Below are 57,187 nucleotides of genomic sequence, written 5' to 3' on the forward strand. Positions count from 1 at the left end.
ACAATCTCCAGTTTCGCCAGCCGCGATTTACTCGCCGCCAGAGACTGGCCATGCAGTTTATACCAAAGCGCAATCAGCTCGCTTAAACGCCGCCGATCCTCTTTTTCACCCAGCCACGGCTTATCCTGCGCCTCTTTTTTCGTCCAGGCTTCGAACGCTTCGGCTTCGCCTTTGGTATGAAACTGCCTGCGGATACGCCGCCCTTCCCGCCCCTGCGGGTAAAGCTCGCACAACCACTTACCGTTTTTCTGTTTGCTGACCGTCATTGCCGCTTACACATGTTTTTCCAGTGTGAAAACCACCACGCCAAACGGCACGATTTCCGTCACATTGCACTCAAAGTCCACCGCACCGTTGGTGAGACGCACTTTGCCGCCGGGTAAACGCACCACATCAAACACATCCAGCGCATCATCGATGCTGATAAACCAGCGGCCATTGCCAATTTTTTGCGCCGAAGTATCCACCAGCCATGCGGCATTTAGCCCTTCGATAAAATTCAGGCTGTCGGTGGAAGAGGGAGCCAGCGAGCGATCCAGTGTCCAGACACCCGCTTCTTTCAGTTCGCCGGATTCATGGCGAAATTTCGGGATGCTCAGCACCGCATCATTTTGCGCGACCACCGGCGCGGGGTACATCTCGCCTTTGCCCGTCGCTAACCAGCCCAGCGACACACCCGTATCAAGCGCGCACGTCACCACCACATCACCGGGGAAAAACTCCCGTCGCACCCAGGTACTGATCGTACCCGACGAGATATCAAGCAAATCGCCCAGATCTTTTTGCATCTGAAAGCCGTAAGCATCGAGGATACGACGCAGTACCGGGCGACCGCCCGCTGAGAGGATCTCGTCGTACAGCGCTTTGCCTTTGAGCGCAGGCTTCTCGGTTAAATTCGCATTTGCAAATTCGCCATTAACCAGCCAGTGCAGATCCGCCCCGGTATCCAGTGCGCATTTGACCACCGCTTTATAGGGCACGCTGTCGCGCTGGATCCAGCTACTAATATTGTTCGCCGGCACGTCAAGCGCCTCTGCGAGCGCCTTCTGGCTGGAGACGGAATAGGACGCAGCAATACGCTCAATCACATCCTGAACACTCATCTTGTTTTCACTCATGGATACCAACATCGAAAAAGTGATTTACATAATCGCATTTGCGATTTATATTGCTGTACATCGATCAGAATGCACAGCAGTGCAGTACATTTCAAACAACAGGAGATAATGCGGTATGTCAGATGCAAAATCAATGCCGTCGCATCCGTTATCCGACTCTCAAATGCAATCCAGGACATTTACTCATGGTCAGATGGATGAGTTGATGTCCGCCCTGCTTCCGGCCCTGCAAACGCTGATCCGCTCAGCCATGTCCGATGCCATGACGGTAAAAGATTTCGCCGCCATGCGCGGGGTGAGCGAGCGTCTGGTGTGGCAATGGCTTGACGAAGGCGTGCTGCTGAAAGCCCCGACGCGCGACTATTCCGCCCCGCAGAACGCCGGCAAACGCAGCCGGACACTGATCAATGTGAAAGCCTGGCGCGACAAATTAACCCAGCAGGCGATCGACTGTCGCTATATCGATCGCCGTTCCGGTCCGTCTTTTAGCTGAATTTGCTTTTGCAAGCTCAGAGTAAAGCAGGAGGCACTATGGCTATCACATCTTCCGTCGCCACTGCGCCGCTGAGCGCCGGAGAGCGACTCGCCGGGCTAAACCATCTCAGCGAAATTCGCTCGCGCTACTGGGGCGATAGCTGGAGTGAAGTGGCACGCTTTATCACCGACCTGCGCGATAAGCGTGATGAACAGTTTGAAGAGAACAGCCGTGCGCTGGCGGCGATCTTCTTTCTTGCCAGAGTGCCGGCGGCCCGTCAGGCGCTTGACCCACAGGCGCTAACCCTTGATGAGAAGCGCGCCGTGATTGCGGCCATGAACCATTTTCGCGCGGTAGTCAGCCTGTTTCCCAAACGGCTAACCATGCCGCTGTAACCCCTAACGTAACCACCATGACGTTTACCCGTCGGGCATCCCTTTGCCCAAATTCAGGAGAATGACCATGAGAAAAACCGCTAACCACCAGCCAGGTCGCAGCGCCGAAGAGGTAACTCTGCTGCTGGCTGAAACTCGTAACAACGAACGTCTGCGCTGCGCCGGAGCTGTCTCTGCCCGGCTGGACGTGCTGGCGACGTTTATCGCGACACAGCGGCTCGACTGGAGCGATGCCGCCGAACTGCTGCGCCAGGAAGCCAACCATATTGATAACCAGGCGCTGGAGTTGCACTGATGGCCGATGAAATGGATCTTGCCCAACAACGGGAAATGGAGGAGCGCGAACGGCATATCCTCCATGCGCGAAGCCGTTTGCGGTTGCCTTCACGGTTGACCTGCGAAAGCTGCGACGCGCCAATCCCACAGGCGCGGCGCATGGCGCTACCGGGGGTGACCTGCTGCGTAAGTTGCCAGCAGATTGCCGAACGTAAAGACAAGCACTTCAGGAGACGCTAATTGGCTGTTCGCCTGGCTTATCCCTGGAACGCGCCGCGCGCCGCCATCGCCAGCCCTTATCTGACTCACGCCGAACAACAGCGCCGCAACCAGCATATTGCGGCGCTGTTGCAGGCGCGTCATGCGCTGGCACTCCAGCCTGAATGCGTGCGGGTGTCCATTTCCCGCGCGGCAGATGCACTGGAAAAAGCGCAGGGTGCGGCGCGCGCCCACGCTTATTTGCTGCGTTTTTTTCAACGCACACTTCCTGGGCTTCAGGCGGTCACGCAGCGCTATCAGCTAAACCCCCTGCAATCGCGCGTCTCAAAAGCCGTGTTTAAAGGCCACTTCGACACGGCTGTCCAGCAGGATTTAGCCCACCGCTTAGTCTCGCTCTTAACCCGCTACAACCAGCTGCCGGATATGGCAAAGACCAGCATCGACCGGCTGGCCGGGGATATCGCCCATTTTATTCGCGGTGAACTGGCAAATATTGAAAACGTTGCCGAAAGCGAGCTGAAAACCCTGCACCGCTGGTATATGCACGCGGGCTTCATTGCCCTGCAATTTAACGTCACGCCGCCGCACTGGCAGCGGGTAACGCAAAAACGGGCCTGTGCCGAAGATATCGCCCCGGCGGTGATCCGCCTGTTCAGTGAACAGTGGTGGCGCGGGCATCTTCGGCGCACCGCCGCCCAGTGGCGGGAACATTTGCACATTGCGCTTGGCAACGTCAGTAAGAAAAAACAGCCCTACGCCAGCCAGGATTGCGTCACCGCCTGGCGTGAACAAAAACGCCGTCATCGTGAGTTTCTTAAAAGCATGGAACTGGAAGATGAAGAGGGAAACCGTATCAGCCTTATCGATAAGCACGACGGATCGGTGGCGAACCCGGCAATCCGCCGTTGCGAGCTGATGACGCGCATTCGCGGCTTCGAGACCATCTGCCAGAGTCTGGGTTACGTGGGTGAGTTTTACACCCTGACCGCGCCTTCAGCCTGGCATGCGACCACCCGCGCGGGCCACCGTAACCCAAAATGGAACGGCGCCAGCCCGGCGCAAACACAGGGTTACTTTACCCGTATGTGGGCGCGCATTCGCGCCAAATTGCACCGCAGCGGCCTGCGCATTTTTGGCATCCGCGTGGCCGAACCGCACCACGACGGCACACCGCACTGGCATTTGCTGCTGTTTATGCAACCGCAAGATACGGCGAACGTGCGCGCGATCCTCGGGGATTTCACCATGCAGCAAGATGCGCATGAGTTGCGCAGCGAAAAAGCGAAAAAAGCGCGTTTTCATGTCGACGCCATCGATGCGCAAAAAGGCAGCGCCACCGGCTATGTGGCGAAATATATCGCCAAGAATATCGATGGCTATGCTCTTGATAACGAAATCGACAACGAAACTGATGCGCCGCTAAAAGAGAGCGCCTGTGCGGTTTCCGCGTGGGCTGCCCGCTGGCATATCCGCCAGTTTCAGTTTGTCGGCGGTGCGCCCGTTACCGTCTATCGTGAACTGCGAAAAATGGCAGACAGCGCAACAGCCCAGGGGTTAAGTGTGGAATTCGCTCAGGCGCATGACGCCGCCGATGCCGGGGACTGGGCCGGGTACGTGAATGCCCAGGGCGGGCCGTTTGTCCGCCGTGACGATTTGCAGGTACGCACACTGTATGAAACCGAAGAGGGTTTTAACCAATATGGCGAGCCGACCGTGCGCATCCGTGGAGTGTACGACACCGCCGTCGGCAGCGGGTCGCCCATTCTGACCCGCTTAAAAAAATGGACGATCGTGCCAAAGCGTGCAGAGGTTGCTGTTCAGGGCGCAACTGCGCCCTCTTGGAGTTCTGTCAATAACTGTACGCCCTTCGAACCCGGCACATCGCTGAACCGGTATCAGCGTCGTCAGCTCACCGGCTGGCTGCGGCACGATATCCTCAACGAGCAGAAAGTGCGGCGAAAAGAGAGGATTAATATCATTAAGAATAATCACTTTCTAGCAGACGATTCACGGCAAGAATATTTAATGATTCACAATACTGGTTTTTTATCAGCGACATAGTGATGAAACAAAATAATCTTCGCTTCCCATAAATATCCAGCCTATGATACTGTATAAACATACAGTAAGAGAATTCATGAGAGGAATTCATGGTCTTTGAACGACTAAATCAGACTCAGCACAAATGGGCATGCGTGCAATTCATTGCCGAGGTGTCGCTTATTGCTAACTGCAAACCCTCCGATCTGAAGCTGGCCCTGAGCCTGATTGCAGACCTGGCAGAAAGCGAGAATACAAAGCCTGATGACGAGGATATTTTTTACAAAGCCGAATAGCCCGCCGCCATTCCCCTCTGGCCGTAATCACACTACACACCGGGCTTTGCCGTCATAAAGCCCGGTGCGCTCATTTCCCCTTTTCACGCCCCCTCCCCTGTTGTGCCAGCCACAACCCAGCCCGGATCAATAGCGTCCATCGCCTTCTGCCGGGAGACTTAACACTGGAAAAAACCTTCCGGATGGTAAGAGAAGCGAAACGATGAATGCGATTACACAACAAGGCGATACCCTCGATGTTCTTTGCCTGCGCTATTACGGGCGTACGCAGGGTGTCGTAGAAACCGTGCTGGCTGCCAATCCCGGGCTTGCGGAACTGGGCGTCGTGCTGCCGCATGGTACGCAGGTCAATCTGCCCGAAGTCCCGGTTCAGGCGGCGCAGGAAACGGTGAATCTATGGGCGTAAGTATCGAAAAAATCAGCTCATCGCTGGCGTACTGGATAAGCGTCGCTCTGACCTTTTTCGGTGCGATGACGCCGCAAGATTTCGCTGCTTACTTCGGCGCGCTGGGTGTCGCCTTCACCGTTGGCGTGAACTGGTATTACCGGCGTAAAAGTTATTTATTCCTCAAATCCTGCGCGGTCAGCCAGGAGGTGGTGAATGGGCTTACCCGTTAAACGCTGTAGCGCCGCTGCCGTGCTGGCGCTGGCGGTGTTGCTCCCCAATTTTCGTCTGCTGCATACCTCGCAACAGGGGCTGGCGCTGATTGCCGATCTCGAAGGTTGCCGCCTGCGTCCTTATCAATGCAGCGCGGGCGTCTGGACCTCGGGCATTGGCCACACGGCGAATGTCATGCCGAAACGCGATATCAGCGAGAAAGAGGCCGCCGTGAACATGGTGGCCGATGTGCTGCATGTTGAGCGTGATTTGGCAAATTGTGTGCCGGTTGAGATGCCCGATCGGGTGTATGACGCCGTCGTCAGTTTCGCCTTTAACGTCGGCAGCGGCGCGGCCTGCGCCTCAACGCTTGCCTGGTTTCTCAGACATAAGCAGTGGAAGCAGGCCTGCGAACAACTGCCGCGCTGGACATTCGTCAACGGCGTGCGCAACCGCGGGCTGGAAAACCGCCGCCAGCGCGAAAGCGCGTGGTGTTTGCAGGGGGCAAAATGAGCGCCCGTCTCGTCGCCCTGCTGCTGGCCGCGCTGGGTCTGCTGTGGCTGATTCAGCAAAACCATGCATTACGGGCGTCACTGACGCAATCCCAACAGCTTACGCGCGAGCAAAACGACACCATCGTTCGGCTTAAAACCACCCTGAACGCCGCCGCCTCTTTGGCCGAGAAAAATCAGCAGGCGCAAGTGACGCTGCGCCAGCATCTCAATGCGGCAAGCGCTCAGGCCGTGCTACGTGAGCAAGCGATTACAAGGTTGATAAATGAAAATGATGCGTTTCGCCGCTGGTACAGCGCTGAGCTACCTGTTGCTGTGCGCCGGGTGCACCAGCGCCCCGCCTGCCCCTCCGCCGGTCATTGTTTACAACAGTTGCCCGCAGGTCAGCCTGTGTCCGATGCCGGGAAGCGATCCGCAAACTAATGGCGATTTGAGCGCCGATATTCGCCGGCTTGAGCGCGCGCTGGAGCAGTGCGCATTACAGGTCGAAACCCTTAAACACTGCCAGGATGAGATAAATGCTAAAACCCAACTCGCTGCGCACCGCCCTGATTGACGCCGTTCCGGTGCTGCACGATACCCCTTCAATGCTGCGTCTGTGGGTGGATAAAGGCACGAACACCGCCACGCTTGCCACCTCGTTATCGTTTGAAAAACAGTTCAGCCTCAATGTCACCGTGAGCGGCTTTGCCGGTGACATCGACACGCTTTTCGTGCCGGTGATGGTGTGGCTGCGCGACAACCAGCCTGACATTCTCACGGTCGAGGCGGGTCAAAAAGGCGGCTTTAGCTGGTCGCTGCTGACGAACAGCGATGGCACGCAGGATGTGAGCATCATTTTGCAACTGACCGAGCGCACCCAGGTGAAAGAGGTCAATGGCGTGCTGCAAGCCGAAACGCTGCCGGAACCGCTGCCGCCGGTGCCCGTCACCCGCCCGAAAGAGCTCTATATCAGCGGCGAACTGGTCAGCCGCTGGCAGGAGTAATTGCCGACACACCGTTTCGGCCGAGGCCGCGTTGTGCCAAAAGCCGGACAGCCTTGTTCAATTTTCAAAACCGGGGATGCAGAGCATCATTTCGCTTATGAACAGACAACTCTCGCTTCACGAACTGGCGCGCCAGCTTCGCAATATGATCCGCACCGGCATTATCGTCGAAATCGACCTTAACGCCGGACGTTGCCGGGTACAAACCGGCGGTATCGTCACGCAATGGTTGCAGTGGCTGACGCATCGCGCCGGGCACTCGCGCAGCTGGTGGGCACCGTCCATTGGCGAGCAGGTGTTATTGCTGGCGGTCGGTGGAGAACTCGACACCGCGTTTGTGCTGCCGGGTATTTACGCTAACGATAACCCGGCGCCGTCGGCCTCGGCAGATGCCTGGCATGTCGCCTTTCCGGATGGCGCAGTGTTCGAATATGAACCGCAGAGTAGCGCGCTGAAAGTCAGCGGCATCAAAACCGCCGATATCACCGCTTCACAATCTCTTACCGCCAGCGTGCCGGAAGTGGTGGTGAAAGCCAGCACCCGCATCACGCTCGATACGCCGGAAGTGGTCTGCACCAACAAGCTGATTACCGCCACGCTGGAGGTGCAAAAAGGCGGCACGATGAGCGGCGATATCGCCCACAGCGGCGGTTCGCTGTCATCCAATGGCAAAGTACTGCACAGCCATAAACACCCCGGCGACAGCGGCGGAACCACAGGAGCGCCTTTATGACAGCCCGATATTCAGGCCTGAGCCGCACGACCGGGCGCAGCCTTACCGATACCGATCATATCCGCCAGAGCATCAGCGATATTTTGCGCACGCCAGTTGGCTCGCGGGTGATGCGCCGGGATTATGGTTCGCTGCTGTTTGAGATGCTCGATCAGCCACAAACCCCGGCGCTGGCGCTGCAAATCCAGTCCGCCTGTTATATGGCGCTGTTGCAATGGGAGCCGCGTATCACCCTGAGCGCGGTGACAATTGAGCGCCAGTTCGACGGCAAAATGGTTGTTAATCTGACCGGCCAGCTTACCCGCACCGGTGAATCCCTTTCGCTAACCCTTCCAGTGAGTTAAAACCATGCCGATTATCGATCTGAGCCAACTGCCCGCGCCCAATGTGGTCGAGGCGCTGGATTACGAAAGCATCCTTGATGAGCGTAAAACCACGTTAATCTCCCTGTTTCCCGCCGATGAGCAAGAGGCGATTGCCCGCACGCTGGCGCTGGAATCTGAACCGTTAACCAAGTTTCTTGAAGAGAACGCGTACCGCGAGGTGACCTGGCGTCAACGGGTGAACGAAGCCGCCCGCGCGGTGATGCTGGCGTATGCCTCGAGTCACGACCTTGATGTCGTCGCGGCGAACAGCAACACCGCACGCCTGGTGGTCACCCCGGCGGATGAGAGCACCATCCCACCGACCGCTGCGGTTATGGAGTCAGACACGGATTTGCGTCTGCGCGCTCAGCAGGCGTTTGAAGGGTTGAGCGTTGCCGGGCCGGTTGGCGCGTATGAGTATCATGGCCGCAGCGCCGATGGCCGCGTGGCCGATATTTCGGTCATCAGCCCGACCCCGGCTTGTGTCACGATTTCGGTGCTTTCCCGCGAGGGCGACGGCAGCGCCAGCGACGCGTTACTGACCATTGTTGAAAAGGCGCTGAATGCGGAAGAGGTGCGCCCGGTCGGCGATCGCGTCACGGTGCAGAGTGCGCAGATTGTGCCCTACGAGATTGACGCGACGCTCTATTTTTACCCAGGCCCCGAATCCGAGCCCATCCGCCAGGCGGCAGAGCAGAAACTGAAAACTTACATCAGTGCACAGCGCCGTCTGGGACGCGATATCCGCCAGTCGGCGATTTATGCCGCCCTGCATGTTGAAGGTGTTCAGCGCGTGGAGCTGAATGCGCCGCAAAGTGACATTGTGCTTGACCAGAGCCAGGCGTCCTGGTGCACGGCGTGGAAGATAAATGCCGGAGGTACCGATGAATGATGACCGTCTGCTGCCTGTTGGCTCATCGGTACTTGAGGTGGCGGCAGCACAAGCGGCGGCGCACATTGAACGCGTCCCGGTGCCGCTGCGCGCGTTATGGGATCCGCTAACCTGCCCCGCTGAATTGCTGCCTTATCTGGCCTGGGCGATGTCCGTGGATCGCTGGGATTTTAACTGGCCGGAAGCCACCAAGCGTAAGGTGATCGCCTCATCCTTTTTTATTCATCAGCACAAAGGGACACTCAGCGCTATTCACCGGGTGATCGAACCGCTCGGCTTTTTGATTGAACTGCGCGAATGGTGGCAGGACAACGGCGAACCGGGAACTTTCCGGCTGGTGCTCGGCGTGCAGGACAACGGCATCACCGATGAAACGTACCAGGAGCTGGAACGGCTGATTAACGATGCCAAACCGGCAAGCCGACATTTGACCGAGCTGAATATCAGCCTGAGTACCAGCGGCGAATGTTACGTTGGCGCAGCCTGCTATCTCGGCGAAGAGCTGACGGTTTACCCGTACACGCCGGAAGAGATTGTGGTGGGCGGCGAGATTTACCCGGCCTCGGCCATTCACCTGATTGATGACGTCAAAATCACGACATAACCCCTCACCTACACGGGCTTCGGCCCGTTTTTTTTTACGCTGTTGTTTATGATTCAGAAACACGGTACGGGGTTGGTGGGGAAGCTGTTTGCGCCGATTATGCTGGCGTGGTTTCTGATACTGGCAGTGCTGGGCGCACGCAGCATTATCGCCAACCCGGAAGTGTTGCAGGCGCTGAACCCGATGTGGGCTGTGCACTTCTTCGTGCAGTACAAAACCATCTCTTTTGTTGCCCTTGGTGCGGTAGTGCTCGCTATCACCGGCGTTGAAGCGCTGTATGCGGATATGGGCCACTTCGGCAAACTGCCGATCCGCGTGGCGTGGTTTACCGTAGTGCTGCCTTCGCTGGTGTTGAATTACTTTGGTCAGGGCGCGCTACTGCTCAAAACGCCGGAAGCGATCAAAAACCCCTTCTTCCTGCTGGCCCCTGAATGGGCGCTGATCCCAATGCTGATCATCGCCACGCTAGCCACGGTCATTGCCTCGCAGGCGGTTATCTCGGGCGTTTTCTCCCTGACCCGCCAGGCCGTGCGTTTGGGCTATTTATCGCCGATGCGCATTATTCACACCTCGGAAATGGAATCCGGACAGATCTACATCCCGTTTATTAACTGGCTGCTCTATTTCGCGGTTGTGCTGGTTATCGTCAGTTTCGAACACTCCAGCAACCTGGCGGCGGCGTACGGGATTGCGGTAACCGGTACGATGGTGCTGACCTCGATTCTTTCCACCACCGTGGCGCGCAAAAACTGGCACTGGAACAAGATTCTGGTTGGCCTGATTTTGATTTTCTTCCTGTGCGTCGATGTGCCGCTGTTCTCGGCCAACCTCGACAAAATCGTCTCCGGCGGTTGGCTGCCATTAAGCCTCGGTCTGGTGATGTTCCTGGTGATGACCACCTGGAAAAGCGAGCGTTTTCGCCTGCTGCGCCGGATGCATGAACACGGTAACTCTCTGGAGGCGATGATTGCGTCGCTGGAGAAATCACCGCCGGTGCGCGTGCCGGGCACGGCGGTGTATATGTCCCGCGCGCTGAACGTTATTCCCTTCGCCATGATGCATAACCTCAAACATAACAAGGTGCTGCATGAGCGCGTGATCCTGCTGACCTTGCGCACGGAAGATGCGCCGTATGTGCATAACGTTCGTCGTGTGCAGATTGAGCAACTTTCGCCGACGTTCTGGCGCGTGGTGGCGAGCTATGGCTGGCGTGAAACGCCAAACGTTGAAGAGGTGTTCCACCGCTGCGGCCTGGAAGGGCTGACCTGCCGGATGATGGAAACCTCCTTCTTTATGTCCCACGAGTCGCTGATCCTCGGCAAACGCCCGTGGTATCTGCGTCTGCGCGGTAAGCTTTATCTGGTGTTGCAACGCAACGCCCTGCGCGCGCCGGATCAGTTTGAAATTCCCCCTAACCGGGTGATTGAACTGGGTACGCAGGTCGAAATTTAACCCTGAGAAAACCCCTCTGTAAGAGGGGTTTTTGCTATCAACCTCCACCGGTTTTGATTAAGAAAGCAGCGCGTTTTTTTTCATCACATCCACAAGCGAAACGTTTCGATAGCGATCACACTTCTGCAATGCCGACGTAGTTTTCAGAACATTCTTCGTACTACACTGCCGTCAGCGAAACGTTTCGCTAATGGAGCGGAAAAATGAAAAAAGGTTGTGTACTGAACGCTGACATTTCGTCGGTCATCTCTCGTCTTGGTCATACCGATACGCTGGTGGTGTGTGATGCCGGGTTGCCGGTGCCGCGTAACACACAACGCATTGATATGGCATTAACCCAGGGCGTTCCTTCCTTTATGCAGGTTCTGGAAGTGGTGACAGCAGAAATGCAGGTTGAGGCCGCAATCTTAGCGTCAGAAATCAAACAGCAGAATCCAGCGCTCCACGAAACGTTGCTCGGTCATATCGAGCAGCTGCAACAACACCAGGGGAATACCATAGAAGTGCGGTACGTTACGCACGAACAATTCAAAAACCAGACCGCGGACAGTCATGCGGTTATTCGCAGCGGGGAGTGCTCCCCGTTTGCGAATATCATTCTCTGTGCTGGCGTTACGTTCTGAGGCCATCATGGACGCGTTATTGCAACTCAAAGGCATCGATAAAGCCTTCCCCGGCGTAAAAGCCCTTTCCGGCGCGGCGCTGAATGTCTATCCCGGCCGCGTGATGGCGCTGGTCGGTGAAAACGGCGCCGGTAAATCGACGATGATGAAAGTGCTGACCGGCATCTACACCCGCGACGCCGGTTCGCTGCTTTGGCTGGGCAAAGAAACCACTTTCAACGGGCCAAAATCCTCCCAGGAAGCCGGGATCGGTATCATCCACCAGGAACTGAACCTGATCCCGCAACTCACCATTGCCGAAAACATCTTTCTTGGCCGCGAGTTTGTGAACCGCTTTGGCAAAATCGACTGGAAAAAGATGTTTGCCGAAGCCGATAAACTGCTGGTGAAGCTGAATCTGCGCTTTAAGAGTGACCGGATGGTGGGCGAGCTTTCCATTGGCGATCAGCAAATGGTCGAAATCGCCAAAGTGTTGAGCTATGAATCGCAGGTCATCATTATGGATGAACCCACCGATGCGTTGACCGACACGGAAACCGAGTCGCTGTTTCGCGTGATCCGCGAGCTGAAAGCGCAGGGGCGCGGCATTGTTTATATCTCCCACCGCATGAAAGAGATCTTCGAGATTTGCGATGACGTGACCGTTTTTCGCGACGGGCAGTTTATTGCTGAACGCGAAGTGGCGACGCTGACCGAAGATACGCTAATTGAAATGATGGTGGGCCGTAAGCTGGAAGATCAATATCCGCGTCTGGACAAAGCGCCGGGTGACGTTCGTCTTACCGTCGATAATCTGTGCGGGCCGGGTGTGGAAAATGTCAGCTTTACCTTGCGTAAAGGCGAAATACTTGGCGTTGCCGGGTTGATGGGCGCAGGCCGCACCGAGCTGATGAAAGTGTTGTATGGCGCACTGCCACGTATCAGCGGCTACGTTAACCTTGATGGCCACGAAGTGGTTACCCGCTCACCGCAGGATGGACTGGCGAATGGCATTGTGTATATCTCCGAAGACCGTAAACGCGACGGGCTGGTGCTCGGTATGTCGGTCAAAGAGAACATGTCGCTGACTGCGCTGCGCTACTTCAGCCGTACGGGTGGCAACCTGAAACATAAAGAAGAGCAGCAGGCGGTGAGTGATTTTATTCGCCTGTTCAATGTGAAAACGCCCTCAATGGAGCAGGCAATTGGCCTGCTCTCCGGCGGGAATCAACAAAAAGTGGCGATTGCCCGTGGTTTGATGACCCGCCCAAAAGTGCTGATCCTCGATGAGCCAACCCGCGGCGTCGATGTCGGGGCGAAAAAAGAGATTTATCAATTAATTAATCAGTTTAAGGCCGATGGCCTGAGCATCATTCTCGTGTCGTCTGAAATGCCGGAAGTATTGGGCATGAGCGATCGCATTATGGTGATGCATGAAGGGCATCTCGGCGGTGAATTCACGCGCGAGCAGGCCACTCAGGAAGTATTGATGGCTGCCGCTGTGGGCAAGCTTAATCGTGTGAATCAGGAGTAAAAAAGATGACTACCCAGGCTGTATCTGGTCGCCGCTATTTCACCAAAGCATGGCTGATGGAACAAAAATCGTTGATTGCCCTGCTGGTGCTGATCGCTATCGTTTCGACCATGAGCCCCAACTTTTTTACCGTCAATAACCTGTTGAATATCCTCCAGCAGACATCGGTTAACGCCATTATGGCGGTCGGTATGACGCTGGTGATTTTGACCTCGGGGATCGATCTGTCCGTCGGTTCTCTGCTGGCGCTTACCGGCGCGGTTGCTGCTTCACTGGTCGGCATGGAAGTTAATGCGCTGGTGGCGGTTGCCGGTGCGCTGGCGCTGGGGGCGGCGATTGGTGCCGTGACCGGCACCATTGTTGCCAAAGGCCGCGTGCAGGCATTTATCGCCACGCTGGTGATGATGTTACTGCTGCGCGGTGTCACGCTGGTTTACACCAACGGCAGCCCGGCCAATACGGGCTTTACCGATAACGCCGATATTTTTGGCTGGTTCGGTATTGGCCGCCCGCTCGGTATCCCAACGCCGGTGTGGATCATGGCTATCGTCTTTATCGCCGCGTGGTATCTGTTACATCACACGCGTCTGGGTCGCTATATCTATGCGCTGGGCGGTAACGAAGCCGCGACGCGTTTATCCGGCATTAGCGTCGATAAAGTCAAAGTGATTGTTTACGCCCTGAGCGGCCTGCTGGCTTCGCTGGCGGGCATCATTGAAGTGGCGCGTCTCTCTTCAGCCCAGCCGACGGCGGGAGCGGGTTATGAGCTGGATGCGATTGCTGCGGTCGTGCTGGGCGGAACAAGCCTTGCCGGTGGGAAAGGTCGTATTGTTGGGACGTTGATCGGCGCATTGATTCTTGGCTTCCTCAATAATGGATTGAATTTGTTGAGCGTTTCTTCCTATTACCAGATGATCGTGAAAGCAGTGGTGATTCTGCTTGCGGTGCTGGTAGACAACAAAAAGCAGTAATTACCTACACAACAGGACTCATGAATATGAACATGAAAAAACTGGCCACTCTGGTTTCTGCTGTTGCACTGAGCGCCACGGTAAGTGCGAACGCGTTAGCGAAAGACTCTATCGCTCTGGTGATTTCCACACTGAATAACCCGTTCTTCGTTTCACTGAAGGATGGCGCACAAAAAGAAGCGGACAAACTGGGTTACGAGCTGGTGGTGCTGGATTCGCAGAACAACCCGGCAAAAGAGCTGGCTAACGTTCAGGATTTGACCGTACGCGGCACCAAACTGCTGCTCATCAACCCGACCGATTCTGATGCGGTGGGTAATGCCATCAAAATGGCGAACCAGGCTAAAATTCCAGTGATTACCCTTGACCGTGTAGCAACCAGCGGCGAAGTGGTAAGCCATATTGCGTCTGATAACGTCCTCGGTGGCAAAATTGCCGGTGACTACATTGCCAAAAAAGCGGGTGAAGGCGCGAAAGTCATTGAACTGCAAGGTATTGCCGGGACATCCGCTGCGCGTGAGCGTGGTGAAGGTTTCAAGCAGGCCGTTGCCGCACACAAGTTTAACGTGCTGGCCAGCCAGCCGGCAGACTTCGACCGTACCAAAGGCCTGAACGTGATGCAGAACCTGCTGACCGCGCATCCGGACGTGCAGGCGGTGTTTGCCCAGAACGATGAAATGGCGCTGGGTGCGCTGCGCGCGCTGCAAACTGCCGGAAAAACCGACGTGATGGTGGTAGGTTTCGACGGTACACCGGACGGCGAGAAAGCGGTTAACGACGGTAAGCTGGCGGCGACTGTTGCGCAGTTGCCGGAGCAGATTGGTGCGAAAGGCGTTGATACGGCAGACAAAGTGCTGAAAGGCGAAAAAGTCTACGCTAAAAACCCGGTCGATCTGAAACTGGTTATCAAGCAGTAAAAGAGCATTCAGGCGATGTCAGCCTGAGGGACAACGTAAAAAAGAAAAGCATGGCACGCGCCACCGTTAACGGTGGCGCACTTTATGGACAAGCTCATCATGAAAACCGCAGGCAAACTCGTCGTCCTTGGCAGTATCAATGCCGATCACATTCTTAACCTTGAATCTTTCCCGACCCCAGGCGAAACCGTCACCGGCAGCCAGTATCAGGTGGCTTTTGGCGGTAAAGGCGCAAACCAGGCGGTTGCTGCCGGGCGCAGTGGCGCGGACATTGCCTTTATTGCCTGCACGGGCGATGACGATACCGGCGCGCGGGTGCGTAAACAGCTCGAAAGGGACAACATTGATGTTGCCCCCGTGAGCGTGGTGGCGGGGGAATCCACCGGTGTGGCGCTGATTTTTGTTAACGGCGAAGGGGAGAATGTCATCGGTATTCATGCAGGGGCGAATGCGGCGCTCTCCACTGAGCGCGTGGCGGCCCAGCAAAAATTGATTGCAGACGCTTCTGCGCTATTAATGCAGCTCGAATCGCCCGTTGACAGCGTGCTGGCCGCGGCCCGTATCGCGCAACAACATAACACTACCGTGGCGCTGAACCCGGCTCCGGCCCGGGAACTCTCCGATGAACTGCTGGCGCTGGTGGACATTATTACGCCTAATGAAACGGAAGCGGAAAAGCTCACTGGCATTAATGTTGCCAGTGATGAAGACGCGGCGCGTGCCGCGCGGGTGCTGCACGATAAAGGCATCGACACCGTGATTATTACCCTGGGTAGCCGCGGCGTGTGGGCCAGTGTTAAAGGTGAGGGTAAACGCGTTCCGGGCTTTAAGGTGAAAGCCATTGATACCATTGCGGCAGGCGATACCTTTAACGGTGCGTTGATGACCGCCCTGCTGGAAGATAAACCACTGGATGAGGCGATTCGCTTTGCGCACGCGGCAGCGGCTATTGCAGTCACGCGTAAAGGCGCGCAACCTTCTGTTCCGTGGCGCAACGAGATTGACGATTTTCTCTCTCATCAGGAGTGATGCTTGGCAACCATGAAGGATGTTGCCCGCCTGGCGGGCGTCTCAACCTCTACCGTCTCCCACGTTATTAATAACGATCGCTTTGTCAGCGAGACGATTCGGGGAAAAGTCGAGGCGGCGATCAAAACGCTGAACTATGCCCCTTCGGCCCTTGCGCGAAGTCTGAAACTTAACCAGACCCGCACGATAGGGATGTTGATTACCGCCAGTACTAACCCGTTTTATTCCGAACTGGTGCGTGGCGTGGAGCGAAGCTGCTTCGAGCGTGGTTACAGCCTGGTGCTGTGTAATACCGAAGGCGATGAGCAGCGGATGAACAGCAACCTGGAAACGCTGATGCAAAAGCGCGTCGACGGGTTGCTTTTGCTCTGCACCGAGACGCATCAACCTTCGCAAACCATCATGCAACGTTACCCTTCTATTCCCACCGTCATGATGGACTGGGCGCCGTTCGATGGTGACAGCGATCTGATTCAGGATAATTCCTTGCTGGGCGGCGTGATGGCGACGGAATACCTGATTAATAAAGGCTTCACGCGGATTGCCTGTATTACCGGGCCGCTGGATAAAACCCCCGCCCGACTGCGGCTGGAGGGTTACCGTGAGGCAATGGGCCGTGCCGGGTTGACCATTCGCGACGGGGATGAAATCGAAAGTGATTTTGAGTTTGGCGGCGGCTTTGAAGCCATGCAGGCATTACTGACCATGAACGCGCGCCCGCAGGGGGTGTTTATTGGTAACGATGCGATGGCGGTCGGCGCATATCAGGCGCTTTATCAGGCCGGGCTTAAGATCCCGCAGGATATGGCGATTGTCGGTTATGACGATATTGAACTGGCGCGTTATATGACGCCGCCGCTCACCACGATTCATCAGCCAAAAGATGAACTGGGTGAGCTGGCGATTGATGTGCTGATCCACCGTATTGCCGACCCCAGCCTGCAACAGCAGCGGTTACAACTGACGCCGGTATTAATGGAGCGTGGTTCAGCCTGATTTTTTATGGCGCTCCTTTATCAGGTTGCGACCATCTTTTGCTTTCAACAGCATGAATACCAGCGCAGAGACCAGCGTAACCGCGCCCATGGTAATAAAGGTGTAGTGGAACTGCTCGATGGTATTGACGCTATCAAACCCTTCATAAAAACGCAGCACCGCAGCACTGACCGCCACGCCAAGACTGATGGATAATTGCTGGGTGACGGCCAGCATGCTATTGCCGCTGCTGGCGTTTTCATCGGTTAAGTCCGCCAGCGAAATGGTGTTCATCGCGGTAAATTGCGTCGACATCGCCATCCCCAGCACAAAAAGCGGCAATACCAGCATCCATATCGCCATCGCCTGCGTTTGTAAGGCGAACTGCGCGATCATCACGCCAATAAACAGCGTGACGCCGACTAACGTTTTGCGATAGCCAAACCAGCGCAAAATCTGTGTCACGGTCGATTTCGCCAAAATTGAACCCAGCGCGGTGGGAGCCATCATGCAACCGGCAATTAATGCCGGATAGCCAAAACCCACCTGCAACATTAACGGCATTAAAAAAGGAACACAGCCAGTGCCCAGCCTGGAGGCAATGTTCCCGGCGATCCCCACGGAAAAGGTGCGCGTTTTAAACAGGTTGAGGGAAATCAACGGGGTAGGATGGCGGCGCGCGTGGTGAATATAAGCCAGTAACAAAGCGATGCCGCTGAAGATAATGGCGATGGCAAGCCAGCTGGCAACCAGCTTTTCACCAAAGAGCTCCATACCGCTGGAAAACAGCACCAGGCTTAGGCCAAATAACAGAAAGCCCCACATATCAAAGCTGCGCCGTGGGGTGGTGAAATTCGGCATATATTTGCGGGCATAGACCAGCCCGGCGAGGCCAATCGGGATATTAATCAGAAAAATCCAGTGCCAGCTCGCCCAGGTGACCAGCACGCCGCCCATTACCGGGCCAAGAATCGGCCCGACTAACCCCGGCATGGTGACAAAGTTCAATACCGGCAGTAATTCACTGCGTGGGTAAGCGCGTAGCAAGGCCAGACGCGCCACCGGCATCATCATCGCACCGCCGACCCCCTGAATAATGCGGAAGATAACCAGCATCGCCAGAGAGTTGGAGAGGGCGCAGGCCAGCGAGCCGAGGGTAAACAAGCTGACCGCCAGCATAAAGATACGGCGCGTACCGAAGCGATCTGCCAGCCAGCCGCTTACCGGGATCAGCATTGCAACAGTCAGGGTGTAACTGATTATGGCGGATTGCATCGCTAAAGGAGAGCGATTCAGGCTTTGTGCGATCGCGGGTAACGCGGTGTTAAGAATGGTGGCGTCCAGTGCCTGCATAAAAAAAGCCATTGCCGCAATCCACGGCAGCCCGGCCATACTGCGCGCTTTCTTCTCTGTCATACAAATCCCGTTAAGTCGGCGTATTCAATAATTTCTGGCATGCCTGGAGCGCGACCTCACCGTCGCTTTCCTGAATGGCGTCCACAATAGCCTGGTGAAGGTCGAGCTTGACCACTTCGTTTTGAGTAATAGAGGTAAAGTAGGTGTGGTAAATCGAATGGAAGAGACTGGCAAACGAAATAAGGAAAGGGTTGTCGCTCATCGCATAGATATGTTCATGCCATGCCATATCCACGGCTATCCAGCGTTCGCGGTCAAACTCTTTCTTCAGGGACACCATCTCCTCCATTAATGTATTGAGATGCGCTTTTTGCTCCGCGCTGCCCAGCGTGGCGGCGAGCAGGCAGGCCTGTGGTTCAAGGCTGCTGCGCATCACCAGGAAGTGTTGAATGACATCCTGGAAATTATCTTCGCGCATCCACCAGGAGAGGAGTTCTTTATCAAGGAAGTTCCAGTTTCCCCTCGGCATGACGCGTGTTCCAATACGCGGGCGGGGCAATACCATGCCTTTTGCTGTCAATGTCTTTACCGCTTCCCTGACGGCGGTGCGGCTTACGCCAAACTTCTCGCCCAGTTCCATCTCACCCGGCAAAATGCTGCCTGGTGAGTACTCTCCTTTCAGGATCTGTTGGGCCAGCTTCTCGGCTAACACCCAGGAGATGTTTTTCTGCGCGGCAAGTTGTTGTGCGTTTAAAGACATTTATCGCTTCCTTTATTCTTCGTATCACTCATAAGTATGCCATTCGATATCTTCCTGTGGTGGTAAAAACAGCGAAACCCGCGATTTATGCCGCTTTTAGACGCGTTTTGTTGAAAAAAGAGACGGTTGAAAACTTTTTTGAAATTAAGGGTTGTCAGCGGAAATTAACCCCCTATAATGCGCCTCCACTGACACGGCACAACGGCATACAAGCGTCTTAACTAATAAAGCGCGCGCGCTACATCCAAAGCGTGTTATAGAACAAGGGGTTAGCGTAATGCTAACCCCTTTTTTATTGGCGATGGCGGCAGAATGGCGGCAGGAAATTGCGCCCTGGCGGCAGCCATAAAAAAAGCCTGCTATCGCAGGCCCTGGTGAAATTATTGATTAGCGCACGCTATGCGGCGGTGCTGATGGCGAAAGCGCCGGGCGAACAATATAGCGTGCCAGTGATTCGTGAGTGACAAAGGTGCAGCCACAATTAATGTTCTGGCACTGGTGATAGCGCTCTTTGGTTTCGGAACTGAGGTAGCGGCTTGAGCGCGCGTGCGCCGCTTCCTGGCATACCGGGCAATGCATCATGGTGTGTTCTCCCTCGTGTTTATGCCAGTTATAATAAACCTATAACTTGCAAATACAAGTTAATGATTGCATTTGACGTTATCCCTGTAGCTCATACTCTGCTTCGCTGATCTTCAACTCCAGATGCAATTGAGTAATAAAACCATTGCTATCAATGCCGTGGATTACTTTCTGGATAACCCAGGGGGTCTCATCAATAATTTTTTTAAAACCTGAAACCAAAACGGGTGTTTCTGCCGAAATATCGGTGCGCCCTTGCGCCAGCGTAATGCTGAACGTTGCTGCCTTACGCTGGATCTCATTCCACTGCGCTTTTGCCGCCCGGGTGGCTTCGTCTTTTGAGGCGTAAAGGGTTGGCAGAGTAAAAACATTCTTTTTTGAGCCCGCGGTATAATCCGTTGCGTCCCCGGTTGCGCCGGTTTTGCGCGTCAACTTTATCTGTTTCGTCTGCTCTTTCGGCGTGCTGGTATCCTGCCAGCGCGCGATAACACTGCCGTAGACCTCGCGATCGGCAATGCTAAAGCTATGCGTATCGCCTTCGCTGCGGGAAATGGTCACCGTGGACACTTTTTGGTTAGCCCGGACGCACTTCCCGGGCACAAGGAAAAACAGCGTGTCTGATTTCACCGCGATTTCTGCGCCGTTGCGTACCGCCAGCCGGGTGAGGAAAGCTGCGTCTGTCTCACTGGACTGGTCGATATGCGCAATTTTTATCGCGGCCAACTCGGGCGCGACGCTCGCCTTTAGCGAATTACGTTTGGCGATATCTTCTACGATTGCGCCAAACGTTGTGTCATGCCACGACCCGTCTTTTGCGGAATTCATAGGGCCGAGAAAATCGACACTGCGCGCGAGTATACTCACCTGGTCCGGTGTGCCCTGGTGCGTGACCTGGTCGACGGTAAATGTCCCCATTTCCGCCAACTCTGCCCCTTGCCAGCCAATAGCGACACCTATTTTGTTACCGCGCATCGGCATCTGGATTTCTCCGTCAGCATCATCCAGCGTCAGCGACAGCGTGTCGGTCTCAAAACCGCGATTGTCTGTGATTGTCAGCGCCATTAATCGCGGCGTTATTGTGGCGGTGATGTCTTTATCGTCGTTGTCTTTGCTGATTAGCGTCAGCGTATAGGCGGGCGTTTTCACTCCCGCCAGGTTGTTGGTGAGCGCGTCAAGCATCAGAGGGCCCCCAGCATCTTGGTGGCATCGTTGAACAACTGTTTGCCCTGATCGCCAAGATTGCCAACCATGGCGACCAGCGACTCATCGACGCGAGTGAGTTTCAGCGTGAAGTTGATTTTGCGCGGTGAACCGTCGCTGTAAAACTCAGTGCCGTTCTCGGTGACGTTGCTTATCACATACATGCCATAAATCACCCCCGTGCCATCGATCAGCGGCCACGCTTTGCCTTGCTCCGCCATCAGGCGAACCGCCGCCAGCGACAGCACGCCGCCGGTGAGTTCAGGAAAGAGATCGCCGCTGATATCGATGGTCTCTTCACCCGGCCCGATATATTGATATGCTGCACGTTTGCCGACGCGCGCGTTGTTCTTCCAGTTGAATGCGGAGGTGCGATTTCGGTTCTGGAACGGCAGCGTCTGCCGCATAAAAACAAAAAGCCCGAGTGCCAGCATCATTATGCGAACCCTCCTGACGGGTTGAGTTGAGATAAATTGTTATTGCGCTTGTTATTGGCATCCTGGCGAAACAGATCCTGCAAATAGCGCTCGTTGTTACTGCCGGGAGTGACATCGCCTTGCAACGTAACGTTGTATTCCGTTTTGCTGTTATCGGTGAAGGTATGGCCGGAAGCCGGTTTTACCGCCTGGTAGTTGTTGACGGTGTTGGGCTGCACTGCGCCAAACACCGCGCCACCGGCACCAGCTTCCGTTTGCGGTTTCGGGAGTGCATTAGCCGGCTGTTTGTCGATCACACCGAGTTTCTCGAGCACCCAGTCGATACCTTCGATCAGCAGTTTCAGTGGCTTAAACGGCAGTGTCAGCGCATCGACCAGCATCTGGCCGAAAATCGTCCCGGCGTTACCGCATTTCTCCAGCGTTTCCTGGCTGGATTTAATGGGAGAGAGAAGATTGCCGAACCACTCTCCAACTTTGCTTATTGCTTGACCAATGCCGTCGAAAAGAGGCTGGAATGGTTCAAACAATCCGGCAATCGGGGCGAACGCCGTTTTGATGCCCTCGATGACGCCACCAAAGAACGCGCTAATCGGCTCCCAGTAAGTGTAAATAGCCAGCGCAGCAGCGCCCACAAGGGCAACGATGCCAATAATGGGCAGCGTGAGCGAGCCAAGCACTGTCATGATCCCGCCGACGACGGTCGTGAAAACGCTGCCGAACGAGGTGGCGATGGTGATAAGCGTGCCGATCCCGGTAAAGACAGGCGCAATGACGCTCGCCACGGTGCCAATTGCGCCCGCAACGCCAACCACGACGGTGGCGATAAGCCCGAAGGTTTGCACCAGGCCCTGGTTGTTCTGTACCCACTGTTGCAACTGACCAAGATAACCGGTCGCGGTTTGCACCAGTTTGCGCAGCGACGACTCCTGCGTACTGAAAATATCGACACTCAGGGATTGATACGCCGCTTGCAGTGCGTCCAGATCGGTACCGAGATTACCGCCGCTGTTCTGTACGGTCGTGACCGCCGTACCGGGCGTTGTCGGCGTTTTATTCAGCGATTGTTCATAACCCGGTTGCAGCAGTTTTTTCCCGAGGTTAAAGCCGGTGGTGGCGATGGCCATCCCGGTTTTGCCAACGGTCGAGACTTTCCCGCCGATCCCCTGAATAGTCTGCTGTGCAGCCTGGAGTTTCGCCACGCGCTTTTGCCGGTTCTCCTGCGCCAGCGATGTGCGCTGCGCGTTGAGTTGCCCGGTATTGTCTTTGATGCTGCTTTGCAGACGCTGTTTTGCCGAGGCTGGCGTGCGGGTACTGATCCCTGCCTGTTGCAGAGCCTGCCGCTGGTTTTTCACCGCCTGGCGCAGATTGTTGTGTTTTTGCGTAAGGCTACTCACGCTGTCGCGGGCTTTATTCAGTGCCACTGTCTGCGACTGGGTTGGCTTATCGATTTTTTTCAGCTCGGAAGCCAGCGCCCGCGTACTCTCTTTCGCTGTTTTTAGCTCAAGGCTGACGGCGTTCAGGGCGTTTTTCGTCCGGGTGAAACTGTCGATCTGCGCGACCTGGCTGTACAGTCTGCGCAGGGTCGTCTGCGTTTGTTTTAGCTGGTCAGACAGCGACACACTCGCTGTCTCCAGGTTTTTAAACGGGCGCGTCGCCTGATCAACAGCCGTGAGCAATTCCTCTAATTGTGCGCTGTTACTCATATGTATTTCCGCTTCGCTGGAGCGCTTTTTCGCGCCATGTGATGAGTTCGGTCAGGCTCAGGGGGTAGAGTTCTGACGGCGGCCAGTGGAAAATCACTGCGATATCCGCCATCAGATCATCGACCGATAGCGTGGCCGGAAAGCTTACTGCGCCGAAACTGGCGACAAAAAACCAACCACCTTGCCTGCCAGCGCCACCATATCGGCCAGATCCAGCGCCCCCACTTCCTGCTCGGTCAGAGACGGCGAGGTAATACGCGGCAGCACTTTAATCAGCGCGTCCACGTCGGCATTCGCCACCGACGCCAGGCTCAAACCGCGCAGCGCGCCTGCGTTAGGCTTCATTAGCGTTACGGTGTTAATAACCTGCTCACCGCGGTTAATCGGGGTTTGCAGGGTAATGACGTTATCAGTTTCGTTGCTCATGGGATCCTCATCATTGCGTTAGCAGGGGGAGTCCCGGCCAGCGAGGCTGACCGGGTGGGCATTACAGGCCGATATTGCGGCGGTGCTGCTCGAGACGGTCGACGCCGTTGACTTTTTCAACCATGTTGACGGTGTCGATTTCCACCAGTTCCTTGCCGTCCATCGTCAGCCTGAAGTAGCTGCACACGACGGAGATTTTCGACTCGGTATCTTCACCCGGTTTGTTTTCGCCAGTGTCGATCTCTTTCTGGCGGCCACGCATGACCACTTCAACGGCCACCGTTTCGCCGGTGTCGTCGCGCTGGTAGGAGCCGGCAAAGCGAATCGGTACCGCATCCGCAGTGGTTGCGCCGTACAGTTCCCAGATGGCGGCATCCGGGAAGCCGCCCAGCGACCACTCCATCGACAGCGCGTCGTCATCGAGCCCCATATCAATGGGCGCGACGCCGTTCATGCCTGCGCCGCGGTAGTTTTCCAGCTTGCGGGTCAGCTTCGGCAGCGTGATGGATTTTGCGATCCCCTGATAGCTGTAGCCATTGAGGAACACGTTCATATATTTGAGTTTTCGCGGCATTGCCATGTATCAGGTTCCTTAATTGCTGTTGACCGAGGAGACCAGGTTCGCCAGGTACTTATCGGTAATGCGCTGGCGTAAGGTCAGGTTTTCCAGTGGCGGCACCGGGGTATAGTCGTAATCGATATACAGTTTCCCGGCTTTCAGGGTCTCGGCATCGTTAGCTTCCTCGTCGAACCAGCAGGTCGCATCCACGATATAACCGTTGCTTTTCAGCTCGCGGAATTTCGCATTAATGCCATCGATGATGTCGCGGATAAGCGTTGCAGTGATCGGTTTATCCACCGCCCACATATGCGCATCAGCCATGGTGTCGGCGATAACCTGCGCAGTACGGGTGTAGTTTTCAAACAGAAACAGCGGATCGTCCGAGCAAGTGCGGTTGCCCCAGAAGCGGAAGCCGTCTTTGCGGATAAGCGTTGTGACGCCTGCTTCGTTCAGCAGATCGGCATCGGTGCCGGATTCCTGCAAATCCCAGAAAACCGGGGTGCTGATGCCGGTGACGCCATTAACGCCGACGTTAGACAGGGTTTTGTGCCAACCGGTTGACTGGTCGATAGCGGCGCGCAGGCCAAGTGCGCGGGCGGTGGAGTAAGCAATTGCCGTTGCATTCGCCGCCGTGTCCCAGGCGAGGAAGTCCGGCCAAATTACCATCAGCTCACGCTGACTGAAGTTCTCGCGATACGTGATAGCTTCGGAAATGGTTTTGCAGCCCCAGGCGCTGACGTAACCGAAGGCACGCAGTTTCTGGCAAATGGGCGCAAGCGCGGTGGCAACTTCAAGGGAATCCAGCCCCGGTACGCCGAGGATACGCGGCTTAACGCCGGTTACTGCTTCGGCGGTCAGCAACGCTTTCAGGCCGGTGTATTTACCGTTTTCGTCGGTGGTGCCGATGATGTTGGAAATGGTTTGTGCCGGTGCGTCATCGCCTGTGCCTTCAGCGACGCGGACCACAACGATAACCGGTTTTGCCTGGTCGGCAATGGCTTGCAGGGACGCCGCCAGCGTGCCTTGTTTGCCCGCTTTGGCGATAGCGCTCTGGACGCTGGTAATCAGTACCGGTTCATTAAGGGGGAACATCTCAACATCTGCATCGCTGGCGGTACATACCATGCCGACAATGGCGGTTGAGACAGTGGAAATGACGCGTGTGCCGTCGTTGATTTCGACGACCTGGACGCCATGATGGTAGTCACTCATCCGTTTAACTCCGTGGTGTTGGGGTGAGTGCTATTTTCCTGGGTGGCGAAGCCGCGCGCTATTTGTCGGGGTTGGGGCGCGGCTGAAACAACAGCGGAAGATAAAAAAAACGGGCCGAAGCCCGTTTGGGTTACTCTGGCTGCGGGGGCATCAGGTATGCCGTCATTACGCAGCCCTAACTATGTAGTTAAACGCGATGTTCGCGGGTCTGACTTTCATTGACACATATGCTCCATTGGCCATCATACTTGCGCCTGTTCCCGTCGAATATCCAATGCCCGGGAGATTTTCTACGCTCTCGCCTCCCAATAACTCCCGCATCGTATTGGCGTTGTCATCCGTATTATTAACCAGTGTGACGAGAGCCGTTGATGTTTTGGTCGGATCGCCCATGCCAACAATGGTTGCAGATTGAGAAGAGAGTAACGCCCGACCAGGATCCATTTCCACACCACCCCAGCCCCGAATGAATTGCCCTCGTAGGTCAGGAAGAACAAGTTTGGGATAGGCCAGAGCCAGTTTCGGATATTGCGCGGCGGTAAAGGCCGCGCCGTTACATTGCAGCCAACCGACTGGCGGCGTAGCTGTTGGCCATGGAACAGGTACGCCAACCGGAAGTGCTGAACCTTCTCCTAATCCCAAATGATTTAATGCCGCAGCTACCGCATCACTTCCTGCATCGGCAATCTCTTTAAGGGCTTGCGCAATTTGCAAATACTGACTGTGCGGGTTGGCCGCTTCGAGGTGGTTGCTCAGCAACTCGTCGGCATATTTACGTGTCGCCAGCACCACCGACGGGTCGATTTTCAGCGTCACCGCTGAGGTTGATGACACCACTAACGCCATACGCAGCGTTTGCGTGCGGGCGCTGCCTTCGAGCAGCAATGGTTTGTAGGTTTCCGGGCAGTTGGCGACGGCAATCAGTACACCATCCGCATCGTACAGGCCGATTTCACGGATCCAGAACCCGCCTTCGTTTTCCGGGATTATCTGCTCGGCAATAATTTGATTCGCGTCATTAGGATCGACCGACAGCATATTCAACAGGGCAATACGCTTCTGGTTAACCAGTTTTGTCTGCGCTGGATCGGGAGTCGGGAGGCTGCCGTTACCGTCACCGGCGGCCATATGGGTCAGGTTAAGCTGCGTGCCGAGCGCGGTGGCGTTCGCCAGTTTCGCGGCTCCTTGATTGGTCAGGATGGCAAAATATTTCATAGCTATGCGTTCACTCTCAGGTTATCGATTGAGTAAACGATATTGTCTGACGGCGTTTGGGGCGGAGGCTATTGGGCAGGGTTGGCTGCAAGCCAGGACAACCTGCGGGACAATGCCTGATGGCGGCTTCTCTTAGCAGTCATGTGGAAGCGGTAGGCCGGATACACGCAGCGCTGCCCGGCAAAAAAACGGGCCGTAGCCCGTTAAGTTTATTCTGGCTGTGTGGGCCAGGTGATATCGGGGGCGGAAGAAGTATCGGTTGCGAGCAGCGCGTCCAGATAATCCAGCCACTGTTCATATTGCTTCAGTTCGACATCTATGAGCCTTCCGATTGCGGCTTTTCCTGGCCACTGCTTACCATTCATGTATTCGTTTGCCTGATTAACCAGACTCTGTTTACGCGCTTCAGCCGCTACCCGTAATTCCTCTGGGGTGGGCGACGGGAGATCTCCCCACGATGGAAAACCGTCATCGCCAACGGTTCTTATTTTGTTCGCTGGTTGCGGCCCCATGAATTTGGTAACTATTTCATCGTCAATAAGGATCGCGTCAGAAAAATCCCATCCTTTTTCTTCGTACTGCTCTTTCATCTCATTGAGAAAGAAAACATTATTTTTTGCTGACCATAAATATTTCATTTAATACCCCACGGCCCTGAAACAAATTGTATTTTGTGAATTCGTGACGATCGATGCGATAAATGACGTCAAATTGCTGGTACGCTCAAAAATACCGCAAGATTTGTTGCTGGGGTCCTCCGTCTGGATTGAAAACCATATACCCACACATGCTGATGGGAACGGTATGGGATAATTTACTGTGATCTTCTGCGTCCCCGCAGCAGGATTTACGATAAAACTGCCTCCACACTCAATTAATCCTGACGGATGTCTTTGAAGCCACGACGCTCCTTTGACGCCAGCAAAACTCGACATATCAGGAATCTGACCTGCGCCAGTCCCCACCGATTTTTTGGCCGCATCTCCCAGTCCCAGGTTTTTTAGCGCAGCGGCAACCGCATCGCTGCCAGCGTTGGCGATCTCTTTAAAAGCCTGTGTAATTTGCAGGTACTGCGGATGTGGATTCGCAGCTTTGAGGTGGTTATTCATCAGTTCATCCGCATACTTACGCGTTGCCAGCACCACCGAAGGGTCGATTTTCAGTGTTACCGCTGCCGTTGATGACACCACCACAGCCATGCGAATGGTTTGCGTACGTCCGCTGCCCTCCTGCAACAATGGCTTATAGGTTTCCGGGCAGTTGGCTACGGCAATCAACACGCCGGTATCGTCATAAAGACCGATTTCCCGTATCCAGAATCCCCCTTCGTTTTCCGGGATAATCTGTTCGGCAATAATTTGGCTTTCGTTATCAGGATCAACCGACAGCGTATTCAGCGAGGCGATACGTGTTTGATTAATCAAGGCCGTTTGCGAGGCATTCGGCGTAGGTAACACGCCGTTGGCGTCTCCCACGGCCATTTGCGTCAGATTGAGCGTGGTGCCGAGCGCGGTCGCGTTCGCCAGCTTCGCTGCGCCCTGATTGGTCAAAATTGCATAATATTTTGTGGTCATGCGTTAACTCTCAGGTTGTTTGATGAGGAATGAACGGTGGTGCTATTTTCCGTTCAGCCCCAGACGGACGCTATTTCACGGCGTTGGCTACGCCGCGAAACAACAGCGCAGCGCAAAAAAAAAATCGTCGGGTATTACAGCTCGCTCAGGCCGCATGAATATAACGGTGGATTATCACCAAACGAATCGGAAAACCGATACTGGAAAAACTCTAAAGCGGTGGCCAGTTTTAGTTGACCACTACACCAAACTGGATCGTCTTGGACGAAATGCTATGGACGTCAGAAAAACGGTGGAACGCTGGCTGCATCAGATATTCGGGTTCATTGCCTGGCTCTGGGCGGCGTGGATCTCACCAGCCCGGCAGGGAAAATGACCATGCAGGTGATTTCTGCCGTAGCGGAATTTGAGCGCGATCTGCTGCTTGAGCGCACACACTCGGGTATCGCCCGGGCCAGAGCATCAGGGAAACGATTTGAACGCCCCTCTGCCCTGAATGATGAACAGAAAAAATCGGTACTGGAACGGCTCAGTACGGGAATGTCTGTGAGTGCTGTGGCCCGTGAATTTGGAACGACCCGACAGACTATTCTCATGGTAAAGGCGGCTATTCCAGCAGCATAAACCACCATACCAGTAAGAATCAGTCATTTCTTTGTCCCGGAACAATGACGATAAAATATCGCTTGGTTACGATGGAATGTTATTTATACATAAAAATGTGCAGGGAATCAGCATGGAAATTATTGGCGACAACACCTGTATTACCAGCATCAGGCCCAAAAGTAAGGTTGTTTACTGTCGCGGTGAGCCGCATAGATACTGGCTTGAGCTTCAGTTCGTGGATGAGAACAACAATCCGGTTAGCGGGCTGAATGTGCAGCTGGAATACCACCCGCTGGCCTCTGCAAAAGAGGTCGCTATGTGGAAAAAATATGGTAACCACGACTACAACCCCACGCCGCCGCCTAATCCGCCCGCCAGGGTGACTGACAGCCAGGGACTGGTTCGCTTTGATGACCTGTACTGGATTACGGTTGATGTGAAGGTTGACGGCCAGCAGCTGGCTGATGAGATGGAGAGGCGACCGCTGGGACTCCGGCGTAACCCGAACAGCCAGCCGGTGACCAATAATATATTCAGACCGGAAACCCGCGACCCGTCATGGCGCACTGACGTGCAGGAGAAAGCTGAGGCCAGCGGGCATACGCATCACTATGTCACCATCGGGGAACTGTGCGACCGGCTACCACATATTGAGGGCTGGGATGCACCTGAACCGCCGAAATTCCATTTCCCGCCGGGAAAATCGCTGAAAGGCACGGAAATCGCGCGTGAGGCGCTGGAGCAGCGGCATGTGATTGAGATCTGCCCGTTCCGTGCATGGGCGCTGGCCCTGCACGACACAAAAGACTATGACCTCGCCAACGGATATAACCTCGGCATTATGGCCGATCTCGTCTATACAGCAGAGGCGACAAATCCGGCCATCGATTATTTTTTCCGTCAGAAATGCCAGGATCTATCATGTATCCCGCAATTTGCGGAGTTCCCTTCTTACTTTCACACGCTGGCGGTGGATGTACCATTCCGTGACCACTACCAGGCCCCGGTCTACCTGAACACCGGGGAAGGACTGAACGGGGAAGGCGATACCCGACTGTTTACAGTGGAATGTGGTACGCACGTGCTGGTTGCCTGGTGCGGCACCGACAGCCTGCTGAATGTGGTAACCGATTTATCCTTTGCGCCGAAGCGCTGCCTGCCGGAGCTGGCCGGTGAGGGATATGTTCACGGTGGCTTTCTGGAGGCATATCGGCTGGCGAAGCGGAAGTTTGGGGACAAGTTGGATGCTATTAATAAATCTCTGGAAGAGAGTGGTGGAGCGAAAAAACTGTTTGTCTGCGGTCATAGTCTGGGCGGGGCACTGGCGCTGCTGTACGCTGCCGAGATGAAATCCAGCCTGCCGGTACTGTACACCTACGGGATGCCGCGTACCTTCACCCGCGCGGCGATAGCATCACTGGACGACATCACTCATTACCGGCACGTCAACGATAATGACACGATCACGCAGATCCCTCCGGATGCCGATCTCGATAATGCGTTCTACGAGACATGGGGCCCCTTGGGAGACAAGCTGGGGTTCGACTGGTCGGTGACCACGGCAACCGGACTCAGCATGGCGGTACGGGATCTGGCGTATCAGTCGGCGGGTCTTGTGGAGAAAAAAGACCCGTACTGGCACCACGGCAGTACGGTAATATTTTTCCGGGCGCAGCAATGCGCGATGCAGGCCGCCAGTCCGTATCAGAAAAACCTGGTCGACGGGCAGGCCTATACCCGGCATTTTGTGGCCACCAAGCTCTTCCTGGTGCCGTCCCTGAATGAGGAGTGCCTGAAATCCACCGGTGAGCATCAGGCGGCGTTTATCCAGTGTCTGGATCCAGCCAGCCTGAAAAAGACCTTTCCGCAGAATACCAACCCAACGCTGAACGGTATTGGTACCGATCCTCGCAGTCACTCGATGGCACACCGTTACCTGCCGTATATCCATAATCAGGTACTTGAGCTGGCCGATCCGACGCGGGATATAAGCAGAAAAGCGATGCGGGAGAGATTCCGTGACGAGGTGGAGAAAAGTGCATCTGGCAGCAATCCGGATGAGGTCGAGCGTAACCGCGAGTTCCTGGCGCTTCAAGACATGCTGCCGGTGACGCTGAACCGGATACGTGCTGAGGAGACCGGAAAAAATGCCCTGATCCGCTTTGCGGAGGTAACGGATGAAGACGTTGAATTTTCTCAGTAGAACTGCCGTTGTTATGTCGGCTTTTGCGCTGCTTTGCGGGTGTGATAATCGACCTGACCGGACGATGTCGCCTCCAGATAATGCTAAATGGGTGGCGGTGACTTTTCGCGTACCGGAAGGGGTAACACTTCAACCTGCAGAGCTGCTGTATCGTTCGAAACAGTGCAAATCTGTGCGTTATAATTCAAGTAATGAACCTCATGATATTCCGGGTTATAACGACGTTGAACAGCCATTCGGTGTGCCTGATGGTGACAATGTCCGGCGTCTGCGGGTTGCTGTTGATGGTGGCGGCCCGTGCCAGTGGCAACTGAACTCACTGATGGTGAGCTTCAGTATTGCGGAAGACAATCCGCTGGTTAAGGGAAAAGAGGTTATTGATACCAGCTATATCTTCGATTTCGGCAACTACGGACTCAGTGACGGCTACGGGACCGGGCGGGCTAAAGCATTCGGCGGTGAGCGGCTGGAACTGAAAACAGACTTCTTTCCTATGTCATACATTAGTCATATGTTTAACAAGACGACGCTGAAACTTTTTGGCGGAGATACGGATTCCGAAAAGTGGAGCCGGCGTTATCAGCTGAAAAACGCGAGTTTGATAACTATAGAGCCGATCTTTCATGCGGAAAAAAACGTGTCACTTGAGGCTGATAAGCAACGAGGAATTGGGATGGTTATAACCTACCCTGATGGAAATGAAGAGCATGTCCGTCAGGTTAACCCTGATTATCAAAGATTATTGTCGTTGTTGAAATAAACAATCAAATGAAGGGATCTCTTTGAGATCCTTTTTTAACGCTTTTAATTTCCCGAACCCGCTCGTTTTGTAAAATGTCGCATTTTGCAGCTTCGCTTCCATTGGCCCCACTTCCAATGCGACAGAGCACTACTTTGTTCAAAAAACAGGCTTAGCGTAGGATATTTTCCGTTTTCCAAGCGGACCCCTCGTTGACCGCACCGGCAGGTCGTTTACTGCCCCCAGCTCTGTGATCGCCCGCCGCAAAAAGCTGGGGGAAGATGCCATCCGGGAACTGTTCAACCTCACGCAACAGCACTGGCACGAGGAAGCCCGGCATCCGCTCTGGAATGGCCTGACGCTGAACGCCGTTGATGGTATGGTCTGGCGGACTCCCGACACGCCGGAAAATGCCGCTGCCTTCGCGAAAGCAGAAAACCAGTATGGAGAAAAAGGCTTCCCGCAGGTCCGCATGGTGTGTCTGATGGAACTGAGCAGCCACCTGCTGCGGGCGAGCGTAATGGACCGGTATGACGTTAATGAGATGCGACTGGCCGCAGGGCTGGCAAAACAGGCACCGGATAACAGCGTGACGTTGTTCGACAGGGGCTTCTGGTCAACAGGTCTGCTGCATGACTGGCACGCACTAGTCTCAACCTGACCTCACCTTTAAATACCCTGCCGGCATCCTCCGGGACGGGGTATTCCGTTCTGGCAGGAAGATAATAGAAAACAGCATATCCTGCGCATCTGCATATGCTAAGTATATACATATGAATTGCATCCGCATATACTATACATATGCGCGTGGTGCGCTGCAGTCAGGCCGAACGGCCAGGAGAGAACATGAGAATTGTATCTATTTTTAAAAACGGCAATAACCGCGCCATCCGTCTGCCGCGCGATCTGGATTTTGAGGGCGTCAGCGAGCTGGAAATCGTCCGGGAAGGGGACAGCATCATCCTGCGCCCGGTCCGGCCGACCTGGGGCTCGTTTGCGCAGCTTGATAAAGCCGACGCGGACTTTATGGCGGAGCGTGAGGACGTTGTCAGCGACGAAGGACGGTTTGACCTGTGAACAAGACCTATATGCTCGATACCAACATCTGCTCGTTCATCATGCGTGAGCAGCCGGAAGCCGTAATTAAGCGCCTGGAGCAGGCGGTGCTGCGCAACAACCGGATTGTGGTCTCGGCCATCACCTACGCCGAGATGCGCTTCGGTGCCATCGGCAAGAAAGCATCTCCGCGCCACGCACAGCTGGTTGATGCGTTCTGTGCCCGCCTCAATGCCGTACTGCCCTGGGATCGGGCCGCCGTGGATGCGACAACCGGGATTAAGGCATCCCTGGCCGCAGCCGGGACGCCAATCGGGCCAAACGATACGGCCATTGCCGGACACGCCATTGCAGCCGGCGCGATCCTGGTGACGAATAATGTGAGGGAGTTTGCGCGCGTGCCGGGTCTGACACTTGAAGACTGGGTAAAATAATACGCTGCTTTAACTACAGGGTAATAAAGGATGAGTGAACTGAAAATTGATAATCCGGCGCAGCGGCTGCTGGATCTTCTGGAAGCAGGTAAAAAGTATTCGCAAACCCAAAGCTGTCGCGCTGTGTGGGTCTCGCTCCTGGATGCACAGGAAAATAATGAACAGCATCTTCTTTCCCGTCTGGCCCGGGTCATGGAGTTACCAGGACGAATCTTGCAGGTCAGGGAGGATCATTTTTCCACGCTCAGGGGGAAATCCATGCACTGGAAGGCCTGTGTTGATAAAGCATTTATTTCACAGACCCTCAACAGTCACTGGCAGACGTTCTGGCATCATATTGATGATCGCACGATGTCAGAACTCAGTATGTTGACAGATCTGTTTGAAAACCGCGGTGCACATGCTGGTATTGAGGCTGAAGAGATTGAGTCCCTGCTGGAGAGAATTACTGTTCTGCGCGGTGACATTCGAAATGCTGAACTTCCTGCCACGATGAAAACTATGTTACTGAAACAACTTTCACAGATCCAGGAAGCGCTGGAATCGTACAGTATTTCCGGCGTTGAGCCGGTGATGGACGCTGTTCAGTCAACCCTGGGTCTTGCCGTTCTGCATCCGGAGTACCGTAATGAGATTAAAAAGGGCACAGGCAGTCAGTTTGGTGACAAAATATCGGATCTGCTGAGCGATGTGGCCAATGTGGTGACAGTGGCCGGTGCGATGCCCGCGTTAACCGTCGCGGTAAATACTGCGCTGACCTGTTTAAGTTAATAATCATCCCTGACATCCGTGCTACGGCTGTCGCTTTTTACCGCTGCAACATCCATAGATACTGGTGAGCCAGTTGTGTCCGGCCCGCAGGCAGAAGACCTGACCGGGCTGCGTTGCCTTTAAGGAGATATCCAGAACATGACCGACCACCCCATAAGATATTCTGGACCGGGAGACAGGGTACTTGATAAGTCGGTGGCGCATCCGGATGAGGACCGGTACGGATTTCTTCATATCGCGGGACAACTGGCACATTCCATTAATACCATTGGGCGGGAAGGAAGCGCCGTCATTGGTATTGAAGGGGCATGGGGATCCGGAAAAACCAGCCTGCTGAATTTGCTGCGTTCAGAGCTCGATAAGGAAAAAAATGCGCGCACCCATGTTCTGAACATTTCCCCCTGGCTTGATGGTGATGATACCAGCCCGGTGGAATCCCTGCTGTTACCTGTGGCGCGTATCATTGCAGACGAAGAGGAAAAACTGTTCCCGAAGGGGAAACGCATATCCTTGCACAGGAAAAAAGAACTGACCGAGACCGCGAAATCCGTCCTGTATTATTCACAGGCCACCGCCCGACACCTGGCACCCGTGGCGGAATTTGCAGGACTTATTCCGGGTATACCCAATGCGGGTAAAGCTCTTAAAGCCTTCTCTGAGGCGAAGCTCAAGGGCAGCCGGAAAACCACGGCTGAACTACGCCTGGAAATAGCCGGGAAGATTGCGGCTCTCGATCTCAGTTTTATTGTGTTACTGGATGACCTGGATCGTCTCGAACCAGCCCAGGCCGTCGAAATTATTCGTCTGGTCAAATCAGTCGCAGATTTTCCGCGCTTTCGTTATATCCTTTGTTACGACAAGGCAGTGCTGGCTCAGGCGATCAAAACCGGGCTTGGTGTGGAAGACGGTAATGCCTATCTTCAGAAAATAATACAAATCCCTTTCAGTATTCCCCGTCCGGAATCGTTCGGCCTCCGGCAGCAATTCTTTGACGCTGTAGTGGCACTGTACGAATCGGTGAACAACTGCCAGCCTGACAGCGGAATACTGGACGATCTCAATACAGTTACAGATACCTTTGGTCATGCGCTCAGAACGCCCCGCGAAGTGCAGCTGGCCCTGAACGCACTGGCTTTCCGCTATTCCGGAGTAAGGGATTATGTATATCTGCCGGACTTATGCTTTCTTCAGCTTATCCGGATCACATGCAGCGCGCTGTACGACTGGACAGAACAGTACCTGACTGAACTGGCGATTGTGGCATCCGGTGACGGTAGTATCAGTACGAATGAGCAGGAGCATCTCAAAACGGGCTTAATCACTGCTCTTTCTCAGATACGCCCTGCACCAGACCTTCTGATGTACAGACTGCGTGAGCTCCTTCCGGGCATCGAGGGACATAACGCAGAAACGCTGAAACTGTTCTGCAACATCAGAGACAACGATAAGGCCATAATGACCGCCGGGCGTCGGCTCGGCAGTACTGCCTACTGGCGCTACTACTTCGCCTTTTCTGCGCCACAAAACGTTCTGCCACCTGAATATTTTGCCACTCTGTTTGACCTTGCCCGCACTCCTGGTCAGGACACAGCCCTTGCAGGTGAGCTGATCAGGCAAATCAACAGCAAGGGGATCACCTCGCGGACATGGTATGAACACATTCTCAGCCAGTTAAGTGCCCCTGTGATCAAAGAACGTAACTTTGAGGAATGTGCGGGATTGCTGCGGTTTTTTTTCAGTTACGCCGATGGGGTAATGAGTATCTATTATGAACGGGATCAGTGGTTTTCATGGCAAACGCTGGGCACAGAAGAGGTGGTAAATGATCTGCTCCGGCGGTTGCTGGAGCTGAACAGGCCAAAGGGAATGCGCCTGCTAAAACAACTTTTTTTACAGGGAAGCGCCTGGCACTGGGCTGCCGACTATCTGCGCGATCTGCTCTGGCAGAACGGTATGGCCGGAAATCAGGCTGTCTCTGCAGAGAAGCGCGTTCTTTCAAACACCGAGGTGGCATCCCTGTGTAAGTTCATGTCACGTCGCCTCAGGACGCGACAAATCCAGAATGAATTATTCCGGTTCGACAGACTGCTCAGATATATGTATGCCTGGCGAGAAATTGACTCCCCCAAAATTGTTTGTCGCTGTTTGAGGAGGATCTGCAAGGAGAATGATGGTTTTTTAAACCTGTTGCTTCGGCTGCGGATAGAGGTGCTCAGCACCCATCGGGGAGCTTACCGGGAACTGAGAATTGATGAGGTTTCCCGTCTTATCGGGTTGCCTCAGGCGGAAATCAGAACCCGCCTGGAACAACAACATGGCAGGGAATGGATTGTGAATGAACTGAAGGATTCGGTGGAAAGATGGCCCTGAGGCAGAGCCTGGTATGTTCCGGAATACCTGGACCGGGAAGGTACCTCATACCTGAAGACAGTTATCCGGCGGCCCAAATCGGGCTGACTTAACGTAGCCAGCCACTGACAGATCACAACGAGGACGTATGAAGAACTTCAGGATCCCACAGTAGGAGTTTGAGGGCCAATGGAATGAAAACTTATGCTATTGGGTCCTGATGATGCAATCCAAAAAAAGGATCCGCATAGGATCCTTTAACAGCCCACCCACAGGTATAAACGTGGAGGTCATGAACACATGTCACCGGCTGGCCCAGCAGTCTGCTGCGGTCAGTGCGCGCGTCCGTGCCGAGCACCGTCAGCGACAGCGTGAACGCCTCCGACAGCGCCTCACGCCCGGAGAGTTTCCAGAAAAGCAGGCCGTCTACCGGCAGCGTTACCGATATTCTGTTTACCATAACCATGAGTCCGTAAAAAAAATCGATCACCTGAAAGCGCACTTAATCATCTGTGCGTTCGTTTTTTGGGTGGAAAATTGCTGTGCGGTAGTGCTTTTATGGCGCCAGCATCAGCACCTTGAACTGGCTCGGGACAATGCGCATGCCAATGGCATTGGTGGAGTTTTGCAGACTGACGCTGGTTAAGCGCGTGGCTGGCGTGCCTTTGAGCAGGACGGTGAACGCGCCGGTCAGGTGACGCGACGGCCCCATTACGGTGCCGGAGGCGACACCGGTTGCCACCCCGGGGTTATCGCCGTTGGTCAGCGGCGTTACCGTCGCCATATTGTGCGCGGGCATGCCCATAAACAGGATGTTGAGCGCATTGGGAATAGCGGTCTGCCCCAGCGCGATATCCGGGTAAGGGATCGGCGTTGGCGCAGGCATGGGTGTCAGGCAGACATCCGGGAACGCAAGATCGACGCCCATTAACTGGCAGTTGGCAAACATATCGTCTCCTTAACCCATATGAATCTGTTCAGAATCAACTTTGGTGATTGCCTTCGAGGTGATCACCGTATTGTGCGCATGCAGGCGCAGGTAATCTTCCGCTTTCATATCAAGCTGACCGGCGCGAACGTGTTCGATCTGGCGCGTGGTACGAAAAAGCTGCTGGCTGATTTGCGTGACCGTCTGCCAGACCGATTCCGCGCGCTTACCCACAATGCGCGACAGCGAGACCCAGGCGGAAATTTTCTCGCCGCTGTAATTCATGTCGTTAATATGGCAATCCCCTTTCGCGGCATTGATATTCAGCGCTTCACTGCTCAGGCTTAACGCGCCCTGGCTTGTGATATGCAAATCGCCCGGTACGCTCAGTTCAGCGGCATTCGGGTTGAGGCGCTCGAGCACGGCGAGCAGCCACATCTGATTATCAACGGTGCTGATTAATACGGTATCGCCCGGTTGCGGCGCAATCACGCAGCTTACTGCCCGCCGACAGTGCCAGCCGCGCCCTTCGCTCTCGACCATCAGGCTGCCGTCATCAAAACAGTGGGTCACGTGTGCTGAGAATTGCCCGCCTGGGATCGCGGCCTTAATCAACTGGTGGTTGATGTTGTTCATACTGGGTCTCCGTAGATTCGGCTGTGGCGTTCGGCGCTCCAGGCTTCCGCCGCCAGTAACTCTTCGTCGTATTCGAGAATGCCTTTGCGATCGGCAAAGCGTGTATTGTCCTGCCGGGCGCGGTGAAAGCGCGTGCGCGAAAACGCTGCGCCGCGAAAATCGGCTTCACGCACATCGGCGGCGGAAAAATCAGCATAGGTCAAATCGCAGAGGGTGAATTCCGCCTGCTGCGCTGTGACCTGTTGCAGGATGCTCTGGAAAAAGCGGCTTTGTTTGAAGCTCGCCTGATGGAGTGTCGCCCCGACAAAAATCGCCTGATCAAACGCGCTACTTTGCGCATTCGCGCCGCTCAGGTCGGCTTGCATAAACAGCGCCTGCGTAGCGTTAACATTGCGCAACTGCGCTTGCTTTAGCGACGCGCCTTTAAAATTGCACTGGGTAAGCTGCGCACCGGTAAAATCCACGCCATCAAGTTGGTTATCGGTGAACTGGCAGCCGGTAAACTGCTGCTGCGCATAACTTTTCCCGCGCTGATCGCAGTTAAAAAAAACCGCCCGCTCAAACTGGCTACCCTGCATATCGGTATTACGCAGATCGATACCAAACCAGGTGGTCATCAGGTTGCGGCAGTTATCCAGTTTTGCGCCATCAAGCGGGCTTTCATAGAAGGTTGAACGTTCAAGCGCCGAGCCGGTAAAAAGGCTGTCCGTCAACGAGCAGCGCATAAACTGGCTGGAGTCGCTGTTTGAACGGGAAAAATCGCTGTTCGCCAGGATGCAGTCATTAAACACACAGCGATTTAATGTCGCACCGCTGGCGTTTATGCCCGACATGTCGCACTGGTTAAACACCGTCTCGTCCAGTTGCGTGCCGCCCAGATCCGCGCGGCTGAATACGCATTCAGTAAAAACACTCTCCTTCAGGTTTGCGCCCTGAAGATTTGCCCCTTGCAACGAGACTTCCTGGAAGATGCCGCCGGAAAGATCGCATCCTTGCAGATCGATACCGTCCAGGTTGAGTTCCATAATGGCTTCGCCGCATTTGACTTTCTGTTGCAGCTCTGCCGCGGTTAACGCGCTCATATCACCTCTCCATCACGCTTCGGCAGGGTTTTCACCCGTTTGGTATAAGCGCCCTGAAATTGTGTCGCCTCACTGGTGATCGATTGCGACAAATCGGCACGAAACAGGTTCGCATAGCTGAGATCCGCGCCTTCGAGGCGGCTTTTTTGCAACATTGCGCCCATCAGGTTGGCCTCATTAAAACGCACGTGGCGAAAATCGGTGCGGATAAACAGGCTGCCAGTCAGTGTGGCCCCGCTGAAGTCGGCGTTTACGCACTGCGCTTCGCTGAGATCGCTGTTATCGAGCTTCGCTCGCGTAAAGCGAGAACCGGTCAATACCGCCTGGCGCAAATTGCTCTGTTTAAGCTGTGCGCCGCTGAAATCCGCGCCAGCAAGCGTGCCGCCCGACGCCACGGCGCAGGTGATAAGCGTCGCGCTGGCAAACACCGCATTTTCAAGCTCGCTTTCTACCCACGAGCAGCCATCCAGCTGCGCATGGGCAAAGGTGGCGCTGAGTAGTTCGCATTGGATAAAGCTGGTTTTCGTCATCACCGCATGGCTGAAATCCGGTTGCGGCAGCGTCAGCTCCATAAAGACGCAGTTATCCAGCGTCGTGTGTTGAAACACGCACTGGCTGAACCCCGTCTCACGCAGCAGCAGGTTGCTGATGCGGGCATGGCTGAAATCGCAGGCATCGAACATCGCGCCGGTCATTTCCGTTTCCGTCAATTGCGCGCCGTGAAAATCTGTCTGCTTGCCTTGCGCCAGTGCCAGGCTGGCATTATCCAGGCGGCAATCGCGCAGCGAAGCATTGTGTAAATCGGCGCGCGCCAGCATGGCCTGGGTGAAGTTCGCGCCATCAAGCTGGCAACCGCTGAGGTTGGCACACTCCAGCAAGGCGTTGTGGAAGTTTGCGCCGCGCAGATCCATGCCGGAGAAATCCGCGCCGGTGAGATCGAGGCCGCTAAAATCGCCGCCCTGCGCCATGGTGCGTTCGGCGCGTTGGCGGATAATCAGCGCGATATCACCGGTGAGTTTGATGGCGGGCGGTTGCTGCGCGGCAGACATCAGGTACATCTGATGCAGTGCTTCCCGGCTTTGCGCCAGTTTTTTCTCGCTCATCTGCGAGGCGTTGCGTTCAAGCAGATCCTGCATACGATGCATCGATTCCGGCCCGCGCGGGCGGTTTTCATCGCTTGCGGCGTCCGGGTAGCGCGCGTCCATTTCCGCTTTGCGCGCCTCGGCCTGCTGCTGCATCTGTGCTGCTTTACGTTCCATCTCTTCAATGAACTCAGGCAGGTCGTCCAGTTTCGGCAGCGCGGTCTCGTCACTCTCTTTCAGTAATTCACTGACATCACTGCCCTGCGCTTCCAGCATCGCGCGGTGCTGCTCACGCAGTTGCAGTGCGCGGGTGTTCTGGTTTTCACGCATCGGGCTGTAATTTTCCTGCACCTCGTTATCGATCCACGAACCGATAACGTCTTCCGGCACCAGATCTTTTTCGCGAAAAGCAAACAGTGCGCCCTTCTCTTTGTCGAGACGCTGCTGGAGCACTTTGCGGTAGTGATTAACGGAGCGCGATGCGCCGCTCTTTTCCAGCGCGGGCATCAGGTGCAGCACGTCGGCGGCATCATCTTCATTGATACGCTGGTTGCCCTGCCAGATGAGCACCATCTGCTCAAGGTGCGGGAAAAACCACACGGTGGTGGCGCGCAGGACAATCTCTTCAAACAGGATCTCATCACCACGCTGGCGCTGGATAAAACAACGCGCCTGCCACGGCGGCAACGTTCCTTCCTGCACAGCTTTTTGCGGGTGCATATTCCAGATGCGCCAGGCGGCCTGCGGTGGCAATGCATCCCGTTCTTCCCACCATTGGTCGGGGCTGGCGGCGTTAAACACGCGCCAGTCAATATCGGGTGCGAAGCCGGGAAAATCGTTTTGCAACCAGCGGGCGTCATAGTTTTTGCCCATCCGACGGAACCGGCGCGGCCAGAATAAATCCAGTGGGCCAAAGCTGGCGGGCTCCGGCTTCATACGCGGGGATACCACGCGCTGTTGCAACGCTTCGATATTGGGCAGGCGGCGAAACTGCGTGCCGTTGTGGCTTTCCACCACCGCCCCGATCCCGTGCGGGTTCTCTTCATACCCTTCACCGCCAAACGCCCGGCTCCAGTCGAGGCGCATTTGCTCAAACGGCTGCGGTGCCGTTGGCCGGGAACCCGCCCAATAGCGATCGCCGGTGACTGCCAGGGTTTTAGTCAGGTTTTCGACTTCGATGCGCACCGCGCAGGTGGTTTTGTCCTGATGATGCTGCGTGTAGGCGTAGCCGGTCGCGAGGAATTCTGCACGCGCTTTGGGGATGGCCATATCCAGCACGCCACCGCTGGTTTGCAGTTCACTGGCGGCCAGTTGCCACAGTTCGACTTCGGGCCGCAGTTGTGGCGAGGCGCTCATATCGGCAAGCGCCATTACGGAAACACCCAGATGGTTTTGCCCCTGCAAGCGAAATGGGCGGTTTAACACGCTCAGCCGCAGCGGTTTGATAATCTTCATATAACATCCTTAGGAAGATTAAGGGTTGTGTTGATGTTTTAGCCCTGACGGGAAAGGCTTTATTTCAGTGCGTCCGGAAGATTATTTCTGACTAGTTAACAAAGGCCGATCGTTATCATCCCTAACAAAAGATATTTTTTGTTTTTTTTCATCTGTTTTAGCTTGATATATATGACCCACCTGCCATGCATCAAGCGTAATCAGCATAATGATTTCATTATGTTTCTCGATTAACCATGACTTCTTTTTGCTTTTATCTTCAATTTTTAACGTCATTTCAACAACTGGGTTGTTATTAAAAAACACCCCTACCTGTCTCATGGAAATAATTGTAGCGTTCACATCGATACCATCCACCAAAAATATTTTTTCGAGTTTCCGGTACTTTTTAAGTCGATATTTAATAAAATTATGAAATCCAAACATGAGAATAATAAGGACTGCAACAAATATATAGTTATTCGTAGTCATTACGTCGCCTATTAATTTAAAGCACGCAGAGTAAAGCGAAAGTAGAAAGTACCATCGCCGGTGACATTATCTCTTTTTTTCTTTCAGAGATCGTGGTTGTGCAGTTGCCATCGGCATTCACCGTCTTGTCATTCTCGACTGACACTTTCATGTCTTTTACAGAGTGCAGTTCAACGGCTTAGCTGCCGGGACTATCCTCAAAGAACCGGTAGCTAAAACATCCTTTGGAAGATCAAAGGCTGTGTTGGTGTTGTAGCCCTGACAGGAAAGATTTATTTCAGTGCATTCAGAAAATTGTGTCTCTATTATGTGGGATCGGTGCGCACATAAATGACCGGTACGTTTGCGTCCGCGTTGTAATGATAAGCCCTCACTTTCCCACGGACTTTTCTCTGACTTCAAATTATTACTTTGACTTTATTATAATCGAACGACATCTATGCCCGAAGGAAAAAGGTCGTTCTATTAAAATCACTTATCAAAAACAACCATATAATTTTTATCATCTTCGTATATTATCTTTATTTTTTTCCGGGCTGAAGTTGAGGTGCGTAAAAAGTATCAATCTTTTCACTACCCTTCAAAAGACGACCATCTATATCTAATACGTAAACAACAGTCGTATTTCCAGATTCATCTGTACTTATTGGTCTTATATTAATAATTGTTGCAATTACAGGACGCCCTTCTTGCAGCAATTTATCTCTTTTTTTTGTTACATAAAAAGCATAAGCAATAAAAAGGAAAAAAATCAGAAGGGCAATAATTAGCTCAAGCATGAATTTATCTCTCGTCTTCATGGGAATATTGTTAACACGGCAGTAACTGGTGCCATCGTCCTTCGCCAGCAGCTCCCAGTGGAACTTCACCTTGCCCCAGCCGTTATTATCTGCCCTGATATTATCCCCCTCCTAATCTTCCAACAAAATAATAACCTTAAACTATATTTATAAAATACTTCCCCGAAGGACAAAGAAGGAAGCTTGCATTGTGAAAAACTAACTCTGATTTATTCCATCTCACTGGGCATAAGCAGGATTTGTTGCGGATCATTAGGAAGATAATAAAGAAAAACCGTATTATTTCTCATGATTTTTATTAGATCTTCAGGTGTAAAAAATCTTTTAGTCGTAGTAGTCACTATTCCATCTTTAGTTTCAAACTTAACAACCATACGGAATTTTGTATTCCCTGTTCCTGAAGCGCCAATTTTTTCTTTGCTTACTATTATTGCTTCCGTTCTGATCCCTTCCTTTTTAAATTTTTCATAATTTACCCCTGTCTGATAACAAAAAACAAATACACCAACACACGCAAGTACGATAAAAGCGATCGTAATAAATGGGGAATTAAACAAAATGGTCACCCTACTATAAATAAGTTATTGAAAAATGTTCTAAGGTTTGATTTTGATATATCAACTTTATTTTTGAGTCTGGCTCTAACATCAGCATCGCTTAAATCAATATTTTTGGTTGAACTATCCACAACATTATGCGCGATTGACATGCCAGTCAAACCACCAGACACGCCTGTAAAAGCAAGGGACAAACCAGTAAAGGATGTAGACACTCCTTTAGCATTGCTCACCCAGAAAGGAGCATCAATATCCACATTGGTATCACTTTTTATCGAGATAGTACCGGGAGAATAAATACTGACATCGCCGAGTACTGTTTCATTCAAGTTTCCCTTAATACTTATGGCAACATTTCCTTTAACATCAGTAATTTGATTTTGGTGGACAGTTCGCATATTCACCCCCTGAATATCTGTAATCACCCCTTTTTTATAAGTCACCTTAGTCGCTACACCTATAGATGAACTTGACGCCGATGCTAAATAATCAGCGGCTGTTGGATGAGAACCTTCCGCTGAAATCACCTGCCCCTTAGTCTGTTTTATATCAAAAGGGATAGGCTCTACTTTGCTTGCATTACCTTGCGCATCAATCAGTTGTCCGAACACAACTTCAGGAGCTTCGTACATAATTTTATGTGCAGCCAGTGTACTGACACTGTCATCAGTTTTTATCACCAGGTTGCTGGTATAAGTGTTATCCGAAAATCCCGTTACGGATTTTTTCTCGTTATCAACTATCCTCTCTTCACGACCTTTCGCCGTAACCGCTAATATCTGTCCTTGTTTGAATGTTTGCATATCGAGATCATCTACAGTCACTGAGCGTGTGGTTTTATGGTGATAAATTGTCGCCTTATGTACGACTTCATTGTGAATCCCTTCAACCGAAACATTCATATCACGCTCAGAATGCAAATCCACCGACTCGCTGCCCAGCCTGTCTTCAAAGAACAGGTAACTGGCGTTGTCTTTGTTGCCATCTTTACTGCGGGTCATAAAGCCCATGCGGGTGGCATCATCCGGCAATGCCCACGGCGGCATACTCGCCTCGTTGTAGACCCGCCCGGTGATGATGGGCCGGTCCGGGTCGCCGTTGATGAAGTCAATCACCACCTCATCACCCACGCGCGGTATCTGTACCCCGCCGAAGCCCTGGCCTGCCCACGCGCTCGACACACGCACCCAGCAGGAACTGGTGTCATCGCCCTTCGCCAGACGGTCCCAGTGGAACTTCACCTTTACCCCGCCGAAGCCCTGGCCTGCCCACGCGCTCGACACACGCACCCAGCAGGAACTGGTGTCATCGCCCTTCGCCAGACGGTCCCAGTGGAACTTCACCTTCACCCGCCCGTATTTATCCGTCCAGATACTCTGCCCTTCCGGACCCACCACTCTGGCCGTCTGCGGGCCGTATGTTTTCGGCCATGCCGTCACCGCCGCCGGGCGGTACACCACTGACGCCGGTATCACCGTGAAGTCCGTGCGGTGCACGGTCTCACTGTCCGCCCCGCTGGCGTAGCGGTTCTCCTCGAACCCCGGAGTACCTTTTATCCGTTGAGCGATGGCCCTTCCATTCAGAACCACCGGATCACTATGACCTGCTTTCGCACCTGCTCGCGCCGTCACGCTCGCAGTCAAGCCAGCTTATGCCATTGCACTAACCTCCTGATGTCCGACCAGGATTAGCTGACCTTCGTGCTCCTCCGTTACGCTTTAGGAGGAGACCGCCCCAGTCAAACTACCCACCAGACACTGTCCGCAACCCGGATTACGGGCCCACGTTAGAACACCAGCCATTAAAGGGTGGTATTTCAAGGGCGGCTCCACGCAGACTGGCGTCCGCGCTTCAAAGCCTCCCACCTATCCTGCACATCAAGGACCAGTGTTCAGTGTCAAGCTGTAGTAAAGGTTCACGGGGTCTTTCCGTCTTGCCGCGGGTACACTGCATCTTCACAGCGAGTTCAATTTCACTGAGTCTCGGGTGGAGACAGCCTGGCCATCATTACGCCATTCGTGCAGGTCGGAACTGACCCGACAAGGAATTACGCTACCTTAGGACCGATATAGTAAAGGCCGCCGTTTACCGGGGCTTCGATCAGGAGCTTCGCTTGCGCTGACCCCATCAATTAACCTTCCGGCACCGGGCAGGCGTCACACCGTCTACGTCCACTTTCGTGTTTGCACAGGGCTGTGTTTTTAATAAACAGTTGCAGCCAGCTGTTATCTTCGACTGGATTCAGCTCCGCGAGCAAGTCGCTTCACCTACGCACCAGCGTGCCTTCTCCCGAAGTTACGGCACCATTGTGCCTAGTTCCTTCACCCGAGTTCTCTCAAGCGCCTTGGTATTCTCTACCTGACCACCTGTGTCGGTTTGGGGTACGATTTCGTGTTACCTGATGCTTAGAGGCTTTTCCTGGAAGCAGGGCATTTGTCACTTCAGCACCGTGGTGCCTCGTCATCACGCCTCAGTGTTACGGTGTTCCGGATTTACCTGGACCACCCACCTGCACGCTTAAACCGGGACAACCGTCGCCCGGATGACATAGCCTTCTCCGTCCCCCCTTCGCAGTAACACCAAGTACAGGAATATTAACCTGTTTCCCATCGACTACGCCTTTCGGCCTCGCCTTAGGGGTCGACTCACCCTGCCCCGATTAACGTTGGACAGGAACCCTTGGTCTTCCGGCGAGCGGGCTTTTCACCCGCTTTATCGTTACTTATGTCAGCATTCGCACTTCTGATACCTCCAGCATGCCTCACGACACACCTTCAGCGGCTTACAGAACGCTCCCCTACCCAGCAACACATTCGTGTCACTGCCGCAGCTTCGGTGCATGGTTTAGCCCCGTTACATCTTCCGCGCAGGCCGACTCGACCAGTGAGCTATTACGCTTTCTTTAAATGATGGCTGCTTCTAAGCCAACATCCTGGCTGTCTGGGCCTTCCCACATCGTTTCCCACTTAACCATGACTTCGGGACCTTAGCTGGCGGTCTGGGTTGTTTCCCTCTTCACGACGGACGTTAGCACCCGCCGTGTGTCTCCCGTGATAACATTCTCCGGTATTCGCAGTTTGCATCGGGTTGGTAAGCCGGGATGGCCCCCTAGCCGAAACAGTGCTCTACCCCCGGAGATGAATTCACGAGGCGCTACCTAAATAGCTTTCGGGGAGAACCAGCTATCTCCCGGTTTGATTGGCCTTTCACCCCCAGCCACAGGTCATCCGCTAATTTTTCAACATTAGTCGGTTCGGTCCTCCAGTTAGTGTTACCCAACCTTCAACCTGCCCATGGCTAGATCACCGGGTTTCGGGTCTATACCCTGCAACTTGTCGCCCAGTTAAGACTCGGTTTCCCTTCGGCTCCCCTATACGGTTAACCTTGCTACAGAATATAAGTCGCTGACCCATTATACAAAAGGTACGCAGTCACCCCATTAAGAGGCTCCCACTGCTTGTACGTACACGGTTTCAGGTTCTGTTTCACTCCCCTCGCCGGGGTTCTTTTCGCCTTTCCCTCACGGTACTGGTTCACTATCGGTCAGTCAGGAGTATTTAGCCTTGGAGGATGGTCCCCCCATATTCAGACAGGATACCACGTGTCCCGCCCTACTCATCGAGCTCACAGTCTGTGTGTCTTCGTGTACGGGGCTGTCACCCTGTATCGCGCGCCTTTCCGGACGCTTCCACTGACACACACACTGATTCAGGCTCTGGGCTGCTCCCCGTTCGCTCGCCGCTACTGGGGGAATCTCGGTTGATTTCTTTTCCTCGGGGTACTTAGATGTTTCAGTTCCCCCGGTTCGCCTCACAGCACTATGTATTCATGCTGTGATAGTGTGACGAGTCACACTGGGTTTCCCCATTCGGACATCGCCGGTTATAACGGTTCATATCACCTTACCGGCGCTTTTCGCCGATTAGCACGTCCTTCATCGCCTCGGACTGCCAGGGCATCCACCGTGTAAGCTTGGTCGCTTAACCTCACAACCCGAAGATGTTTCGTGAAACATCATCAGTTGTGAAAATTTGAGAGACTCACGAACAACTTGCGTTGTTCTGTGTTTCAATTTTCAGCTTGATCCGGATTTTTAAAGAGCAAATATCTCAGACATGACTCACTGTTCACACAGCGGAATCAGGTTTGAGATACATCGGCAGGTGACTTTCACTCACAAACCAGCAAGTGGCGTCCCCTGGGAGGTTTTAACCTCATCAGTTAACGCGTGGCGTCCCCTAGGGGATTCGAACCCCTGTTACCGCCGTGAAAGGGCGGTGTCCTGGGCCTCTAGACGAAGGGGACACTGATGTCTCTCTCGCAAGACGCCTTGCTTTTTACTTTTCATCAGACAATCTGTGTGGACACTGTTGAATTCGTTTCCGGGCGCGGCGTGGTGAAGCGAAGCATACTGAAGTATGTGAGCTTCAACACAACAAAGCACGGGAGCGAATTTGGTAGGCCTGAGTGGACTTGAACCACCGACCTCACCCTTATCAGGGGTGCGCTCTAACCACCTGAGCTACAAGCCTGCAGAGATTTTCACTGCTCGTTTTTCATCAGACAATCTGTGTGGACACTACAGGAGATGGTTCTTTAAGGTAAGGAGGTGATCCAACCGCAGGTTCCCCTACGGTTACCTTGTTACGACTTCACCCCAGTCATGAATCACAAAGTGGTAAGCGCCCTCCCGGAGGTTAAGCTACCTACTTCTTTTGCAACCCACTCCCATGGTGTGACGGGCGGTGTGTACAAGGCCCGGGAACGTATTCACCGTGGCATTCTGATCCACGATTACTAGCGATTCCGACTTCGTGGAGTCGAGTTGCAGACTCCAGTCCGGACTACGACGCACTTTATGAGGTCCGCTTGCTCTCGCGAGGTCGCTTCTCTTTGTATGCGCCATTGTAGCACGTGTGTAGCCCTGGTCGTAAGGGCCATGATGACTTGACGTCATCCCCACCTTCCTCCAGTTTATCACTGGCAGTCTCCTTTGAGTTCCCGGCCTAACCGCTGGCAACAAAGGATAAGGGTTGCGCTCGTTGCGGGACTTAACCCAACATTTCACAACACGAGCTGACGACAGCCATGCAGCACCTGTCTCACAGTTCCCGAAGGCACAAATTCATCTCTGAATTCTTCTGTGGATGTCAAGACCAGGTAAGGTTCTTCGCGTTGCATCGAATTAAACCACATGCTCCACCGCTTGTGCGGGCCCCCGTCAATTCATTTGAGTTTTAACCTTGCGGCCGTACTCCCCAGGCGGTCGACTTAACGCGTTAGCTCCGGAAGCCACGCCTCAAGGGCACAACCTCCAAGTCGACATCGGCATCGAATTAAACCACATGCTCCACCGCTTGTGCGGGCCCCCGTCAATTCATTTGAGTTTTAACCTTGCGGCCGTACTCCCCAGGCGGTCGACTTAACGCGTTAGCTCCGGAAGCCACGCCTCAAGGGCACAACCTCCAAGTCGACATCGTTTACGGCGTGGACTACCAGGGTATCTAATCCTGTTTGCTCCCCACGCTTTCGCACCTGAGCGTCAGTCTTCGTCCAGGGGGCCGCCTTCGCCACCGGTATTCCTCCAGATCTCTACGCATTTCACCGCTACACCTGGAATTCTACCCCCCTCTACGAGACTCAAGCCTGCCAGTTTCGGATGCAGTTCCCGGGTTGAGCCCGGGGATTTCACATCCGACTTGACAGACCGCCTGCGTGCGCTTTACGCCCAGTAATTCCGATTAACGCTTGCACCCTCCGTATTACCGCGGCTGCTGGCACGGAGTTAGCCGGTGCTTCTTCTGCGGGTAACGTCAATGAAAATGGTTATTAACTAAGGGTGAGGTCCCCAGTTCGACTCTGGGTATCAGCACCAGTTATAACGGTTAAAGTTCGGCACTTAGAAAAGAATTTGCCTGGCGGCAACAGCGCGGTGGTCCCACCTGACCCCATGCCGAACTCAGAAGTGAAACGCCGTAGCGCCGATGGTAGTGTGGGGTCTCCCCATGCGAGAGTAGGGAACTGCCAGGCATCAAATAAGTGAAAAGGCCATCCGAAAGGATGGCCTTTTTGCGTTTTATCTCAATGAAACACCACAAGCGCTCATCTTTCTGATGCGGTAAACTAGCCGTGTTTTTGCCTCAGGATAGCGTGAATGAATCTCTCCCTTAAGCCCTGGAATACCTTTGGTATCGATCGTAATGCCAACCGCATTGTATGTGCAGAAAATACGCAGCAACTGCTGGAAGCCTGGCAGTCAGCAGTACAAAAACAGCAGCCTGTTCTAATCCTCGGTGAAGGAAGCAATGTACTTTTTCTGGAAGACTTTGCCGGGACAGTCATTGTTAATCGCATCAAAGGCATTGAGGTTCATGAAGAAGCTGATGCATGGCTCCTGCACATAGGGGCAGGAGAAAACTGGCATAACCTCGTGCAGTTAACGCTCGATCGCGGTATGCCCGGCCTTGAGAATCTTGCATTGATACCTGGCTGCGCAGGATCTTCACCTATCCAGAACATCGGCGCATATGGTGTAGAGCTAAGCCACGTCTGCAATTATGTCGATTGCGTAGAGCTCAGTAGCGGCAAACCGCAACGTTTGCCCGCTCAAGCCTGCCGTTTTGGCTATCGCGACAGCATTTTTAAACATGAATATCAGGATGTTTATGCCATCACAGCTGTGGGGCTACGGTTGCCTAAAGCCTGGCAGCCGGTATTGAATTATGGTGATCTGGCCCGTCTTGACCCAATCACCGCCACGCCGCAACAAGTTTTTGAGGCGGTATGCCACATGCGCACCAGCAAATTGCCGGATCCTAAAATTAACGGTAATGCTGGCAGCTTCTTTAAAAATCCAGTAGTTACTGCCGAGCAGTCCACCATTTTACTGGCTGATTATCCGAGCGCCCCACACTATCCTCAGGCAGACGGCTCTGTGAAGCTAGCTGCCGGCTGGCTCATCGATCAATGCCAGTTGAAAGGTGTATCGGTAGGTGACGCGGCAGTCCACCACTTGCAAGCTTTGGTGCTGATCAATACAGGAAAAGCTACAAGTGAAGATGTGGTGCAACTCGCGCATGTGGTTCGTCAACGCGTGGGTGAGAAATTTAATGTCTGGCTGGAGCCAGAGGTGCGGTTTATCGGCCGTTCCGGCGAAGTGAACGCAGTAGAGGCTATTGCATGAAAGATAATACCGTCCCGTTGACGCTCATCTCTATTCTGGCAGATGGTGAATTCCATTCCGGTGAGCAACTCGGCGAGCATTTAGGCATGAGCCGCGCAGCTATCAATAAACATGTCCAGACGCTCCGTGATTGGGGTGTGGACGTTTTTACCGTGCCGGGTAAAGGCTACAGCCTTCCTGAACCCATCCAGCTACTGGATAAAAACCTTATCAGTAGCCAGATAAAACAAGGTAACGTCGCTGTTTTGCCGGTGATTGATTCAACTAACCAATATCTGCTGGAACGCCTGAGCGAGTTGCAGTCTGGCGATGCCTGCGTCGCTGAATACCAGCAGGCCGGGCGTGGCCGACGTGGTCGTAAATGGGTTTCGCCTTTTGGCGCGAACCTTTATATCTCTATGTACTGGCGTCTCGAACAAGGCCCGGCCGCAGCTATTGGATTGAGTCTGGTTATTGGTATCGTAATGGCTGAAGTGCTACGCGACTTAGGCGCTGACCAGGTCCGGGTTAAATGGCCAAACGATCTCTATTTGCAAGACCGAAAACTTGCAGGGATCCTCGTTGAATTAACAGGTAAAACAGGCGATGCTGCGCAAATTGTGATTGGTGCAGGGGTTAACCTCGTCATGCGCAAAGCACAAGCTGAGGACATAAACCAGAGCTGGATTAATTTGCAGGAAGCGGGCGTTCGTATTGATCGTAACTTACTGGCGGCACGTCTGATAACTGAACTACGCACGGCTTTACAATACTTTGAGCAGGATGGTCTTATGCCCTTCCTCTCTCGCTGGGAAGCGTTAGATAACTTTATTAACCGCCCTGTGAAACTGATTATTGGCGAGAAAGAAATATTCGGCATCTCCCGAGGGATTGATGCGCAAGGCGCGCTACTGCTTGAGCAAAATGGTGTGATTAAACCCTGGGTGGGTGGGGAAATATCGTTACGCAGTGCAGAGTAATAACAAGGGGAGCGAGAATGCTCCCCTTGTTCGTTATTTACGCAGACGCACTTGCTCAACAGCATGATTGGCGCTTTTGGTCATAATCAGGCTGGCACGTTCGCGCGTTGGTAGGATATTTTCTTTAAGATTTAATCCGTTAATTTCTTTCCACAACGATTGAGCAATCTCTACCGCTTCTTCTTTTGATAGTTTCGCATAATTGTGGAAATAGGAATCAGGGTTGGTAAACGCCCCTTCACGGAATTTCAGGAAGCGATTGATATACCAGGTCTGGAGCAAATCTTCGGGCGCATCGACATAAATAGAGAAGTCGACAAAGTCAGAAACAAAAACATGGTGCGGATCATGGGGATAATCCATACCGCTCTGGAGAACATTCAGCCCTTCAAGAATGAGAATATCCGGTTGGGCAACTGTCTTATCCCCATCGGGAATGACATCGTAGATCAGATGCGAATAAACCGGAGCCGTGACATTTGTTACCCCGGACTTAATATCCGAAACGAACTGCACGAGACGGTGCATATCATACGATTGAGGAAATCCTTTCTTCTTCATTAGCCCGCGATCCTTCAACACCTGGTTCGGGTGTAAAAAGCCATCGGTAGTAATGAGTTCAACGCGGCGATGTTCCGGCCAACGGCTCAACAACGCCTGCAATACGCGCGCGGTGGTGCTTTTGCCTACCGCAACGCTGCCAGCGATGCTGATGATATAGGGAATACGTTGCCCATTAGTGCCGAGAAATTGTTCCAGTACAGCCTGACGGCGCAGGTTGGAACTAATGTAGAAATTAAGTAAACGGGAAAGGGGAAGGTAAATCTCAGCCACTTCTTCCAAAGAAAGGTCTTCATTAATGCCTTTTAATCTCGCGATTTCACCCTCAGTCAGGGTCATCGGAACAGAATCACGAAGAGCAGCCCACTGGCTGCGATTAAACTGTAAGTAAGGCGTCATTAACGTTTGCTCTTTTTTACTCATAAGCTTTTATCTGCCTGCCATTACGACCATTGCTCACTATTCTTGCGTGCAATGTTTAGATAATGCTATGGCTCGACGTTATTGAAATAAGTGTGATCAATGGGCAGGAGGTTAACACCAGATGACAGCGAATAATATTAAAAATCATGTCCAGATAATGGTTTCCGCTGCAAGTGTCATGCTTTCTGCCAGAGCTGGCAATAGTATCGGCAATGCGTAACCGTATAAGAAAATGGCGCTCAGTAAATGAATAATGATGGTTTTTTCCACGGTGTTGCATGAAATTACAGCATTTCTTCGGGTTGTCGTGCAAAATGTGAGCGATAGAACGTTTTGTGCAATTTTTTTGTTGCATCCCTCCCTCTGTCTCCCTAGAATGCGCGCTACTTGATGCCGACTTAGCTCAGTAGGTAGAGCAACTGACTTGTAATCAGTAGGTCACCAGTTCGATTCCGGTAGTCGGCACCATCAAGTCCGGTGGGGTTCCCGAGCGGCCAAAGGGAGCAGACTGTAAATCTGCCGTCACAGACTTCGAAGGTTCGAATCCTTCCCCCACCACCATTTTCGGTTACGCTAAAACGTAACCTGAGTTGGTGTCAGTAGTGAATCAGCTCTTAGGGAGAGAATCTTCTCCCGGCAATACAGAAGCACTGGGTAGCCGAGTTTCAGGATGCGGGCATCGTATAATGGCTATTACCTCAGCCTTCCAAGCTGATGATGCGGGTTCGATTCCCGCTGCCCGCTCCAGACGTGCTGATATGGCTCAGTTGGTAGAGCGCACCCTTGGTAAGGGTGAGGTCCCCAGTTCGACTCTGGGTATCAGCACCACTTCACTTCTCCTTCCTGGTTTTTCTTCTGTTATTTAGCATTCAACGAGTCGGGCATGTTGCCTGGTTGATGTGGTGATATCACCGATTTATCCGTGTCTTAGAGGGACAATCGATGTCTAAAGAAAAATATGAACGTAATAAACCGCACGTCAACGTCGGTACTATCGGCCACGTTGACCAGTATAACCAGATTGCTTGGGGTTATATGGTCAAGTGAAGAAGCGCATACGGTGGATGCCTTGGCAGTCAGAGGCGATGAAAGACGTGGTAGCCTGCGAAAAGCTTCGGGGAGTCGGCAAACAGACTTTGATCCGGAGATGTCTGAATGGGGGAACCCAGCCATCATAAGATGGTTATCTTGTACTGAATACATAGGTGCAAGAGGCGAACCAGGGGAACTGAAACATCTAAGTACCCTGAGGAAAAGAAATCAACCGAGATTCCCTTAGTAGTGGCGAGCGAACGGGGACTAGCCCTTAAGTGGCTTTGAGATTAGCGGAACGCTCTGGAAAGTGCGGCCATAGTGGGTGATAGCCCTGTACGCGAAAATCTCTTAGTCATGAAATCGAGTAGGACGGAGCACGAGAAACTTTGTCTGAATATGGGGGGACCATCCTCCAAGGCTAAATACTACTGACTGACCGATAGTGAACTAGTACCGTGAGGGAAAGGCGAAAAGAACCCCGGAGAGGGGAGTGAAATAGATCCTGAAACCGTATGCGTACAAGCAGTGGGAGCCCACTTTGTTGGGTGACTGCGTACCTTTTGTATAATGGGTCAGCGACTTATTTTCAGTGGCGAGCTTAACCGAATAGGGGAGGCGTAGCGAAAGCGAGTCTTAATAGGGCGTCTAGTCGCTGGGAATAGACCCGAAACCGGGCGATCTATCCATGGGCAGGTTGAAGGTTAGGTAACACTGACTGGAGGACCGAACCGACTACCGTTGAAAAGTTAGCGGATGACCTGTGGATCGGAGTGAAAGGCTAATCAAGCTCGGAGATAGCTGGTTCTCCTCGAAAGCTATTTAGGTAGCGCCTCATGTATCACTGTAGGGGGTAGAGCACTGTTTCGGCTAGGGGGTCATCCCGACTTACCAAACCGATGCAAACTCCGAATACCTACAAGTGCCGAGCATGGGAGACACACGGCGGGTGCTAACGTCCGTCGTGAAAAGGGAAACAACCCAGACCGTCAGCTAAGGTCCCAAAGTTATGGTTAAGTGGGAAACGATGTGGGAAGGCTTAGACAGCTAGGAGGTTGGCTTAGAAGCAGCCACCCTTTAAAGAAAGCGTAATAGCTCACTAGTCGAGTCGGCCTGCGCGGAAGATGTAACGGGGCTCAAACCATACACCGAAGCTACGGGTATCACGTAAGTGATGCGGTAGAGGAGCGTTCTGTAAGCCTGTGAAGGTGAGTTGAGAAGCTTGCTGGAGGTATCAGAAGTGCGAATGCTGACATAAGTAACGATAAAGCGGGTGAAAAGCCCGCTCGCCGGAAGACCAAGGGTTCCTGTCCAACGTTAATCGGGGCAGTTGAGAAGCTTGCTGGAGGTATCAGAAGTGCGAATGCTGACATGAGTAACGACAATGGGTGTGAAAAACACCCACGCCGAAAGACCAAGGTTTCCTGCGCAACGTTAATCGACGCAGGGTTAGTCGGTCCCTAAGGCGAGGCTGAAAAGCGTAGTCGATGGAAAACAGGTTAATATTCCTGTACTTCTGGTTATTGCGATGGAGGGACGGAGAAGGCTAGGCCAGCTTGGCGTTGGTTGTCCAAGTTTAAGGTGGTAGGCTGGAATCTTAGGTAAATCCGGGATTCTAAGGCCGAGAGCTGATGACGAGTGTTCCTTTGGAACACGAAGTGGTTGATGCCATGCTTCCAAGAAAGAAAAGCCTCATGCGAAAGCATGGGGCTTTTTTGCTGTTGTTTTTCTGTTTATCCGCTAAAGGAAGTAGCCATGGTCGTTCTGTACGCTCAGCTTTATAAAAACCGAATGGTTACGCAGCCCCACCATCACTCACTAACCCATCACAGCGCAAACCGTGATGTGAAACTTTCTCACCTTCCACATGCAAGCTCGACATTTTCGCCATTCCTGGGTATTGTCAGCGGTCTGGATGTCTAAACGTTTAAACGTATGTAGTAAGGATATAAGTTATGCCGATTCGGGTGCAGGACGAGCTGCCAGCCGTCAATTTCTTACGTGATGAAAACGTCTTTGTAATGACGACTTCTCGCGCGACAGTGCAGGAAATTCGTCCCCTTAAGGTGCTTATCCTCAACCTGATGCCGAAAAAAATCGAGACGGAAAACCAGTTCCTGCGCCTGCTGTCGAACTCACCCTTACAAGTTGATGTTCGCCTGTTGCGTATCGATTCCCGCGAGTCGCGCAACACGCCAGCCGAGCACCTGAACACCTTTTACTGTAATTTCGACGAAGTCTGCGATGAGAACTTTGATGGTCTGATCGTCACCGGCGCGCCGTTAGGCCTGATAGAGTTTAATGATGTCGCCTATTGGCCGCAGATCGAGCAGGTTCTCGAATGGGCAAAAGATCACGTTACCTCGACACTGTTTGTCTGTTGGGCAGTACAAGCCGCATTAAACATTCTCTATGGCATCCCCAAACAGACCCGCAGCGAAAAACTCTCAGGCGTATACGAACATCATCTCCTCCATCCACATGCTCTGTTAACACGGGGTTTTGACGATGTATTTCTTGCGCCGCACTCGCGCTACGCTGATTTCCCGTCGGCGCTGATCCGTGATTACACCGATCTTGAGATCCTCGCGGAAACCGCAGACGGCGACGCATACCTGTTTGCCAGCAAAGATAAGCGTATCGCTTTTGTCACCGGCCACCCGGAATATGATGCCCACACCCTGGCAAGCGAGTATTTCCGTGACGTGGAAGCGGGTCTGCAACCCGAATTGCCGCACAATTATTTTCCGCAAGATGATCCGCAACATAAACCACGCGCCTCCTGGCGTAGTCACGGCAATTTGCTGTTCATCAACTGGCTTAACTACTACGTCTACCAGATCACACCATACGATCTGCGTCATATGAATCCGACGCTGGATTAAGCGTTTCAGCCCCTTATTACAGGCACCTTCGGGTTAATGCCGATCGTTTAAGGATCGGTTGACCGATCCGGTGGCGAGCGTCTGTCTTCCGGTCTGCGTATCAACAGTGCCAAAGATGATGCTGCCGGCCAGGCGATCGCTAACCGCTTTACTTCCAACATCAACGGCCTGACCGTTGCTGCCCGTAACGCGAACGACGGTATCTCTCTGGCGCAGACCGCTGAAGGCGCGCTGAGCGAAATCAACAACAACCTGCAACGTGTTCGTGACCTGACCGTGCAGGCGCAGAACAGCTCCAACTCCGCGTCTGACATCGACTCCATCCAGGCTGAAGTTAACCAGCGTCTGGCGGAAATCGACCGTGTAACCAAGCAAACTGATTTTAACGGCACCAAAATACTGGACAACGATGATGCGAAAACCTTTAACTTCCAGGTTGGCTCCAAAGATGGTGAAACTATCGGTATCACCATGAATGCGAGCTCCGACTGGAACCTGTACAAAGCAACTGCCACCGCAGGCACTGGTAATGCAAGCGTCTCTGGTACTGATCGTACAGTGAAAGTCAGCGGTTTCGATGTGCTGACTGCAACCGGAACCGACGCTAATGGCGCGACTACTGGTGCTCTGTCCACTATTGATGATGCTATTAAAGCGGTTGATACTCAGCGCAGCCTGCTGGGTGCGTCTCAGAACCGTTTCGAGTCCACCATCACTAACCTGAATAACACCGTGAATAACCTGTCTGCAGCCCGAAGCCGTATTCAGGACTCCGACTACGCGACGGAAGTGTCGAACATGTCCCGTGCGCAGATCCTGCAACAGGCGGGTTCTTCCGTGCTGGCTCAGGCCAACCAGGTTCCGCAGACCATGCTGTCCTGAGGCTGGCGTTGTTTACTGACAATGTTGGCCTCCCTCATTAGCGTTCTGACAAGGCCTCTTCCGATCGCGATGTTTTG

The 57,187-nt window shown here is 53.5% G+C and carries 55 protein-coding genes, 6 tRNA genes, 1 rRNA gene, 6 pseudogenes and 2 other annotated features (2 of these 70 running past the window's edge); of the genes and pseudogenes, 40 read left to right on the forward strand and 28 right to left on the reverse strand.

Features of this window, described 5'->3' with window-relative positions; genetic code table 11:
• Both Q5705_20605 and Q5705_20610 read right to left on the reverse strand, forming a co-directional pair.
• Positions 1 to 266, reverse strand: partial view of a site-specific integrase gene (locus Q5705_20605; GenBank protein ID WLI76935.1) — the start only. It extends 784 nt beyond the left edge of the window; 266 of the gene's 1,050 nt are visible here — the first part of the coding sequence; its start codon is at positions 264 to 266; its stop codon lies off the left edge, out of view.
• A gap of 6 nt (positions 267 to 272) precedes the next feature.
• Positions 273 to 1,118: a phage repressor protein CI gene (locus Q5705_20610; protein WLI76936.1), complete on the reverse strand. Its 846-nt coding sequence runs from the start codon at positions 1,116 to 1,118 to the stop codon at positions 273 to 275.
• Positions 1,119 to 1,233: 115 nt separating this feature from the next.
• Here Q5705_20610 and Q5705_20615 point away from each other — a divergent pair, with 115 nt between their 5' ends.
• From Q5705_20615 to rbsR, 23 genes and pseudogenes are all read left to right on the forward strand, one after another.
• A complete protein-coding gene (locus Q5705_20615; protein WLI76937.1) occupies positions 1,234 to 1,611 on the forward strand; it encodes a Cro/Cl family transcriptional regulator in 378 nt (125 codons plus the stop codon).
• Positions 1,612 to 1,649: 38 nt separating this feature from the next.
• On the forward strand, positions 1,650 to 1,988 hold the full coding sequence (locus Q5705_20620; protein WLI76938.1) for a DUF5347 domain-containing protein: 339 nt from the start codon (positions 1,650 to 1,652) through the stop codon (positions 1,986 to 1,988).
• Positions 1,989 to 2,055: 67 nt separating this feature from the next.
• Positions 2,056 to 2,283, forward strand: coding sequence for a DUF2732 family protein (locus Q5705_20625; GenBank protein WLI76939.1), 228 nt, complete (start codon positions 2,056 to 2,058; stop codon positions 2,281 to 2,283).
• Positions 2,283 to 2,504: a TraR/DksA family transcriptional regulator gene (locus Q5705_20630; GenBank protein WLI76940.1), complete on the forward strand. Its 222-nt coding sequence runs from the start codon at positions 2,283 to 2,285 to the stop codon at positions 2,502 to 2,504. Before Q5705_20625 ends, Q5705_20630 begins: the two co-directional genes overlap by 1 nt.
• Positions 2,505 to 4,544: a replication endonuclease gene (locus Q5705_20635; protein ID WLI76941.1), complete on the forward strand. Its 2,040-nt coding sequence runs from the start codon at positions 2,505 to 2,507 to the stop codon at positions 4,542 to 4,544. It begins immediately after the preceding gene.
• Positions 4,545 to 4,633: 89 nt separating this feature from the next.
• Positions 4,634 to 4,819, forward strand: coding sequence for a hypothetical protein (locus tag Q5705_20640; GenBank protein ID WLI76942.1), 186 nt, complete (start codon positions 4,634 to 4,636; stop codon positions 4,817 to 4,819).
• A 202-nt stretch (positions 4,820 to 5,021) separates the two neighbouring features.
• Positions 5,022 to 5,225, forward strand: a complete 204-nt coding sequence (locus tag Q5705_20645) for a tail protein X (GenBank protein WLI76943.1) — start codon at positions 5,022 to 5,024, stop codon at positions 5,223 to 5,225.
• Positions 5,216 to 5,437 carry an HP1 family phage holin gene (locus tag Q5705_20650; GenBank protein ID WLI76944.1) on the forward strand — a complete coding sequence of 74 codons (222 nt, stop codon included), beginning with the start codon at positions 5,216 to 5,218 and terminating at the stop codon, positions 5,435 to 5,437. The genes Q5705_20645 and Q5705_20650 overlap by 10 nt, the downstream gene beginning before the upstream one ends.
• Entirely contained in the window at positions 5,421 to 5,930 is a 510-nt protein-coding gene (locus tag Q5705_20655) for a lysozyme (protein WLI76945.1), read from the forward strand. Before Q5705_20650 ends, Q5705_20655 begins: the two co-directional genes overlap by 17 nt.
• Positions 5,927 to 6,352, forward strand: a complete 426-nt coding sequence (gene lysB, locus Q5705_20660) for an Rz-like lysis system protein LysB (protein WLI76946.1) — start codon at positions 5,927 to 5,929, stop codon at positions 6,350 to 6,352. The genes Q5705_20655 and lysB overlap by 4 nt, the downstream gene beginning before the upstream one ends.
• Positions 6,240 to 6,485, forward strand: coding sequence for an Rz1-like lysis system protein LysC (gene lysC / locus Q5705_20665; GenBank protein WLI76947.1), 246 nt, complete (start codon positions 6,240 to 6,242; stop codon positions 6,483 to 6,485). The genes lysB and lysC overlap by 113 nt, the downstream gene beginning before the upstream one ends.
• Complete coding sequence (locus Q5705_20670; GenBank protein WLI76948.1) at positions 6,448 to 6,915, forward strand: phage tail protein; 468 nt, start codon at positions 6,448 to 6,450, stop codon at positions 6,913 to 6,915. Before lysC ends, Q5705_20670 begins: the two co-directional genes overlap by 38 nt.
• 97 nt (positions 6,916 to 7,012) lie before the next feature.
• Positions 7,013 to 7,648, forward strand: coding sequence for a phage baseplate assembly protein V (locus Q5705_20675; GenBank protein ID WLI76949.1), 636 nt, complete (start codon positions 7,013 to 7,015; stop codon positions 7,646 to 7,648).
• On the forward strand, positions 7,645 to 7,992 hold the full coding sequence (locus Q5705_20680; protein ID WLI76950.1) for a GPW/gp25 family protein: 348 nt from the start codon (positions 7,645 to 7,647) through the stop codon (positions 7,990 to 7,992). The genes Q5705_20675 and Q5705_20680 overlap by 4 nt, the downstream gene beginning before the upstream one ends.
• A 4-nt stretch (positions 7,993 to 7,996) precedes the next feature.
• A complete protein-coding gene (locus Q5705_20685; GenBank protein ID WLI76951.1) occupies positions 7,997 to 8,905 on the forward strand; it encodes a baseplate assembly protein in 909 nt (302 codons plus the stop codon).
• Positions 8,898 to 9,314: pseudogene (locus Q5705_20690) on the forward strand (phage tail protein I). Before Q5705_20685 ends, Q5705_20690 begins: the two are co-directional and overlap by 8 nt.
• A gap of 135 nt (positions 9,315 to 9,449) precedes the next feature.
• A pseudogene (kup, locus tag Q5705_20695) lies at positions 9,450 to 10,961 on the forward strand (low affinity potassium transporter Kup).
• Between the two features lie 203 nt (positions 10,962 to 11,164).
• Positions 11,165 to 11,584, forward strand: coding sequence for a D-ribose pyranase (gene rbsD / locus Q5705_20700; GenBank protein ID WLI76952.1), 420 nt, complete (start codon positions 11,165 to 11,167; stop codon positions 11,582 to 11,584).
• 7 nt (positions 11,585 to 11,591) lie between these two features.
• Complete coding sequence (rbsA, locus tag Q5705_20705) at positions 11,592 to 13,097, forward strand: ribose ABC transporter ATP-binding protein RbsA (GenBank protein ID WLI79073.1); 1,506 nt, start codon at positions 11,592 to 11,594, stop codon at positions 13,095 to 13,097.
• 5 nt (positions 13,098 to 13,102) lie between these two features.
• Positions 13,103 to 14,068 (forward strand): ribose ABC transporter permease, encoded by a 966-nt coding sequence (rbsC, locus tag Q5705_20710; protein ID WLI76953.1) that lies wholly within the window; start codon positions 13,103 to 13,105, stop codon positions 14,066 to 14,068.
• A gap of 26 nt (positions 14,069 to 14,094) precedes the next feature.
• Entirely contained in the window at positions 14,095 to 14,985 is an 891-nt protein-coding gene (gene rbsB, locus Q5705_20715) for a ribose ABC transporter substrate-binding protein RbsB (GenBank protein ID WLI76954.1), read from the forward strand.
• A gap of 99 nt (positions 14,986 to 15,084) precedes the next feature.
• The gene (rbsK, locus tag Q5705_20720; protein ID WLI79074.1) at positions 15,085 to 16,014 is read left to right on the forward strand and encodes a ribokinase; all 930 of its coding nucleotides are present in this window, start codon (positions 15,085 to 15,087) and stop codon (positions 16,012 to 16,014) included.
• Between the two features lie 3 nt (positions 16,015 to 16,017).
• Entirely contained in the window at positions 16,018 to 17,010 is a 993-nt protein-coding gene (gene rbsR, locus Q5705_20725; GenBank protein WLI76955.1) for a ribose operon transcriptional repressor RbsR, read from the forward strand.
• On the opposite strand, the gene mdtD is transcribed toward rbsR, so the two are convergent.
• The 13 genes from mdtD to Q5705_20790 form a co-directional block, all read right to left on the reverse strand.
• Positions 17,002 to 18,405 carry a multidrug transporter subunit MdtD gene (mdtD, locus tag Q5705_20730; GenBank protein WLI76956.1) on the reverse strand — a complete coding sequence of 468 codons (1,404 nt, stop codon included), beginning with the start codon at positions 18,403 to 18,405 and terminating at the stop codon, positions 17,002 to 17,004. The genes rbsR and mdtD overlap by 9 nt on opposite strands.
• 10 nt (positions 18,406 to 18,415) lie before the next feature.
• On the reverse strand, positions 18,416 to 19,105 hold the full coding sequence (locus Q5705_20735; protein ID WLI76957.1) for a FadR/GntR family transcriptional regulator: 690 nt from the start codon (positions 19,103 to 19,105) through the stop codon (positions 18,416 to 18,418).
• A 387-nt stretch (positions 19,106 to 19,492) separates the two neighbouring features.
• On the reverse strand, positions 19,493 to 19,687 hold the full coding sequence (locus Q5705_20740) for an ogr/Delta-like zinc finger family protein (protein WLI76958.1): 195 nt from the start codon (positions 19,685 to 19,687) through the stop codon (positions 19,493 to 19,495).
• A gap of 78 nt (positions 19,688 to 19,765) precedes the next feature.
• Complete coding sequence (locus Q5705_20745; GenBank protein ID WLI76959.1) at positions 19,766 to 20,866, reverse strand: phage late control D family protein; 1,101 nt, start codon at positions 20,864 to 20,866, stop codon at positions 19,766 to 19,768.
• The gene (locus Q5705_20750; GenBank protein WLI76960.1) at positions 20,866 to 21,324 is read right to left on the reverse strand and encodes a phage tail protein; all 459 of its coding nucleotides are present in this window, start codon (positions 21,322 to 21,324) and stop codon (positions 20,866 to 20,868) included. Before Q5705_20750 ends, Q5705_20745 begins: the two co-directional genes overlap by 1 nt.
• Positions 21,324 to 23,027 carry a phage tail tape measure protein gene (locus tag Q5705_20755; protein ID WLI76961.1) on the reverse strand — a complete coding sequence of 568 codons (1,704 nt, stop codon included), beginning with the start codon at positions 23,025 to 23,027 and terminating at the stop codon, positions 21,324 to 21,326. Before Q5705_20755 ends, Q5705_20750 begins: the two co-directional genes overlap by 1 nt.
• Positions 23,020 to 23,139: a GpE family phage tail protein gene (locus tag Q5705_20760; protein WLI76962.1), complete on the reverse strand. Its 120-nt coding sequence runs from the start codon at positions 23,137 to 23,139 to the stop codon at positions 23,020 to 23,022. Before Q5705_20760 ends, Q5705_20755 begins: the two co-directional genes overlap by 8 nt.
• Positions 23,140 to 23,171: 32 nt before the next feature.
• Entirely contained in the window at positions 23,172 to 23,453 is a 282-nt protein-coding gene (locus Q5705_20765; GenBank protein ID WLI76963.1) for a phage tail assembly protein, read from the reverse strand.
• Positions 23,454 to 23,514: 61 nt separating this feature from the next.
• Positions 23,515 to 24,033, reverse strand: a complete 519-nt coding sequence (locus Q5705_20770) for a phage major tail tube protein (GenBank protein ID WLI76964.1) — start codon at positions 24,031 to 24,033, stop codon at positions 23,515 to 23,517.
• Positions 24,034 to 24,045: 12 nt separating this feature from the next.
• Positions 24,046 to 25,227, reverse strand: a complete 1,182-nt coding sequence (locus tag Q5705_20775; protein WLI76965.1) for a phage tail sheath protein — start codon at positions 25,225 to 25,227, stop codon at positions 24,046 to 24,048.
• Positions 25,228 to 25,392: 165 nt separating this feature from the next.
• Positions 25,393 to 26,448 carry a phage tail protein gene (locus Q5705_20780; protein ID WLI79075.1) on the reverse strand — a complete coding sequence of 352 codons (1,056 nt, stop codon included), beginning with the start codon at positions 26,446 to 26,448 and terminating at the stop codon, positions 25,393 to 25,395.
• A gap of 203 nt (positions 26,449 to 26,651) precedes the next feature.
• Positions 26,652 to 27,080, reverse strand: a complete 429-nt coding sequence (locus tag Q5705_20785) for a tail fiber assembly protein (protein ID WLI76966.1) — start codon at positions 27,078 to 27,080, stop codon at positions 26,652 to 26,654.
• Positions 27,081 to 28,016 (reverse strand): phage tail protein, encoded by a 936-nt coding sequence (locus Q5705_20790; protein WLI76967.1) that lies wholly within the window; start codon positions 28,014 to 28,016, stop codon positions 27,081 to 27,083.
• A gap of 226 nt (positions 28,017 to 28,242) precedes the next feature.
• Between Q5705_20790 and Q5705_20795 the strand changes: the two are divergent.
• The 8 genes and pseudogenes from Q5705_20795 to Q5705_20830 all read left to right on the forward strand — a co-directional run bounded on the left by Q5705_20795 (position 28,243) and on the right by Q5705_20830 (position 36,195).
• Positions 28,243 to 28,640: pseudogene (locus Q5705_20795) on the forward strand (recombinase family protein).
• Positions 28,641 to 28,752: 112 nt separating this feature from the next.
• Positions 28,753 to 30,825, forward strand: a complete 2,073-nt coding sequence (locus tag Q5705_20800; protein WLI76968.1) for a lipase family protein — start codon at positions 28,753 to 28,755, stop codon at positions 30,823 to 30,825.
• Positions 30,800 to 31,585, forward strand: coding sequence for a hypothetical protein (locus Q5705_20805; protein WLI76969.1), 786 nt, complete (start codon positions 30,800 to 30,802; stop codon positions 31,583 to 31,585). Before Q5705_20800 ends, Q5705_20805 begins: the two co-directional genes overlap by 26 nt.
• Positions 31,586 to 31,772: 187 nt before the next feature.
• Positions 31,773 to 32,204, forward strand: a pseudogene (locus Q5705_20810) (transposase).
• Positions 32,205 to 32,410: 206 nt separating this feature from the next.
• Positions 32,411 to 32,641: a type II toxin-antitoxin system VapB family antitoxin gene (vapB, locus tag Q5705_20815; GenBank protein ID WLI76970.1), complete on the forward strand. Its 231-nt coding sequence runs from the start codon at positions 32,411 to 32,413 to the stop codon at positions 32,639 to 32,641.
• Complete coding sequence (locus Q5705_20820; protein WLI76971.1) at positions 32,638 to 33,054, forward strand: PIN domain-containing protein; 417 nt, start codon at positions 32,638 to 32,640, stop codon at positions 33,052 to 33,054. Before vapB ends, Q5705_20820 begins: the two co-directional genes overlap by 4 nt.
• A gap of 30 nt (positions 33,055 to 33,084) precedes the next feature.
• Entirely contained in the window at positions 33,085 to 33,825 is a 741-nt protein-coding gene (locus tag Q5705_20825; protein WLI76972.1) for a hypothetical protein, read from the forward strand.
• Positions 33,826 to 33,963: 138 nt separating this feature from the next.
• Positions 33,964 to 36,195 (forward strand): P-loop NTPase fold protein, encoded by a 2,232-nt coding sequence (locus Q5705_20830; GenBank protein WLI76973.1) that lies wholly within the window; start codon positions 33,964 to 33,966, stop codon positions 36,193 to 36,195.
• A 181-nt stretch (positions 36,196 to 36,376) separates the two neighbouring features.
• Here Q5705_20830 and Q5705_20835 read toward each other — a convergent pair whose 3' ends face one another.
• The 12 genes from Q5705_20835 to Q5705_20890 form a co-directional block, all read right to left on the reverse strand.
• Positions 36,377 to 36,676, reverse strand: coding sequence for a hypothetical protein (locus Q5705_20835; GenBank protein WLI79090.1), 300 nt, complete (start codon positions 36,674 to 36,676; stop codon positions 36,377 to 36,379).
• A gap of 54 nt (positions 36,677 to 36,730) precedes the next feature.
• Entirely contained in the window at positions 36,731 to 37,123 is a 393-nt protein-coding gene (locus Q5705_20840) for a DUF4150 domain-containing protein (GenBank protein ID WLI76974.1), read from the reverse strand.
• A gap of 9 nt (positions 37,124 to 37,132) precedes the next feature.
• Positions 37,133 to 37,738, reverse strand: a complete 606-nt coding sequence (locus Q5705_20845; GenBank protein WLI76975.1) for a DUF3540 domain-containing protein — start codon at positions 37,736 to 37,738, stop codon at positions 37,133 to 37,135.
• Entirely contained in the window at positions 37,735 to 38,820 is a 1,086-nt protein-coding gene (locus Q5705_20850) for a pentapeptide repeat-containing protein (protein ID WLI76976.1), read from the reverse strand. Before Q5705_20850 ends, Q5705_20845 begins: the two co-directional genes overlap by 4 nt.
• Positions 38,817 to 41,357, reverse strand: coding sequence for a DUF2169 domain-containing protein (locus tag Q5705_20855; GenBank protein ID WLI76977.1), 2,541 nt, complete (start codon positions 41,355 to 41,357; stop codon positions 38,817 to 38,819). Before Q5705_20855 ends, Q5705_20850 begins: the two co-directional genes overlap by 4 nt.
• Before the next feature lie 81 nt (positions 41,358 to 41,438).
• Positions 41,439 to 41,828 (reverse strand): hypothetical protein, encoded by a 390-nt coding sequence (locus Q5705_20860; protein ID WLI76978.1) that lies wholly within the window; start codon positions 41,826 to 41,828, stop codon positions 41,439 to 41,441.
• A gap of 521 nt (positions 41,829 to 42,349) precedes the next feature.
• Complete coding sequence (locus Q5705_20865) at positions 42,350 to 42,697, reverse strand: hypothetical protein (protein WLI76979.1); 348 nt, start codon at positions 42,695 to 42,697, stop codon at positions 42,350 to 42,352.
• 140 nt (positions 42,698 to 42,837) lie between these two features.
• On the reverse strand, positions 42,838 to 43,185 hold the full coding sequence (locus tag Q5705_20870; protein WLI76980.1) for a DUF3592 domain-containing protein: 348 nt from the start codon (positions 43,183 to 43,185) through the stop codon (positions 42,838 to 42,840).
• Positions 43,186 to 43,190: 5 nt separating this feature from the next.
• Entirely contained in the window at positions 43,191 to 44,642 is a 1,452-nt protein-coding gene (gene tssI / locus Q5705_20875) for a type VI secretion system tip protein TssI/VgrG (protein WLI76981.1), read from the reverse strand.
• A 16-nt stretch (positions 44,643 to 44,658) separates the two neighbouring features.
• A 23S ribosomal RNA gene (locus tag Q5705_20880) occupies positions 44,659 to 47,171 on the reverse strand.
• Between the two features lie 243 nt (positions 47,172 to 47,414).
• A tRNA-Glu gene (locus Q5705_20885) sits at positions 47,415 to 47,490 on the reverse strand.
• 150 nt (positions 47,491 to 47,640) lie between these two features.
• Positions 47,641 to 47,717: transfer RNA gene (locus tag Q5705_20890), tRNA-Ile, on the reverse strand.
• Between the two features lie 70 nt (positions 47,718 to 47,787).
• Positions 47,788 to 49,215, reverse strand: a sequence feature (most likely nonfunctional fraction of RNA operon).
• 124 nt (positions 49,216 to 49,339) lie between these two features.
• Between Q5705_20890 and murB the strand changes: the two genes are divergently transcribed.
• Together murB and birA are read left to right on the forward strand one after the other, a co-directional pair.
• Positions 49,340 to 50,368, forward strand: a complete 1,029-nt coding sequence (gene murB / locus Q5705_20895; protein WLI76982.1) for a UDP-N-acetylmuramate dehydrogenase — start codon at positions 49,340 to 49,342, stop codon at positions 50,366 to 50,368.
• Positions 50,365 to 51,327, forward strand: a complete 963-nt coding sequence (birA, locus tag Q5705_20900) for a bifunctional biotin--[acetyl-CoA-carboxylase] ligase/biotin operon repressor BirA (protein ID WLI76983.1) — start codon at positions 50,365 to 50,367, stop codon at positions 51,325 to 51,327. Before murB ends, birA begins: the two co-directional genes overlap by 4 nt.
• Positions 51,328 to 51,360: 33 nt before the next feature.
• Here the strand turns inward: birA and coaA are convergent, their stop codons facing one another.
• Entirely contained in the window at positions 51,361 to 52,311 is a 951-nt protein-coding gene (gene coaA / locus Q5705_20905; GenBank protein WLI76984.1) for a type I pantothenate kinase, read from the reverse strand.
• 392 nt (positions 52,312 to 52,703) lie between these two features.
• Between coaA and Q5705_20910 the strand changes: the two genes are divergently transcribed.
• From Q5705_20910 to Q5705_20940, 7 genes and pseudogenes are all read left to right on the forward strand, one after another.
• Positions 52,704 to 52,779, forward strand: a tRNA-Thr gene (locus Q5705_20910).
• An 8-nt stretch (positions 52,780 to 52,787) separates the two neighbouring features.
• A tRNA-Tyr gene (locus Q5705_20915) sits at positions 52,788 to 52,872 on the forward strand.
• 111 nt (positions 52,873 to 52,983) lie between these two features.
• Positions 52,984 to 53,058: transfer RNA gene (locus Q5705_20920), tRNA-Gly, on the forward strand.
• Between the two features lie 5 nt (positions 53,059 to 53,063).
• A tRNA-Thr gene (locus Q5705_20925) sits at positions 53,064 to 53,139 on the forward strand.
• A 114-nt stretch (positions 53,140 to 53,253) separates the two neighbouring features.
• Positions 53,254 to 53,319, forward strand: a pseudogene (locus Q5705_20930) (elongation factor Tu).
• Positions 53,320 to 53,348: 29 nt separating this feature from the next.
• Positions 53,349 to 57,187 (forward strand) — a sequence feature (most likely nonfunctional fraction of RNA operon); it runs 2,933 nt beyond the window's last position.
• A complete protein-coding gene (gene metA / locus Q5705_20935; protein WLI76985.1) occupies positions 55,299 to 56,228 on the forward strand; it encodes a homoserine O-succinyltransferase in 930 nt (309 codons plus the stop codon). Its footprint overlaps the feature before it by 930 nt.
• Positions 56,304 to 57,110 (forward strand): annotated as a pseudogene (locus Q5705_20940) (flagellin). Its footprint lies within the feature at positions 53,349 to 57,187.

The sequence above is a fragment of the Kosakonia sp. H02 genome (assembly GCA_030704225.1).
In the GTDB taxonomy this organism is placed as follows: domain Bacteria; phylum Pseudomonadota; class Gammaproteobacteria; order Enterobacterales; family Enterobacteriaceae; genus Kosakonia.

Excerpts from the sequence above, each read along its gene's own strand:
- Q5705_20740 (WLI76958.1), bottom strand. The coding sequence starts at position 19,687 with ATGATGCATTGCCCGGTATGCCAGGAAGCGGCGCACGCGCGCTCAAGC.
- rbsA (WLI79073.1), top strand. The coding sequence starts at position 11,592 with ATGGACGCGTTATTGCAACTCAAAGGCATCGATAAAGCCTTCCCCGGC.
- Q5705_20625 (WLI76939.1), top strand. The coding sequence starts at position 2,056 with ATGAGAAAAACCGCTAACCACCAGCCAGGTCGCAGCGCCGAAGAGGTA.
- Q5705_20840 (WLI76974.1), bottom strand. The coding sequence starts at position 37,123 with ATGTTTGCCAACTGCCAGTTAATGGGCGTCGATCTTGCGTTCCCGGAT.
- Q5705_20735 (WLI76957.1), bottom strand. The coding sequence starts at position 19,105 with ATGTCTTTAAACGCACAACAACTTGCCGCGCAGAAAAACATCTCCTGG.
- rbsD (WLI76952.1), top strand. The coding sequence starts at position 11,165 with ATGAAAAAAGGTTGTGTACTGAACGCTGACATTTCGTCGGTCATCTCT.
- Q5705_20775 (WLI76965.1), bottom strand. The coding sequence starts at position 25,227 with ATGAGTGACTACCATCATGGCGTCCAGGTCGTCGAAATCAACGACGGC.
- Q5705_20650 (WLI76944.1), top strand. The coding sequence starts at position 5,216 with ATGGGCGTAAGTATCGAAAAAATCAGCTCATCGCTGGCGTACTGGATA.
- Q5705_20615 (WLI76937.1), top strand. The coding sequence starts at position 1,234 with ATGTCAGATGCAAAATCAATGCCGTCGCATCCGTTATCCGACTCTCAA.
- lysB (WLI76946.1), top strand. The coding sequence starts at position 5,927 with ATGAGCGCCCGTCTCGTCGCCCTGCTGCTGGCCGCGCTGGGTCTGCTG.
- Q5705_20850 (WLI76976.1), bottom strand. The coding sequence starts at position 38,820 with ATGAGCGCGTTAACCGCGGCAGAGCTGCAACAGAAAGTCAAATGCGGC.
- Q5705_20670 (WLI76948.1), top strand. The coding sequence starts at position 6,448 with ATGCTAAAACCCAACTCGCTGCGCACCGCCCTGATTGACGCCGTTCCG.
- Q5705_20645 (WLI76943.1), top strand. The coding sequence starts at position 5,022 with ATGAATGCGATTACACAACAAGGCGATACCCTCGATGTTCTTTGCCTG.
- Q5705_20685 (WLI76951.1), top strand. The coding sequence starts at position 7,997 with ATGCCGATTATCGATCTGAGCCAACTGCCCGCGCCCAATGTGGTCGAG.
- rbsC (WLI76953.1), top strand. The coding sequence starts at position 13,103 with ATGACTACCCAGGCTGTATCTGGTCGCCGCTATTTCACCAAAGCATGG.
- Q5705_20790 (WLI76967.1), bottom strand. The coding sequence starts at position 28,016 with ATGACCACAAAATATTATGCAATTTTGACCAATCAGGGCGCAGCGAAG.
- birA (WLI76983.1), top strand. The coding sequence starts at position 50,365 with ATGAAAGATAATACCGTCCCGTTGACGCTCATCTCTATTCTGGCAGAT.
- rbsK (WLI79074.1), top strand. The coding sequence starts at position 15,085 with ATGAAAACCGCAGGCAAACTCGTCGTCCTTGGCAGTATCAATGCCGAT.
- Q5705_20805 (WLI76969.1), top strand. The coding sequence starts at position 30,800 with ATGAAGACGTTGAATTTTCTCAGTAGAACTGCCGTTGTTATGTCGGCT.
- metA (WLI76985.1), top strand. The coding sequence starts at position 55,299 with ATGCCGATTCGGGTGCAGGACGAGCTGCCAGCCGTCAATTTCTTACGT.
- Q5705_20830 (WLI76973.1), top strand. The coding sequence starts at position 33,964 with ATGACCGACCACCCCATAAGATATTCTGGACCGGGAGACAGGGTACTT.
- Q5705_20825 (WLI76972.1), top strand. The coding sequence starts at position 33,085 with ATGAGTGAACTGAAAATTGATAATCCGGCGCAGCGGCTGCTGGATCTT.
- Q5705_20785 (WLI76966.1), bottom strand. The coding sequence starts at position 27,080 with ATGAAATATTTATGGTCAGCAAAAAATAATGTTTTCTTTCTCAATGAG.
- Q5705_20800 (WLI76968.1), top strand. The coding sequence starts at position 28,753 with ATGGAAATTATTGGCGACAACACCTGTATTACCAGCATCAGGCCCAAA.
- Q5705_20745 (WLI76959.1), bottom strand. The coding sequence starts at position 20,866 with ATGCTTGACGCGCTCACCAACAACCTGGCGGGAGTGAAAACGCCCGCC.
- Q5705_20770 (WLI76964.1), bottom strand. The coding sequence starts at position 24,033 with ATGGCAATGCCGCGAAAACTCAAATATATGAACGTGTTCCTCAATGGC.
- murB (WLI76982.1), top strand. The coding sequence starts at position 49,340 with ATGAATCTCTCCCTTAAGCCCTGGAATACCTTTGGTATCGATCGTAAT.
- Q5705_20760 (WLI76962.1), bottom strand. The coding sequence starts at position 23,139 with ATGGCGGATATCGCAGTGATTTTCCACTGGCCGCCGTCAGAACTCTAC.
- Q5705_20655 (WLI76945.1), top strand. The coding sequence starts at position 5,421 with ATGGGCTTACCCGTTAAACGCTGTAGCGCCGCTGCCGTGCTGGCGCTG.
- Q5705_20610 (WLI76936.1), bottom strand. The coding sequence starts at position 1,118 with ATGAGTGAAAACAAGATGAGTGTTCAGGATGTGATTGAGCGTATTGCT.
- Q5705_20630 (WLI76940.1), top strand. The coding sequence starts at position 2,283 with ATGGCCGATGAAATGGATCTTGCCCAACAACGGGAAATGGAGGAGCGC.
- Q5705_20845 (WLI76975.1), bottom strand. The coding sequence starts at position 37,738 with ATGAACAACATCAACCACCAGTTGATTAAGGCCGCGATCCCAGGCGGG.
- Q5705_20855 (WLI76977.1), bottom strand. The coding sequence starts at position 41,357 with ATGAAGATTATCAAACCGCTGCGGCTGAGCGTGTTAAACCGCCCATTT.
- Q5705_20640 (WLI76942.1), top strand. The coding sequence starts at position 4,634 with ATGGTCTTTGAACGACTAAATCAGACTCAGCACAAATGGGCATGCGTG.
- Q5705_20620 (WLI76938.1), top strand. The coding sequence starts at position 1,650 with ATGGCTATCACATCTTCCGTCGCCACTGCGCCGCTGAGCGCCGGAGAG.
- Q5705_20765 (WLI76963.1), bottom strand. The coding sequence starts at position 23,453 with ATGAGCAACGAAACTGATAACGTCATTACCCTGCAAACCCCGATTAAC.
- Q5705_20680 (WLI76950.1), top strand. The coding sequence starts at position 7,645 with ATGACAGCCCGATATTCAGGCCTGAGCCGCACGACCGGGCGCAGCCTT.
- vapB (WLI76970.1), top strand. The coding sequence starts at position 32,411 with ATGAGAATTGTATCTATTTTTAAAAACGGCAATAACCGCGCCATCCGT.
- rbsB (WLI76954.1), top strand. The coding sequence starts at position 14,095 with ATGAACATGAAAAAACTGGCCACTCTGGTTTCTGCTGTTGCACTGAGC.
- Q5705_20675 (WLI76949.1), top strand. The coding sequence starts at position 7,013 with ATGAACAGACAACTCTCGCTTCACGAACTGGCGCGCCAGCTTCGCAAT.
- Q5705_20750 (WLI76960.1), bottom strand. The coding sequence starts at position 21,324 with ATGATGCTGGCACTCGGGCTTTTTGTTTTTATGCGGCAGACGCTGCCG.
- mdtD (WLI76956.1), bottom strand. The coding sequence starts at position 18,405 with ATGACAGAGAAGAAAGCGCGCAGTATGGCCGGGCTGCCGTGGATTGCG.
- coaA (WLI76984.1), bottom strand. The coding sequence starts at position 52,311 with ATGAGTAAAAAAGAGCAAACGTTAATGACGCCTTACTTACAGTTTAAT.
- Q5705_20755 (WLI76961.1), bottom strand. The coding sequence starts at position 23,027 with ATGAGTAACAGCGCACAATTAGAGGAATTGCTCACGGCTGTTGATCAG.
- Q5705_20860 (WLI76978.1), bottom strand. The coding sequence starts at position 41,828 with ATGACTACGAATAACTATATATTTGTTGCAGTCCTTATTATTCTCATG.